Raw genomic sequence first — 57,671 nt, forward strand, 5'->3', positions numbered from 1 at the left:
AGTTCCGCGAAAACTCTGGTAATTTCGTATATTGGTATGCAGACCCAGGAGGTGGCAATAAAATCCAGCGTAAAAGTGGTGATGAAGTCTGATACTGAGATGCTTGATGAGGTAATGGTGGTTGCTTTCGGTACAGCAAAGAAGTCTGCATTTACGGGTTCGGCTAAGGTGGTTGGTACCGAAAAGCTGGAGCAGTCGCAAGTGACGAATGTTACCGATGCTTTGGCAGGTGCTGTGCCGGGTGTGACATTGACTTCCAATGACGGTGCTCCAGGTGCAAAATCATCCATCAAGATTCGTGGTTTTAGTTCTATCAATGCAAAGAATGACCCTCTGATTATTGTGGACGGCGCTCCTTATAGCGGTGATATTAATAATATCAATCCTAACGACGTTGAGTCAATGACAGTATTGAAGGATGCAGCTTCGAATGCACTTTACGGTGCTCGTGGTGCTAATGGTGTAATTATCATCACTACCAAAAGAGCCAACATGTCGGGAGAGGCTAAGGTGACTTTTGATGCTAAGTGGGGTGCTAACACTCGAGCGTTGCAGAAATATGAAGTGATTGACAATCCTGGCATGTACTACGAGATGCATTATCGTGCCATGAACAATTATTATAAGTCAACGGGAATGAATGACCAGGCTGCATGGCTTGAGGCAAACAAGAATTTGTTTGGCTCCAACGGTGGATTGGGATACAATGTATATACGGTTCCCGATGGGCAATTCCTCATCGGCCAGAACGGTAAGCTCAACCCCAACGCTACATTGGGTAGAGTGACGAACTATAAAGGACGTGATTATCTGCTGACTCCGGATGATTGGGAAGATGTAGGAATGCGTACCGGTCTGCGTCAGGAATACAACTTCTCGGTGAGCGCAGCCAATGAAAAGTCCTCTTTCTATGTTTCTTTAGGTTATCTTGGAAATGAGGGTATCACTGAAGGCTCTGACCTGAAACGTTTGACAGGCCGTTTGAAAGCCGACTATCAGGCAAAGAAGTGGTTGAAGATTGGTGGTAATATGGGATATGCACGTTTTGATTCTAACTCGTTGAGTAACAATGGTACCAGTTCGTCTACCGGTAATATATGGGCGTTTGTTACCCAAATGGCTCCCATCTATCCCGCCTACGTGCGCAATGCTGACGGCAGCATCATGGTGGATAATAATGGTATTGGAATGATGGACTACGGTAGTGGTATCAATGCAGGTATGCAGCGTCCTTTCATTGCTGATGCCAACCCTATTCTAGACAATAAACTAAATACCAGAAACTCTGAAGGAAATGCCATTAACGGCAACGCCTTTGTAGATATAACTCCTATAGAAGGCCTAAAGGTGACATTCAATGGTGCTTTCAACTTGGATGAGACACGTCATAGTTACGTTTACAATCCTTACTACGGGCAGTTCGACTCCACTGGCGGTACAGTGAGTAAGTATCATACACGTACTTACGATTACAACCTGCAACAACTTGTTTCTTATGCCCGTTCGTTTGGCGACAATAACTTCGATATTCTTTTAGGTCACGAATATTATGATTATCGCTACTATGAACTTGGGGCCAGCAAGTCGCAGATGTTCTCTCAAGGCAATAAGGAATTGGACGGTGCCATTATCGACGGACAAGGTGCTTCTTCCTATAAAGAGCGTCGTAACAATGAAGGTTTCTTCGGCCGTTTGCAATACAATTATGACGAACGCATCTTCGGCTCGGCTTCTTTGCGTCGTGATGCTTCCAGCCGTTTCCATCCGGACCATCGCTGGGGTACATTCTGGTCGGTAGGCGGTGCGTGGCTTATCAACAAAGAAAGCTGGTTTGATGCTTCATGGGTGCAGGAACTGAAGCTGAAGGCTTCTATTGGTTCACAAGGTAATGACAATATCGGTGACTTCCTCTATACGGATAGATTTAACATTATCAACTCTAACAACAGCCTTGGTACTTCATTTAAATCTAAGGGCACTAAAGACATCACTTGGGAAACCAACACTAACTTCAATATCGGTGCAGAGTTCCAGTTGTGGAACCGTGTAACCGGTAGCATTGAGTACTACAGACGTAAGACTTCGGATATGTTGTTCTCATTTACCGTGGCTCCATCATTGGGTTATGCTTCCTATATGGACAACGTTGGTAACATGGTCAATAGTGGTGTGGAAATGGACTTCAATGTGAATATCTTCGATACACGTAACTTTACGTGGGATGTGAATGTGAACATTTCAACCTTGAAGAACCGTATTACGATGCTTGATCCTGATAAGTTGATTACTACTGAGTATACAGCTGATGGAAAAGGATATAAGGGCTATTCTAACGGAAGCTTCTTTATTGGTGAGGATTTGTCTATGTTTACATGGCGCTTGAAGGAGTATGCCGGAGTGAATGAAAAGGGTGAGTCTTTGTTCTATAAGAATGTCAAGGACGAGGCCGGCAATATCACCGGACGTGAAACGACTACGAATCATGCTCAGGCTGACTATTACATCACAGAGGAAAGCTCAATACCTAAGGTGTATGGTGGTTTCGGTACCAAACTGAAAGTATATGGCGTGGACTTCGGCATAAACTTCACTTACCAGATTGGTGGTAAGCAATATGATGGTACGTATGCTTACTTTATGTCGTCACCTTATGGTACGGCTGGTTACAACTACCATAAGGATTTGCTGAACTCATGGACTCCTGAGAACACAAATACTAATATCCCTCGTTTCCAGATGAACGACCAATATTCAGGGGCAATGTCTACGCGCTTCTTGACAAATGCGAGCTTCTTGAATATCCAGAATATTAATGTGGGCTACACGTTACCTTCCAAGTGGACAAGAAAGTTGGCCATCAACTCATTGCGCGTGTATATGTCGGCAGAAAATGTTTTCTATTGGTCTAAACGTAAAGGGTTCGACCCACGTCAGTCATACGACGAGACAACCAATGCTACTTTCTATTCACCGATGCGTACCATCTCCGGTGGTGTGTCATTTGAGTTCTAAACCTAATATATAGATTACAATGATTATGAAGAAGAATATATTCAAACTATTTTCGGTTATGGTCGTATCGGCCACGGTATTGACCGGCTGTATAGAAGAGGTTTTTCCCGAAGATTCTACAGCGACCTCCGATCAGATTGGTGCATCGGCAACAGCGATTGAGGCTTCGCTTAATGGCTTGCCATCGCAAATGGTACAAGGCTATCTAGTGTACGGTAAGCAAACACATGAGACCGACCTTGCTTATCCCTCATTGATGTTGGCCCAGACAGAACTGCTGGGTGATGTCGTGGCTACGGATTACGGATATGACTGGTGGTGGCGCTTCAATGCCAATAATGGTATGAACGACACCGGCTATTATTCATATTTGCCTTACTTCACCCTATATAAGTTCGTTAAATCGGCCAATGACGTGATTGCGGCCGTTGATGTGACTGATCCCACAATTACCGATGAAATGCGTGGGCTTGGAAGTATAGCCCATGCTTTCCGTGCATTGGACTATTATACGCTGATGGTACTTTTCGAACCGGTAGAAAACATCTATACCGATTGTAGCAAGGTACTGGGGCTGACGGTGCCCATCGTGACTGAGGCAACAACTAACGACATTGCGAAGAGCAATCCGCGTGCGACCCACGAAGAATTGGTGAATTTCATTCTTGCCGACCTTGACAAGGCAGAGATAGGTTTGGAGTCTTATACACCTGTCAGTAAGAACTTCCCTGACTTGGCGGTCGTATATGGTCTGAAGGCCAAAGTATATATGTGGGATGGTCAGTTTGCTAAAGCTGCCGAGTATGCCCGCAAGGCTATTGATAAGTCGGGAGCAACACCTATGAGCGAATCACAGTGGCATAATCCCACTACCGGTTTCAATACGGCTACTTCTGCATGGATGTGGTACCTTCACCCCACGGCTTCCAATATGGGTAATCTTGCTAATTTCATTGGTCACATTTCCAATGAAGCGGATTGGGGATATGCTTCTTTGTCTAAGCTCCAGATGGCACGTTCACTTTATGACGCGATTCCTGCTACCGATTTCCGCAAATATTCTTACCTTGACCCGGACAGAAGTACTTACGCTTACCAGTCAGTGAGAGGCAATGCATGGCTGGATGAACAACCGGATTATATGTCATTGAAGTTCCGCCCCGTGGGTGGTGACTATAACACTTATTCTGTGGGTGCGGCTGCAGATATTCCCGTGATGCGTGTGGAAGAGATGTATCTCATAGAGGCTGAAGCAGTAGGTGCCAGCCAGAATGTGGCAGCAGGCGTACAGTTGTTGAATAACTTTATGAAGCAGTACCGCCAGAGCAATTACAATTTCAGTACGGGTGATTTGCGTAATTTCCAACTTGAGGTGTTGAAACAGATGCGTATCGAGTTCTGGGGTGAGGGAATCGCATTCCCCACGGCTAAACGTCTGAAACCAGATGTCATTCAGAATTATGAGGGTACCAACTTTATAGAAGATATCTTCAAGATAAACTGTAAAGGTGTGAAGCCCAACTGGACATTGATGATTCCTAAGACCGAGGTCGATTCAAATACTGCCCTTCAGGGAATGAACAATCCGGACCCGTCCGGTGCTATTGCTAAACGTCCTACTCCGATAGGGGAGTTTGCACCGGGTAACAATTAACCAATGAACTAACTTTTAATAGAATTTGTATATGAATAAGATATTCAATAAATTGTTTTTGGGCTTGGCCGTATGCGGTTTGGCTATGACGGCTTGTTCAGACGGTGTGGAGTGGGAGCCTTCTCCGGTTCCTACCGAGGGTGTACAAGCTTATATTTATGCTGATAACACTGATTTGACTTATTATCCGAATGATGAACAGGTTTTTGTGGTCAAAATCGGCCGTCAGAAAACAGATGCGGCTGCATCTATTCACTTGACTACAGATGCGGAGAGCGTAACAGTGCCGACAACGGTTGATTTTGCTGCCGGTGAAGCACTCAAAGAAGTAAAGATTGCGTTTGACATAGCTGTGGGTACTACTGCATCTTATACTATTGCCATTCCTGAAGAAGATTCCTATGTTTATGGTTCACCCAAGGTGACGGTCAATATAAAGCGTGACTATACTTGGCTCAATATAGGTACAGGCTACTATACATCTCAATTATTTGGAGAGGGTTGGGATCAACCTGTGCTGAAGGCTAAAGAGGCTAATATCTATAAGCTGGAAGATTGCATTACGAAAGGATATCCCATCATGTTTACGCTAAGCGATGACAATCAAGAACTGATAGGTTGGGATCCTCAACCTACTGGTTATGACAAGACGGACTATGGTATGCTATACTTTGCAGCAGCAGGTATGGAGCGTAAAGGAAACGTGTTGTCTTTCCCGATGCAGGGCTTGGTAGTACTTGACAGTGGTAAATGGGGAGTACTGTATCAGGGATTCACGGAAACGTTGGAGATGCCGGAAGGGTTCTGATTATTCTGGCAATTAGATAACATGTAATTTGAAATGGCATGTAAGATGAAGTTCGACTTCATTTTACATGCCATTTTTCTATTGTGTCTGTTTTTATTTTATTCCCCTTTTTAAGGCGCTTCCGCCAAAATTATTTATATTTGCTGCCCGAACCAACAATACGTATATATAATAAGGTATAGAAACTATGAAAGAATTTGTAATCTCCGAAGCGCAGGCAGAAACAGCGGTATTGGTAGGTCTTGTCACGAAGACTCAGGATGAGCGTAAGACCAATGAATACCTGGACGAGCTTGCATTCTTGGCTGAGACAGCCGGGGCGGAAGTAGTGAAGCGGTTTACCCAGAAGCTGGATGCAGCGCATTCCGTGACTTATGTCGGCAAGGGCAAGCTGGAAGAAATTAAAGAGTATATCCGGAATGAAGAAGAAGCCGAACGCGAAATCGGCATGGTGATTTTTGATGATGAACTCTCCGCCAAGCAGATACGCAATATAGAAGCTGAACTCAAAATCAAGATACTGGACCGTACGTCCCTGATTCTCGATATCTTTGCCATGCGTGCCCAGACTGCCAATGCAAAAACGCAGGTGGAGCTGGCGCAATACAAGTATATGCTTCCTCGTCTGCAACGTTTGTGGACCCACTTGGAACGCCAGGGTGGTGGCTCCGGTGCCGGTGGAGGTAAAGGTTCCGTGGGACTTCGCGGCCCGGGTGAAACGCAGCTGGAAATGGACCGCCGTATCATCTTGAACCGTATGTCATTGTTGAAGGAGCGCTTGGCTGAGATTGACAAGCAGAAGTCTACCCAGCGGAAGAACCGCGGACGCTTGATTCGTGTGGCATTGGTGGGATATACCAATGTAGGAAAATCCACATTGATGACTTTGCTTTCGAAAAGTGAAGTCTTTGCAGAGAATAAGCTGTTTGCCACGTTGGATACTACGGTGCGTAAGGTGATTATTGAGAACCTGCCGTTCCTGCTATCCGATACGGTGGGCTTTATCCGTAAATTGCCGACGGATTTGGTAGACTCCTTCAAGTCTACTCTGGATGAGGTACGCGAGGCGGACTTGCTGTTGCATATCGTAGACATCTCTCATCCGGATTTTGAAGAACAGATAGAAGTTGTGAACAAGACGTTGGCAGATATCGGTGCCGCCGGTAAGCCCATGATTCTTGTATTCAATAAGATAGACGCTTATACTTATATAGAGAAAGCGGCTGACGACCTTACCCCCAGAACCAAGGAAAACTTGACACTCGAAGAACTGATGAAGACGTGGATGGCTAAGATGGAGGATAACTGCCTCTTTATTTCTGCCCGCGAAAAAATCAATATGGAGGAACTGAAGAGTGTAGTTTATCAGCGTGTGAAGGAATTGCACGTGCAGAAGTACCCCTATAATGACTTTCTTTATCAGACCTACGAAGAAGAAGTTTAATTTTAGTTATGAGTTATAAGTTATGAGTTATTTGCTGGCAGCGGTTTGAATCGGTAGTGCCGGCAAAGGCAATAACTTATAACTCATAACTCATAACTCGTTATAAGGATGAATTACAGAAGACTGACCGAAGATGAAATTCTCCGGTTGAAGAGCCAGTCATGTCTGGCTGATGATTGGGGGAAAGTAACCGTTGCAGAAGAGTTCTCAACGGAATTTGTGCATCATACCCGTTTTTCGGGTGAGGTGTGTTTGGGAGTGTTCCATTCAGAATTTATGTTGCCGGGAGGAATCAGGAAGCATTCCGGTTTGCGGCATGTGACGCTGCATAATGTAACGGTGGGAGATAACTGTTGCATTGAGAATATCCAGAACTACATTGCCAATTATGAAATAGGGCATGACACCTTCATTGAGAATGTGGATATTATTCTGGTAGACGGTGTGTCGAAGTTCGGTAACGGGGTAGAAGTGTCTGTCCTGAATGAGACGGGAGGCCGTGAGGTGCTGATTAATGATAAACTCTCCGCACACCAAGCCTATATTCTGGCGCTTTACCGCCATCGCCCGGAGCTGATTGCACGGATGAAGGAAATCACGGATTTTTATTCCAACAAACATGCTTCTGCTGTAGGAAGCATCGGGAACCATGTAATGATATTGAACACCGGTTCCATAAAGAATGTGCGCATCGGTGATTATTGCCGCATCTGTGGTACATGCCGTCTGTATAACGGAAGCATCAACAGCAACGAGGTGGCGCCGGTACACATCGGGCATGGGGTGATTTGTGATGATTTCATCATCTCTACCGGGTCTCATGTAGATGACGGAGCTATGCTGAGCCGCTGCTTCGTGGGGCAGGCATGCAAGTTGGGACACAACTACTCTGCCTCGGATTCTTTGTTTTTCAGCAACTGCCAGGGAGAGAACGGGGAGGCGTGCGCTATTTTTGCCGGACCCTATACGGTAACCCACCATAAGTCTACGTTGCTGATTGCCGGTATGTTTTCCTTTATGAATGCCGGTTCGGGGTCCAATCAGAGTAACCATATGTATAAGTTAGGACCTATCCATCAAGGCACTTTGGAACGTGGTGCCAAGACGACTTCCGATTCGTACATCCTATGGCCTGCAAGGGTAGGGGCATTCTCTTTGGTAATGGGGCGCCATGTCAACCATTCTGATACTTCGAACCTGCCGTTCTCTTACTTGATAGAGCAGAATAATACCACCTACCTTGTACCCGGTGTCAACCTGCGTAGTGTGGGTACCATCCGTGATGCCCAGAAGTGGCCGAAACGTGACGGGCGTACCGACCCGAACAAACTGGATTACATCAACTATAATCTTCTCAGCCCCTACACGGTGCAGAAAATGTTCAAGGGACGGGAAACGTTGCAGAATCTGCGTCATGCCAGTGGCGAGCTTTCGGATATCTATTCTTTCCATAGTGCGAAGATACGTAACTCGGCTTTGGTGAAAGGTATCCGCTTCTATGAAATAGCCATTCATAAGTTCCTCGGAAACTCTGTCATCAAGCGCTTGGAAGGCATTGACTTCCGGAGCAATGAAGAAATACGTGCCCGTTTGAAGCCCGATACTGCCATTGGCAGCGGCGAATGGGTGGATATTTCCGGATTGATAGCCCCAAAGAGTGAGATAGATGCGCTGATAGACGGTATTGAGTCCGGCAAAGTCAATCGCTTGAAGTCTATCAATGCCGAGTTTGAGAAGATGCACAGCAACTACTATACCTACGAATGGACCTGGGCGTATGAGAAGTTGGAAGAGTTCTATGGTATCAAGCCGGAAGGTATGACGGCAGAAGACGTCATACATATTGTCGAAAAATGGAAAGAAGCAGTAGTTGGCCTCGACCGCATGGTGTATGAGGATGCTAAGAAAGAATTTTCACTGGCTTCCATGACGGGCTTTGGAGCTGACGGCTCACGCTTGGAAAAGGAACTTGATTTTGAGCAGGTACGCGGCGACTTTGAAAGCAATCCGTTTGTAATGGCTGTGTTGAAACACATTGAGGTGAAGACGGCGCTGGGCGATGAACTGATAGGGCGGATGCAGCGGGTATCAGAAAATTAATTATGATTTGCCGCCTTTTTACTCTAATTAAAGAATTATTTCAATAATAGTTTTTACCTTTGCTCTGTAAAGGCGGTTTTCAGGCTGCCTTTGCTACCCGAATCACTTTTAAACATTAAATATACGAGTAATTATGGCAACAACACCTCCGTTCAAGTATCAGCCCATGTTCGAGAAGGGAAAAGATACTACTGAGTATTATCTGCTTACGAAAGATTACGTGTCAGTAAGCGAGTTTGAAGGAAAACCTATCCTGAAGATTGAAAAAGAAGGTTTGACGGCAATGGCCAATGCGGCTTTCCGTGATGTATCGTTCATGTTGCGTCGTTCGCACAACGAGCAGGTTGCTAAGATTCTGAGTGACCCCGAAGCAAGCGATAACGATAAATACGTGGCACTCACCTTCCTGCGCAATGCAGAGGTAGCGTCCAAAGGGGTACTTCCTTTCTGCCAGGATACGGGTACGGCAATCATCCACGGTGAGAAGGGACAGCAGGTATGGACCGGATACTGTGACGAAGAAGCCCTCTCACTGGGTGTTTACAAGACTTATACCGAAGAGAACCTGCGCTATTCGCAGAATGCTCCCCTCACCATGTACGATGAGGTGAATACGAAGTGCAACCTTCCCGCACAGATTGACATCGAAGCTACGGAAGGTATGGAGTACGAGTTCCTCTGCGTAACCAAGGGTGGTGGCTCTGCCAACAAGACTTATCTCTACCAGGAGACAAAGGCTATCCTCAACCCCGAAACATTGGTTCCCTTCCTTATCTCAAAAATCAAGACTTTGGGTACGGCAGCTTGTCCTCCCTATCACATCGCATTCGTTATCGGCGGTACCTCTGCCGAAAAGAACTTGCTGACTGTGAAACTGGCTTCCACCCACTTCTACGATAACCTACCCACTACCGGCAATGAGTTCGGCCGCGCTTTCCGCGATGTGGAACTGGAGAAGCTGGTACTGGAAGAAGCTCATAAGATTGGCCTCGGTGCCCAGTTCGGCGGCAAGTATCTGGCTCACGACATACGCATCATCCGCCTGCCGCGTCACGGTGCTTCCTGCCCCGTGGGTCTGGGCGTTTCCTGCTCTGCCGACCGCAACATCAAGTGTAAAATCAATAAAGAAGGTATCTGGATTGAAAAGCTCGACAGCAACCCGGGTGAACTGATTCCCGAAGAACTCCGTAAGGCCGGTGAAGGCGATGTGGTGAAGATTGACTTGAACCAGCCGATGGCCGATATTCTGAAGGAACTGACCAAGTATCCGGTTTCCACCCGTTTGTCTCTGAATGGAACCATCATCGTAGGCCGTGACATCGCACACGCCAAGCTGAAAGAACGTCTGGACCGTGGCGAAGACCTGCCGCAGTACATCAAAGACCATCCCATCTACTACGCCGGTCCTGCCAAGACTCCTCAAGGCATGGCTTGCGGCTCCATGGGCCCGACTACTGCCGGACGTATGGACCCGTATGTAGACCTCTTCCAAAGCCACGGTGGCAGCATGATTATGCTTGCCAAAGGTAACCGCAGCCAGCAAGTGACAGATGCCTGCCAAAAGTATGGCGGTTTCTACTTGGGCTCTATCGGTGGTCCTGCCGCTATCTTGGCACAGAACAACATCAAGAGCATTGAGTGCGTGGAATATCCCGAACTCGGTATGGAAGCTATCTGGAAGATTGAGGTGGAGAACTTCCCTGCATTCATCTTGGTGGACGATAAGGGCAACGACTTCTTCAAGCAACTGAAGCCCTGGAATTGCAGCAAGTAAAACAGAAGCCTTTTAGAAAGGCATAATATAAGGAAAGCCGTAACGGAGAAAATCTTGTTACGGCTTTTTTGTTTTGTAGAGGAAAACAAAGTGTTTCGCGGCATAGAACACTCTGTTTCATCAAGCAAAACAAACTGTTCCTTTATGTTGAAACAAATTGTTTCAATAGGAAGAAACAAACTGTTCTTTCATGTTGGAACAAAGTGTTCTTCCCTATTGGAACACTCTGTTCTGCCTTGATAAAACAGATTGTTCTCTATAGGAGAATAAAACTGAAACTCGTTTGTTGTCGTATTTTTGTTACATTCTCCTTTTCATTTCTCGGTTAACTTCTTTATCTTTAGCCCTCCAAACAACCAATTTAATAAAACATGGAACTGACTCTTACACGACAAACTCCGGCACAACACATCGTATGGCTGGATGTGGTACGCCTTGTTGCAATGTTTACAGTAGTTTGCTGCCATTGCACAGACCCTTTTAACTTCTATCCGGGCACATCGCCCGACATTGTTGACATCAAGTTCTGGGGAGCTGTCTACGGTGCGGCGCTCCGTCCTTGCGTACCGCTTTTTGTAATGATTACCGGTGCATTGCTGTTGCCGGTACGGGGTGACGCCTCGGCATTCTACAAGAAACGTATCCCCCGCGTATTCTTTCCTTTCCTCATCTGGTCTGTGATTTACAATCTGTTCCCCTGGATAACGGGACTGCTGGGAGTGGAGCCGAAAGTGATTCTGGATTTCTTCCCTTATTCGGGTGAGGAAGTGATGCGCCAGTCTCTGGCAGTGAGCCTGGGATATATTGCAGAAATGCCTTTTAATTTCTCTCTATTGGATGTACACATGTGGTATATCTATCTGCTGATAGGGCTTTATCTCTATCTTCCGATATTCTCGGCATGGGTGGAGAAGGCCTCGGAACGTGCCAAACTATGGTTTCTTGCAGCATGGGGAGTGACACTGCTGCTGCCTTATTATACCGAGTTTGCCGCTCCGTACCTTTGGGGGACTTGCTCGTGGAACTCGTTCGGTATGCTGTATTACTTTGCCGGTTTTAACGGCTACCTATTGTTGGGCCATTATCTGAGGAACCATAACTGGACGGGCCGGCAACTCTGTGGCATCGGCATTCCCATGTTTGCCATTGGCTATGCCGTAACATTCCTTGGTTTCCGTCGTATGACCTCCTTGCCGGATTTTACGGATGAGATGCTCGAACTCTTCTTCACCTACTGTTCGCTGAATGTAGTAATGATGACCATCCCCGTGTTTATGCTTTGCAAGCGGGCCAATTTCCGTTCGGAGCGCATCAAGAAAGCATTGGCAAACTTGACGCTCTGTGGTTTTGGAGTCTATATGATACACTATTTCTTTACCGGACCGAGCGTAGTCCTGATGCGTGCTATCCATGTTCCTATCTATCTTCAGATACCTTGTGCCGCAGTCGTCGCTTTCTGTACTTCCTGGTTTCTGGTGGCAATGGCATACCGTTGTTTCGGGAAGCGGACCAAGTGGGTGCTGGGGTAGTTTGGATGAAAGATTGTTTATCTTTAAAGGAGGAGATTTAGGGCTTATTATCTCCTCCAGATTCTCCACATATAGTAAGCGCAGTGCGTGAATGCGAAAACAAACGAGATAATCAGCAGCACTTTGCTTTCTCCCCATCCCACAGTCTGTTGGTGCCACAGTCCGGTGATGACACAAAGAACGGCAAGGATAAGTCCAATCATGTTCAAGGTCACCTGCCCGTGGCGGGTGTCGCCTCCATGCTCCAGCTTACTGTGCTTCATGCCGTAGCCCACGTAGATGTCCAGACCGATGAGCATCCACAGCACCAGGCGTATCCATGTATCGGCAGGAAGGAACAACATCATGCAAAGGCAAGTAAGAATACCCAGTATGGGGATAAGTGGAACAAGTGGGGTTTTAAAGGAACGGGGCACGTCAGGCATGGTTCTGCGTACTACCAGTACAGCGGCACAGACCAGCGTGAAGGCCATCAGCGTGCCGATGCTTGTCATCTCTCCGGCCAGCCGTGCGGGTACAAAAGCTGCCAGCAGGCCCACAAGTACCATGAAGAGCAGGTTGCTGCGTGCCGGAGTACGGAACTTTTCGTTGATATGCGAGAAGAAAGGAGGCAGCAGCCCGTCGTGGCTCATGCTCAGGAATACGCGGCTCTGTCCCAGCAGCGTCACCATGATGACGGAGCAATATCCGAACAGAATGGACAGCACGATGGCACGGTTCAGCCAGGGATAGTCCGGCTGGATGATACCTGCCGCATCAGCCTGCCCCATGTGCTCTATGGCTATGGCAACGGGAGCAATGCCTTGCTGTCCGCTGAAGGCGGTGTAGTGTGCCACTCCCGTCATGACGTGGGCAAAAACCATATAGAGCACGGTGCATACCAGCAGGGAGACCAGAATGCCGATAGGCATGTTCCGCTTCGGGTTCTTCGTCTCTTGGGCAGCTGTGCTCACGGCGTCGAACCCGAGGAAGGCGAAGAATACGATGGCCGCCCCTCGCAGGATGCCGGAGAAGCCATATTCGCCCAGCACGCCCGTATTGGCAGGGATGTAAGGTGTATAGTTGTCGGTATTGATGTATTTCCAGCCGAGTATGACAAAAATCAGTATGACGGAAACCTTCAGGAATACAATGAAGCCGTTGAAGATGGAGCTGCCTTCCGTACCCCGTATCAGGAAGAGGCTCATCAGCACGACGATAAGGAAGGCGGGGATATTTACGACTCCACCATCCCAGGGACAGGCGGTGAGGACTTGCGGTAGATGTATGTCCAGTCCCTCGAGAAAGACGACCAGATAGCGGCTCCAGCTGATGCTTACCGTGGTTGCGGCTACGGTGTATTCCAGTACCAGGTCCCACCCGATAATCCAGGCGATGAGTTCGCCCATCGTGGCATACGAGTAGGTGTATGCGCTGCCGGCTACGGGTATCATGGATGCAAATTCCGCATAACATAGTCCGGCGAAGCAGCATCCCAGTGCGGCAATGGCAAAGGACAGTGTGATGGCCGGTCCCGTATAGCCTGCCGCCACCGTTCCGGTGATGGAGAATAGACCCGCTCCGATGATGACTCCCACGCCCAGGGCAACAAGGCTCCACGGACCAAGTACACGTTTCAATGTTTTCTTTCCGGAGGCATTCGCCTCCGCTTGCAGTGCCTCGAATGGCTTTCTGATGAATAATCCCATTATGCTTCAATTCTGATAAACCGGGCGCAAAGGTACGGATTATATTGCTTATTCCATATAGCGCGCTACTTTTCCACTGATTTGCAGTAGGGAGATTTCACATAATTTGGTATCATATTCCGCGGAGAGAATACGTTCTTCTGCATCCAGCAGACTCTTTTGGGCTTCGCGCATCTCGATTCCCGAGAGGTTGCCCAGCATATATCGTTCCATGGCAATCTCGTGGTTCTCCTTGGCAGCCACAAGGTTCTGGCGTTCCAGGTTCAGCATTTGCAGGTTGTTTTGGTAGGCCTGCCATAGGTTGCTGAGATCGGCGCGCAGGGCTTGCTCCAGTTGCTCCCGTTCCAGGCGAGCGTTCTGCACGGCAATGCGGGCATTCTTGCGTTCGCGGCGCCGGTTGCCATCGAACAGATTGAAGCCGACCGTGACGCCGAAGTTCAGACCGAGGTTGCTGCGGCGGCTGTTGGCAGAGATGTCATACTTGTTGAGGGTGTAGCCGTATCCGCCGTTCATCTTCACGTATGGGTAGTCGCGCGAGCAGACTTTCTTGTAGTCCAGACGGGCCAGGGTATTGTTCTGTTCGGCACGTAGCAGTGAGGCGTTGATGGTGAGGGTGGCGTTCCACAGCTCCTCGAAGTTCAGGGAGGCGGTCACGTTGATGAGGCTGTCTTGTATGATAAACGGCTGGTCTACATCTTTGTTTGCCATGAGTTCGTTCAGCTGGATACGTGAGGTGTGCAGCAGTTCCTGCTGTTTCATGTATTGGGCACTGTCGGCATTGAAGTCCACTTTGGCCTGCTGGTAGTCCAGGCGCGAGAAGTTACCGATGTGGTAACGCTCTTCCACAATGCGCAGGCGCTCTTTGGATAGCGATACGGCATAACGGAAGTTCTTCAAGCGGATTTTCTGCTGCACATAGTTATAGTATTCGGCGGCTATGTTGGCTATCAGATCCTCGATGGCGATGCGCGTATTGGTCTCGCCTTGGCGTTCCAGCTCCTTGAGCCGTTGGTAGTTGGCGGTAATGTTGAAACCGTCGAAGATGGTCCAGTTCAGGTTGATGCCTGCATCGAGAGTTTGGTCAAACACTCCGTTGTCCTTGGTTGTCTCTCCGGTGGCTCGGGCTTTGGTCTCGGTATTGTCTATGGTTCCCTTGTAGCCGGCGGAGAGGTCCAGTGTGGGCAGGTAGCCCGCATTGCCCAGTGTGGCGTTGTTCTTGCTGACCTGCTCTTCATTGCGGACAATGCGCAGGGAGTAGTTGTTCAGCAATCCCTGCTCCAGGCAGGACTTCAAGGTGTAGGTAGGCGCAGGCTGTGCATAAAGGTCCAGCGCTGTGCAGGCAGTGGCTATGAAAATTAAAACAATGCGTTTCATTCGGTCTTCAGTTTACTTCGGTTCGTTGATACATAACTATATATGGCAGGCACGATGTACATCGTCAGCAGTGTGGAGATGAGCATGCCGCCTACGACGGCAGTACCCATGGCGATGCGCTGGTTGCAGCCTTCGCCGGTGGCGTAGGCAAGCGGTATCAATCCCAGGATGGTGGAGGCACTCGTCATCAGGATGGGGCGCAGACGTTGCAGGGAGGCGTCCTTGATGGCTCGCATCTTGTCTTCACCCGCTTCCTGCTTCTGATTGGCGAACTCCACAATCAGGATACCGTTCTTTGCTACCAGACCAATCAGCATGATGATGCCAATCTGGCTGAATATATTCATCGTGATGTCTCCGAAATACATGAATACCAGCGCGCCGGCAATGGCGAGAGGCACCGTCAGCATGATAATCAGCGGGTCTTTGAAGCTCTCGAACTGGGCGGCCAGAATCAGGTAAATCAGCACGATGGCAAGGATGAAGGCGAACATCAGACTGGAGGAGCTTTCGCGATACTCCTTGGAGTCTCCGGTCAGTGCGGTACGGAAGGTCTCGTCCAGTGTCTCCTTGGCAATCTTGTCCATTTCGTCCAGTCCTTGCCCGATGGTCTTCCCGTCGGCAAGCCCCGCGGAGATGGTGGCGGACACGAAACGGTTGTAACGGTACAGTTTCGGAGGGGCGATACCGCCGGTCAGCTCTATCAGGTTGTCCAGCTGCACCATGTTCCCGTTGTCGCTTCGGATATAGATACCTTTCAGGTCGGCGGGCTTGTTGCGTTGCTGGCGGTTGATTTCGCCCAATATCTCGTATTGCTTTCCGTTCATGTAGAAGTAGCCCATACGCTGTCCGCTCAAGCCGTATTGCAGAGTTTGGGCAATGTTCTTGGTGCTTACGCCCATGATACTCGCCTTGTCACGGTTGATGTTGATGCGCGCTTCAGGCTTGCTGAACTTCAGGTTTACGTCTGCCATCTGGAATACCGGATTTTCGTAGACCTTCGTCATGAACTTGGGGAGCACCTCCTGCAATTTCTCGATATTAGTTGCCTGCAATACATACTGCACGGGCATACCGCCGCGCCGTCCTCCGAATGAGGAGGACTGCTGTACGAAAGAGCGTGCCATGGTCTTTTTCTGCACTGCCTTCGACAACTTTTCGGCAACCTCCATCTGGGTATAGTCACGGTCTTTCATGTCTTTCAGTGTGATACGTACGTTACCGCTACCACTGGATACACGCGCTGTTACCGCTTCTGCATCCGGGATAATGGAGTCCACCAGATGATTGATGTCTTCGGTATAGTCGCGGATATATTCGTAAGTCACTCCTTCGGCACCCATTGTATTGATACTGATTTGCGAACGGTCCTCCAATGGCGCCATTTCAGCCGGGATAGTATTCCAAAGGACTCCGATAAGCAGGATGGTGACGATGGTGAAGGGCAGGGCAATCCAGCGCCGTTTCAGGAAGGCGGCCAGTGACTGGCTGTATACCCGGTTCATCCCTTCGAAGAAAGGTTCGGTCTTGCGATAGAACCAGCTCTGCTGTTCCCTTTTGATTAAAAGTTTGGTGGCAAGCATCGGCGTAAAAGTCAATGCGGCGAAGGAGGAGATAATCACCGAACCGGAGACCACGATACTGAATTCGCGGAACAGTCGTCCTGTCGTACCGTCCATGAATACAATAGGGAAGAATACCGCCACCAGCGTAATGGTAGTGGAGATGACGGCAAAGAAAATCTCCTTGGCTCCTTCTATGCCGGCTTCTTTCGGTGGCATCCCTTTCTCGATGCGGACATAAATGTTCTCCGTCATCACGATGGCGTCGTCCACCACCAAGCCCACGGCAAGCACCACGGCAAGCATGGAGAGCACATTGATGGAGAAACCGGCCAGATACATGACGAAGAAAGCTCCAATCAGCGAAACGGGGATTACAATACATGGCACAAGCGTCACACGCCAATCGCGCAAGAAGAGGAAAATGATGATGATAACCAGTACAAAGGCCTCATACACCGTCTGCTTCACCTCGTCGATAGAAGCGCGGATAAACTTGGTATTGTCAAAACCGTAGTTGTAATGAACATCTTCGGGAAGGTCTTTCTTCATCTTCTCCATGCGGTCATATACGGCGTTGGCTATTTCAATGTGGTTGGCACCCGGCTGCGGAATTACTACGACACCTACCATGGGCACACCGTTCATCTTCATATAACTTTTGATGTCGGCTGGTCCCAGTTCGGCACGTCCAATGTCGCTGAAGCGGACAATACGGTTACCGTCTTCCTTCAGGATAAGATTGTTGAACTCTTCGGCTGTATGCATCAGACCCAACGTACGGATGGTGAGCTCGGTAGTGTTTCCTTCGATACTTCCGGAAGGGAGCTCTACGTTTTCGTTGTCCACCGCATTCTTTACATCCAGAGGAGTGATTCCATAGCCGGACATCTTGATGGGGTCCAGCCAAAGCCGCATGGAATAGCGCTTTTCTCCCCAGATGCTTACACTACTTACATCTGAAATAGTCTGAAGCTGCTCCTTGACAGTCAGGTCGGCTATTTCACTGAGCTCCAGTAGGGAACGTTTGTCGCTTTGGAGGGCAACCATTAGGATAGGGGTGGCGTCCGCATCGGCTTTTGATACGGTAGGAGGGTCACAGTCACGAGGCAGATAGCGTTGTGCACGCGACACTTTATCACGTACGTCGTTGGCGGCGGTTTCCAGGTCAACGGAAAGCTCAAACTCTACTGTAATGCGTGATGAGCCTTGCTGGCTGACACTGGAGAGGGAGCGTATGCCGGGAATACCGTTGATGTTCTGCTCCAGAGGCTCCGTTATCTGGTTCTCGATGACATCGGCGTTGGCACCCGGATAGGAGCAGGATACTGATATGATGGGATTGTCTACAGATGGGTACTCGCGTACACCCAGATAATTGTAGCCGATGAAGCCAAACAGCAGGATTATCAGGGTAAGTACTGTCGAGAGTACCGGTCGCCGTATACTTAATTCGGATATATTCATTCTTTACAATTGATAATTAACGGTTGATAATTGACAGTTGTCAATTGATATTGTCCAGTGTTACCGGTAGTCCGGTACGGAGTTGCAGGGTTCCCGAGGTGATGATGGTATCTCCTGCCTGCAAGCCTTGCAATACTTGTACTTCCGCTTCCGTACGGATTCCCGTAGTAATCTCTACCGGCTGGGCTTTTCCCGACTTATAGAGGAATATCTTGTCTTTTCCCATTTCCGGTACAATGGCTTCGGACGGTACGGCAAGGGCGTCCTGAATTTCATCCTTGTTCAGCTTGATGCTGGCATAGCGGCCCGGAAGCACAGCTCCGTTGGCATTGGGATAAAGTGCACGGATTGTCAGGGTATGGGTAGTAGGGTCTATCTTTGATTCGCGTGCATAAACCGTGGCGTGGAAGGTATTTAGCTTTCCTTCGAGAGTGAAGTCCAGTCCGGCGCCGGTCTTTACGTCATTGGCATACCGCTCGGGTACGGCAAATTCCACCTTCAACGGCGAAATCTTGGTGAGTTTGGCTACAATGGTTGTAGGGGAAGCGTAAGTACCCACACTGACTTGGCGCAGACCGATGACACCGTCGAAAGGAGCACGCAGCTCAGTTTGTGCGATGTTCGATTCTATCAGGTCAATGTCGGCATTCAGGGTGGCCAGCTCGGTCTTTACTTGTTCGTAGGCTTCTTTACTGACCGCATCCCTTTCCAGCAGGGCGTTCTGGCGAAACACGCGGTCTTCTGCCAACTTTAATTGGGAGACGAGGCGTTGCAATTGTGCTTGCAGCGGCCGGTCATTAACTTTGGCAAGTAATTGTCCTTTCTTGACGAAGCTGCCTTCTTCAAAATTTATCTCTATGATTTTGCCGGATGTCTCGAAAGAAAGGTCCACTTCCTCATCCGGCAGCAGGCTGCCGCTGATTTGTATTTCATCCTTCAGCAGTTGCGGTTTGATTATTTTTGCGTTTACGTTTAGAATTTTCTTACCGCTACGTTGACCGGTCATCACCTTGTCTGCAGCGGCTAATTCTTCATTCTCTTTAGGTAATTGGGAGTAGATTCCTCCTCCAATCAGTCCGGCACCAATCACGATAATGATGCCCCATTTAACTCTCTTATTCATGTTGTAGTATTAGTAGTAATAAAATCAGCCTTAGATTAGACTACGGGAAAAGAGAATAGTTTAAAAGATAAAGAGTTAAAAAGTGTAAGAATATGGATTGGAAAGGTGATAAAATGACAAATCAGTAAGCAGCCCGGTATTTTCCCTCCTCCTTGTCCTCCAGCATGTTCAGATAAGAAGCGTAACGGGATTCGCTGATATAGTGCTTCTCGACAGCCTCGCGTACAGCGCATCCGGGTTCGTGGCGGTGGGTACAGTTGCCGTAACGGCAGTCGGCAGATACCTTGAATATTTCCGGGAAGTAGTGGCCTATCTCTTCTTCTTCCATATCGAATGTTCCGAAACCTTTGATGCCCGGAGTGTCAATGATATATCCGTTGCCCGGAACCGGGAACATTTCTGAGAAGGTAGTGGTGTGCATACCTTTATTATGATAGGTGGATATCTCTCCGGTTTTAATCTCTATATCGGGCAGTATTGCCTTGATGAGTGTCGATTTCCCTACTCCGGAATGTCCGGAAAAGAGGGTTATGCGTCCTTTGAGTTCTTTCTCGATAGTGTCGATGCCTTCCCCTTTTCTGGCAGAAACCTTGAAACAAGGATAGCCGATGGTGGTGTAAAGGTTGATGAGACTGTCCAGATAGTGCAGTTCCTCTTCATTGTAGGCATCCACTTTGTTGAATATAATCTTGACGGGAACACGGTATGCCTCGGCAGAGGCGAGAAAACGGTCTATAAAGGTAGTGGAGGTCTCGGGATAGTTCACCGTCACTATGAGCATGCACTGGTCGAGGTTGGCAGCAAGAATGTGCGATTGCTTGGAAAGGTTGGAGGCGCGGCGGATGATGTAATTCTTCCGGTCCTCTATCTCGCTGATAAAGGCCGTACCTTCTTGGTTCAGTATGATGTTCACATAATCGCCTACAGCCACGGGATTAGTGCTTCGTATGCCTTTCAGCCGGAAGTTCCCTTTGATTTTACATTCAATCTCCCTTCCGTCGTCAGTCCGTACCAAGTACCAACTTCCGGTGTTTTTTATAACGAGTCCCCTCAAAATAATTGAAAGTTGAAAGTTGAAAGTTGAAAATGGAAGGTTGAAAGGCTTCTATACTTGGTATATCGGTTTATTTTCAACTTTCCATTTTCCGTTTTCAACTTAATTAAACGGTCATGATTTCTTTATCCTTTGCAGCCAGCATGTCATCAATCTGCTTGATGAACTTGTCGTGAATCTTCTGCAGCTTTTCTTCACCGCCTTTCTGGGCGTCTTCGGCCAGTCCGTCCTTTACGGATTTCTTCAAGGCGTCGATGGCATCACGGCGTGCATTACGTACACTTACCTTGGCAGTTTCTCCTTCTCCCTTACACTGTTTGGCAAGTTGTTTACGGCGTTCTTCCGTCAGTGGCGGGATGCCGATACGGATAATCTCACCATTGTTTTCGGGCATGATGCCGAGACTGGAGTCAATGATGGCCTTTTCAATGACGCGGAACATGCTCTTATCCCATGGCTTGATGGCAATGCTGCGTGCGTCCGGAGTGGTTACGGCTGCCACATTGTTGATAGGAACCATACTTCCATAAGAATCCACACGGATACCGTCCAGCAAACGGATATCGGCTTTTCCGGCGCGGATATGAGCCAGTGCCTCGTCCAGATACATGATGGCCATGTCCATACTTTCTTGCGCTTCGTCTAAGATGTCTTTTACGTCTCTCATATTATTTTCGTTTTGAAATAGCTTTGATTTGAAACTTTGCAAATATAATTATTAAATTGAAAATTGAGAATTAAGAATTAAATAACATTCATTTTTTATTCTCCATTTTCCATTCAATTGTGCACCAGTGTACCGATTTCTTCTCCTTGCATCACTTTTTTCAGATTACCCACTGTGTCCATGTCAAAAACGATGATGGGCAGGTTATTCTCTTTGCACATGCAGGTGGCAGTGAGGTCCATCACTTTCAGACCGCGCTTCAGCACTTCGTCGTAGGTGATGTCGTGGAACTTCGTGGCTGTCGGGTCCTTCTCCGGGTCGGCGGTGTAGATGCCGTCCACACGGGTACCTTTCAGCATGACATCCGCCTCAATCTCGATGCCGCGCAGACTGGAACCGGTATCGGTAGTGAAGAACGGATTGCCTGTACCGGCGGACATGATGACTACTTCGCCTGCTTCCATACATTCGATGGCACGCCATTTATTGTAGAATTCACCGATGGGTTCCATACGTACGGCAGTCAGCACGCGGGCCTTCACGCCGGCAGCTACCAGAGCCGAACTGAGTGCAAGGCTGTTGATGACGGTTGCCAGCATTCCCATCTGGTCGCCTTTCACACGGTCGAACCCTTTGTTGGCACCGCTCAATCCGCGGAAAATGTTTCCACCGCCTATCACGATGCCTATTTGTACTCCCAATTCGTGGATTTCTTTGATTTGAGCTGCGTACTCGGCAAGGCGTTTCTCGTCGATGCCGTATTGCTTTTCACCCATCAGGCTCTCGCCGCTGAGTTTCAATAAGATTCTTTTATAGGTTGCCATAATATATAGTTTTGTTACATTGCTTTGCAGCAAAGATAAAGAATTAAACTGAAAAGTGCAGCAGAATGTGGTAGGATAGTTGCCTAACGCACAGTCTTTAGGAACTCGTCCATGCTGTGATATAACGGAACGCCATAGCGGTTGCAAGTAATCCGCACATTGTCGTAGCGGTAGAAACCGGGTTCACAGATAACGTGCAGTTTGCCCGAACGCATGTGCAGTCCCATCTCCAGCAGGGTGATGGGGGACTTGCTGCTTGCCAGGATATTCATGATTATTAGGTCGGCTTTTTCCAGATGTTCCAGTTCCCAGTTCACTTGATGTTCAAAGTCGGACATTTCGCCGCTGAGTCCCTTGTCCCTTCGGGGATTGTATAGGATGTATTTACCTTGGGGGCGTGCGCGGAACCAGTCGCAGGTTGCCTTTTGCCAGTCTATGCTTTTGCCCATGTCGATGGTGCCTGCCAGGAAAATTCTGGTGTATTCGGCTTCGTTCACTTCGGCTTTGCCTTCATCCGGGTGGAGTACTATAACCTCGGACTGAGCCTGCAGCCCGATAGGAAACAACAGCAGTAAAAGCAGGTAGAGACTTTTCTTCATGGTTGGTGATGGTTTTATAGGATTAGTTTCTTTTCTTGCTTCTTATCGGGAGTCTTGGGAACAGTTTCCTGAAACGGACCAGTTGGCTTGTAATATTGCCTCCTGCGATGACGAACGTTACGGCTACGATAATCATCACCAGTCCGAAGCTTTCTCTGACTGTCAGGCTTTCTCCAAAGACGGCTATTCCGAAGAAGATGGCTGTCACGGGCTCCAATGCGCCGAGAATGGCGGTCGGGGTGGAGCCGATATATTGGATGGCACCGGTAGTGCAGAGGAAGGATATGGCGGTGGGGAAGACAGCCAATGCAAGCAGATTGGCCCACAGATACCACTGGTCCGGTGTGTTCAGTACGCCGGAATAGAGCAGGCGTGCCACAAAAAGCGATAGGCCGAAGAGAAGGACATAGAAGGTGACTTTAAGCGTAGCCACATTTTTCAACGATGTCTGGTTGATGCCCACGATGTATATGGCATAGGAAAGGGAAGACGCGAAAACCAGCAGTGTCCCTATCAGGCTCAGTGTGCTGCCGTCCTCGCTCTTGTAGAGCAGTCCGATACCTCCCAGTGCAAGCAGCATGCAGACGATGGTTTGCAGTGCCAGCTTCTCTTTGAAAACCATGGCCATAATAAGCGCCACCATGATGGGATAGACGAACAGCAGTGTAGACGCTATGCCGGCGGCCATGTAGTTATAGCTCAGAAAAAGCGTCAGTGAGGAGAGGGCCACGAGCAATCCCATGATGATGAGCGGAAATGTTTCTTTCCGCTGTATCTTGAATGACCGCCCTCTCGCCTTTATCATAATGCCCAGCAACGGGATGGCGAAGAGGTATCTGAAAAAAAGTACCGAGTCCGGGTCCATGCCGGCCTTGTACAACGGGAGGGCAAACAGTGGATTCATGCCGTAGGAGGCTGCGGCGATGGAACCTAAAATATATCCTTTGGCTTTTGCGTTCATATCTTTATCTGTAAATTAGCGCGCAAAGGTAGATATTTACTTTGATTTCCTCCTTCTTTTCTGTATGAAAACCGTATGAATTCTACACTTATGCCTTCAGTGTGTAGTCGCCGGCTTCTTTCGTCACTACTTTCTGCAGTTCTTCGAGCGTCTTTTCACCGTCCGAAAACTCTACGGTGGCTACCGGAGGGTTCAGGGTTACGGTGGCGTGTATGCCTTCCATACTGTTCAATGCTTTCTCTACATGCATGCGGCAATGGTTGCACATCATGCCTTCTACTTTGAATTCTTTCTTCATGATTGTTTCTGTTGGCGGTTCAACTTCTTTGTTTTCTTCTCCTTCATGTATTCTTTTCCGTTTCAGCAGCAGGCTGTTGCTCACCACACTGACACTGCTGAATGCCATGGCCGCACCGGCTATCATCGGGTTCAGCAGGAAGCCGTTGATGGGATAGAGTATTCCGGCCGCAATGGGTACACCTATTATATTATATATAAATGCCCAGAAGAGATTCTGCCGGATGGTCCGGACGGTGAGACGCGACAGACAGAGAGCTTCCGGTATCTTAGCCAGGTCGGAAGAGATGATGGTCATTTTGGCTACATCCATGGCGATGTCGCTGCCTCCACCCATGGCGATGCTTAAGTCGGCTTGGGCAAGGGCGGCGCTGTCGTTGATGCCGTCGCCCACCATGGCAACCTTCCGGCCTTCTGCCTGCAACCGGCTGACGAAGGCAGCCTTGTCCTGCGGCAATACACTGGCCTGGTAGTGGGCGATGCCTGCTTTGCGGGCAATCTCACGGGCGGTGGCCTCATTGTCTCCGGTCAGCATGTGGACTTCGATGCCGGCGGCGCGCAGCTCGCTGACAGCGCGGATGGAAGTTTCCTTTATCCGGTCTGTAATTCCGGCTATTGCCAGCACGTTTTCTTCATCGGCAAACCAGATGACGGTCTGTGCTTCCGATGTCAGTCGGGTTGCCTCTTCCTGCAGGGAGGGGGGGATGGCGATATGGTTTTCTTCCAGCAGTTTCCGGTTCCCGGCGAGGTAGGTCCGGCCTTGTGCCCGTCCTTTCACGCCTTTTCCGGTGATGCTTTCAAAGTATTGAATGTCTATGGGGGCCGACTCCTTGAGGTGGTTCACCACGGCTTCTGCCAACGGATGTTCCGAGAGCTTCTCCAGACTATAGAAAATGTCCGACAGCGCATTGCCTGCAGTGGCGCCAGTACCGGGCGTCATTGCCTGCGTATTCCATATCAGTTTGCTGACTACCGGTTTTCCTTCGGTCACCGTTCCGGTCTTGTCGAGTACCACGGTGTCTATCTTCTTGGCAATCTCCAGGCTTTCGGCATCTTTTATCAGAATGCCCCTTTCGGCGCCCTTGCCGATGCCTACCATGATGGCGGTAGGAGTAGCCAGTCCCAGTGCACACGGGCAGGCGATGATGACCACCGTGACAAATGCCAGCAATCCGTGGGTGAATCCGCCGGTTCCGTCCAGTAGCATCCATGCGATGAAGGCAAGCACTGCGATGCCTATAATGGTAGGCACGAATATCCCGGCTATCTTGTCCACCAGCTGCTGCACCGGTGCCTTGCTTCCTTGCGCGTCCTGCACCATGTGTATAATCTTCGCCAGCAGTGTATCCGTGCCGATTTTCTCTGCCCGGAAGCGGAAACTTCCCTTCTGGTTGATGGTACCTGCAAAGACCTTGGCGTCTTTGTGCTTGGATACTGCTACCGGTTCGCCGCTCAGCATACTTTCGTCTACGTAGGAGCTACCTTCCGTCACGATGCCATCCACGGCAATCCGTTCTCCGGGTTTCACCAGGACGATGTCTCCGGGGCGAATCTGCTCGATAGGGATAACGCGCTCAAAGGAAGAGTGAGGGACAGCGTGTCCTTCATCCACAATGATGGTCACAGTCTTGGGTTGGAGCCCCATCAGTTTCTTGATGGCGGTTGAGGTGTTTCCTTTCGCTTTTTCTTCCAGCAGGCGGCCCAGCAGGATAAAGGCTATGATGACACTTGCCGCCTCAAAATATACATGCGGATGGATGCCTCTGGATAGCCAGAAGTCCGGAAATAGCATGTTGAACAGGCTGAACAGATAGGCGGTCCCCGTACTGATGGCTACCAGTGTGTCCATATTGGCGCTGCCATGCTGCAATTGTTTCCAGGCGCTGGTGAAGAATCCCCGCCCCAGCCAGAATACGACGGGAGTGGACAACGCCCACATGATGGGATTGGCATGGGGCATATCCATGAAGAACATGCCTATGATGACAACGGGCATAGACAAGATGATGGCCCAGGTTGTGCGGAATTTCAATACGCTGAATTTCTTGTTGTGGGCCTCTTCCGCCTCTTCGAGCGTGTTGCCGTCCTGGTTTATCAACAAGTCATATCCGGCCGCCTGCACAGCCTGCTGCAAAGCCTCGGAAGAACAGCTCGTAGGGTCATATTCCACGGTTGCCGTTGCCGAAGCGTAGTTTACGACCGCTTTCTTGACACCTGACTGATGGTTCAGCGTCTTTTCTACCCGTGCGGAGCATGAGGCGCAACTCATTCCCAATACGGGAAATGTCTCTTGAACTATATTCTTTTCTGCCATAACAATTTTGTATAAGTCATTACTCTTGCTATGAGTGACTTGGTTCCAAATGCAAATACCGTCAGTCTTATTCCGAGATACCGTTGGTTTCACTACTTGAAACCGTCGGTTTCTCGCATTGAAACCGATGGTGCCAAAAGTTGAAACTTGTTTGGCACCGTATACTGGCTACCTGACGCCTTGTTCTGGAGGGTGGAATCCATATTTTATATCAGTCATAGCGATACAAAGATAATGCTTTTTCCCTTGAAATTGTTCATAGCCTACCCCTAACGCCAAGCAGGTTCCTTCTTGCTGGGAAATGCCCGTCGGATGACTTCCCGGCTCAAGCCTGTCTGCACCACTCCCCGCATCAGCAGGTAAGTGAGGAAGGCAAGCCATAGAGCATGGTTTGCCAGGACGGGATGCAGCCCATAATATAAGATAAAAAAGCTGACAGCTGCCGCTGCCATGGAGAGGAGCATTCCTCGCGTGGCGGTGGCACCGATGAAGATGCCGTCCCAGATGAAGGCGGCTATCCCGACGGCGGGCACGGCAAGCGCCCAATAAAAATAGGTGTCGGCAACAGCTATCACTTCTTTGTCATCCGTCAATAGTCCGAGGAAGGCATTGCCTCCCAGCGCATAAACCAATGTAAAGAGAACCGCCATCACCGCTCCCCATCCGAAGAGGTGCCGGACGGTGTCTGTAAAGGCTTCCCGGTTGCGTGCGCCTATGTATCTGCCGCTTAAGGCTTCGCCAGCGTAGGCAAAGCCGTCCATTACATACGAGAATAAGGTGAAGAGCTGCATCAGCAGCGTGTTGACCGCCAGAATAATCTCTCCCTGCGAAGCTCCCGCCGAAGTGAAGAACAACGTGACTGCCACCAGGCAAAGGGTACGCAGAAAAATATCCCTATTCACTTGGAAAAACCGGAACATCGCCTCTTTCTCCCAGATACCTGCCCCTTCTCTCCCTTTAATCTTTAATTTATAATTTTTAATTTCCCAGAATCTTTTCAGCCTGCCGTAGTTGTGCATCCAAAGGACAATGCCCATCAGGAAGCCAGCATACTGGGCAATCAACGTCCCCAAAGCTACTCCTTCTACTTTCATCCCACACAGATAAACCAGTCCGAGGCTGGCAATGATATTGACCACATTCTGTGTGATGGCTATATACATGGGGATACGCGAATTCTGCATGCCGATGAACCATCCCGTCAGTCCGTATAGCCCCAGCATGGCAGGTGCACCCCAGATGCAGATATGGAAATAGAGCGTTGCCATTTCTCTGACTTCATCCGTGGGATGGATGAGAAGGAAGGCTCCCTGCCTGATAGGCGTTTGCAGCAGGATGAGACAGAATGCGACTGCCAGGCCTATGCCCACGGAACGCAACAGTAGGCGGACCACCTCCGGCAAATCCCGCTTACCGAATGCTTGCGAGGTCATTCCGCTGGTACCCATCCTCAGAAAGCCGAATATCCAGTAGATGATATTGAACAGCATGCCACCCACGGCAATGGCGCCTATGTAGGCGGGCGAACCCAGATGGCCGACGATGGCTACATCAATCAGGCCGAGCAGCGGCACGGTGATGTTCGATACGATGGAAGGTAAGGCTATTTGCAGTATTTGTCTGTCTCTGGGCTTCATTTATATTATTTAATTCATTAAGGTCGGCAAAGTTAACTATTTTTCTACTTTCAACTATTGATGGTTGCCGTAAAAATGCGTAGTTTTGTAGGTAGATTTCTATGAGACTGATTGGGCTGTTAAACTATATATATACACTAAAAATGAAAACCTTAACGTTGCTTTTCTCCTTGTTCTTGATGTGTCCGCTGTCTGTCTGGGGACAGTCGGCAGATGAGTTGCTTTCGAAAGTGTCCGATGCACTTTCCGAGGGTAAAGATGACTATGCGGTGAGTTTGTTTCGCCAGGCGGCAAATGCCGGTGAGGATAGGACGGAAATGTTCTACTGGACCAATGTGGACAAGAGCAGTGAGGTGGCTCCTCGTCTTGCGGATGTGCTGGCTGTGCACTACAAGGAAATGCGGAATTACGATAAAGCCTACCTCTTCTATAAGGAGTTCTTGCAGCGTCATCCCGAAGACGTACCTGCACTTGTCTCTTGTGCCGAAATGGAGATGATGCGGGGAAAGGAGAAAGATGCCTTAAAAACCTATGAAAAGGTATTGATGCTGGATGCCGACAATCTCCAAGCCAATATCTTCTTGGGGAATTATTATTATCTCCAAGCCGAGAAGGATAAGAAGAAGCTCGAAGAAGACTATAAAAAGATAACTTCCCCCACAAGGATGCAGTATGCACGCTATCGCAACGGATTGTCAGACGTGTTCACCAATAGCTACGGCAAGGCTAAGGCATACCTGCAACGCGTGCTTCAGGTATTCCCCTCCATGGAAGCAGGCAATACGCTGGAAAAGATAAAGAAGATGGAGCTGGAGCTGAAATAGCTGTCCGCATTCCGACTAATAGGAAGGGGCTGTTTGTCTCTTATTTCTCTCCGGTCTCTTTTAATCTCTTCAGATATTCCGAAGGTATGTAGCCGAATTCTTCCTTGAAGCATTGCCGGAAGTAGAACAGATTGTTTATACCTACCTTGAATGCTATTTCCGAAATGTTGTATTTGCCTTCCAGCAGGTATTGCTCGGCGTGTTTCATCCTTATCTTGCGGACATATTCGTTGGTGGAAAGTCCGGTAAGCGCTTTCATCTTGCGGTAGAGGGTGGAATTGCTCATGCACATTTTATCCGAAAGATAGCTGATGTCTATTTTGTCTGAAGAAAGCCGTTCCTCTATCAGCTGGTTTATCTTGTGGATAAACTCGTTGTCCAGCTTGTTGAGCGATTCTGTAATGACAGCCGCTTTATTGCTTATGGCGGCATTGGCGCTGAAATGGTTTGCCAGGTTGCGCCGCGACTGGAGCAGGTTTTCTATACGGCTATGCAGCAGGCTGGCGCTGAACGGTTTGGTGAGGTAGGAGTCGGCACCTACCTGGTAGCCTTCCTCTTTGTCGCGCAGCGAGTCTTTGGCTGTCAGCAGTATAATGGGTATGTGGCTGGTGCGCACGTCTTTTTTCAGCTCACGGCACATCTCGTTTCCGTCCATTACCGGCATCATAATGTCACTGACGATGATGTCAGGTATTTCTTTCAGGGCGCTTTCCTTGCCCAGCTTTCCGTTGGCGGCAGTCTTTACTTCAAAGTGGTCGGAGAAGGATTCGGCTATATAGTCGCAGATGTCCGGATTGTCTTCCACTACCAGCAATATGGGTTTGTCGCTGGATGAAACTTGATTTACTTGTGCCTCTTCTATATGCTGGACGTTGCTTTCCTTTTCCTGCGAATCGGCATGCAGTGCCTGCGGGTAACTGTTGTCGGTAAGCAGGCTGACGTAGAAGGTACTACCTTGATTGGGAGCACTCTCTACGCGGATTTCCCCTTCGTGTAGGGCTACGAGGTTTTTCACCAGAGAAAGTCCGATACCGGTACCCGAAGCCTGGTGTTTGCCGCCTTCCTGGTAATAACGGTCGAATATGTGGGGTAGTGCCTCCGGCTTGATACCGTATCCCGTGTCGCTGACCCGGATTTCCGTATAGTTCACTTCGGCACGTTCCACCTGTCGGATACCGATGCTGATGCTACCCTTTTCCGTGTACTTTAGGGCATTGGATATCAGATTGTCCAGGATGGTCTGGATAATTTCCTTGTCGAAGTATATAGGCATATGCTCTTTCTCCACCACCAGCCGGATATCGACGGCTGGCTTCCGGTTCAGTTCCTTGTACTTCAGGCCTATCTCGCGGATAAGGGGTACGAGGTTGTCCCGGCTCACGCAGAGTTTCTTGTTCTGGGTCTCGGTCTTTCTGAACTCCAATATCTGGTTGATGAGGTTCAGTAGCCGGATGGCACTTTGGTGAATGACGGATATCTTCTGTGCGTCTTTGGTGGATAGTGTATCACTTTTCTGTATGTCTTCCAGCGGACCCAGTATCAGCGTAAGCGGGGTGCGCAGTTCATGGGTGATGTTGGTGTAGAAGCGCAGGCGTTCGTTGTTCAGTTCCTGCTCGTGTTCGTGGCTCTGCTTCTCCAGTTGGTACAGTGCTTCAGCATCCAGTCTTTTCTTGTAGGCATAGAGTATAGAGAAAAGGATGATAAGGGACAGCAGGATATAGAATGACTTTGCCCACCAAGTAAGCCAAAGGGGTGGGGCGATGCGGATGTTCAATGAGGTGGTTGCGTCCGACCATGCTTGGTTGCGCATGCGCGTTTTCACTTGGAACTGGTATTTCCCGGGAGGAAGATTACGAAAGGTGACATTATTGGGGTCTGTAAGCGTATACCAGGAGTTCTCGAGTCCTTTCAGCATATAGGCATATTCCACTTGGTTGACCAGGGCATAGTTCTGGATGTTGAACCGGATACTGAAACTATTCTGTGTATATTTCAGTTGCACGTTCTTCTGTCCGTTTAAGGCAATGGTGCTCTGTCCGTTTTCCGGTTTGTTCAGCGGGTCGGTAATTTCAATGTTGGTGATGAATGCGGGTGGTGATTTGCGTTCCTGCAATACAACTTCCGGGTTGAAGTAGCACAGACCGTTTATAGAGCCGAAGTAAAAGTTACCGTCTTGTCCGTAGGCTACACTGCCCCGACTGAAGCTTCCCATGGGGAGGTTGTCGTGATAGTCGTAGTTATAGAAAATGTCTTTACTGTCCACAAGACAGCTGATACCTTTGTTGGTGCTCACCCAAATATTTCCTGCCTTGTCCTCACCGATGGCTTGTATGTGGGTGTTAGCCAGTCCGCTTTCACGTTGGTATACTTTGTAGTTTCTGTCTGTCAGGGAGGGGAAGCATACCAAACCTTCACCCGTGGCCACCCACAACCGCTTTCTGCTGTCTTCGTAGAGAGCATTGATGGTATTGGAGGGGAATTTGGCCAGGACGTTGAAGAGCTGGATGCTTTGGAGTTGAGGGTCATAGAGGCCCAGGCCTCCTCCGAAGAATCCTACCCATACTTGGTCTTCGGAATCCTTCAGCACACAGCGGGCCAGATTGTTCTCCAGATTGTAGTGTGCCTTGATTGTCTTGCTGTCACAATCTATAAGATAGACGCCTTCGCTGGTTCCGACCCAAATGTTTCCCTGCTTGTCTTCATGAAAGGAACGTACGTCAGTGCGTGACTTGTCTTCGGAGAAAATCTGCCGGAAGCTTTGGCTCTTGGGGTTGTAGTAGGCTATTCCTCCATAAAAAAGCCCGAACCATAATCCTCCCTTTGAGTCGCACAAGGCTGCCTGCACCGTATTGCTTCTGAATTTCTTGTTGTCAGCATTGTATATGGCTATTCGTCTTCCCTTGTTGAATACGTTGATTCCTCCTCCATCGGTTCCTATCCAGAGGTTACCGGCTTTGTCCATACAGACACCGGAGGCTATTTTACTGTTCAGGCTGTTGTTGGTGGATGGAAAAGGAGAATATTTATAAGTGCTGAAGAGTGACGGCTCACGTTTTATGAAGTTGATGCCGCCTCCCCAGGAACCTGCCCATACATTACCGAAGGAATCTTGGAGCAGGCAACGGATACTGGAGTTGGACAAGCCGTATTCATCGTCTCCCTCCCGGATAGAAAGCGCATGAATCTGGTCCGACGAACGGAAAAGCTGTTGGGACAAATCCACTACGGCAATGCCGCCGAATTCCATGGCTATCCAAAGTCTGTTGTCATCCAGTTGGTGTATATCATATACACGGTGCGATATGCAGTTGGTTTTGTCGTCGAAGGGGATGAAACTTTCCGCTTCCGGGTTAAACAGTACCACTCCTCTATCGGTTCCTATCCATATGTTTCCGCTTTTGTCTTTGTAGACACATGTCACTTCGTTGCCGGGCAGGCTGTTGGGGGTTTGCGGCTCGTGTGTGAAGTTCTTGACTGTCTTGTCTTTTATGGAAAGTATACTGAATCCCCGGTCCACATGCCCGATATAGAGTAGTCCGTTACCGCCGTCTATGGCAGACCAGATATGGTTGCTTGCAAAACCCGGTACGGTTTCGGTATTGTAATGGGTGAATTGCCCGGTTTGCTTGTCAAAATAGTCCACGCCTTTCCAATAGGTGCAAATCCATAGGTTACCGTCGGAGGCGGCAATGATTTTGGTAATGTCGTCCGTAACCAGGCTTTCAGGGTTGTTTTCGTTGTGTCTGTAAGTGATGAATGAATCGTTGGCATAATTGTATGCATTGATTCCGGCACGTTGGGTTCCTATCCATAAGATGGAGTCGACGGGATCGTCCAGCAGACAGTTCAGTTCGTTGCCGGTGATGCTTTGCTTGCCGGTTGTTTCTTCTTTATAATAGGTAAGGAAGCGTATTCCGTCGAATTTATTTAAACCCTCTTCTGTGGCAAACCATAGAGAGCCCCGTTTGTCTTGGGCTATGCTTACCACATGGTTGTTGGACAGCCCTTCACGGATACTCAGATGTTTTATGGTATATGGCTGCGCGGATAGCAGGAATGGCAGGCATAGGAAAATGGAAAGTAGAATCTTCTTCATAACGGGTCGTTTTTCATTGCATGAGTCAAAAGTACAAATAAAATCTTTAGATGATGTGCACAAATCGTGCATTGACAGATTTATATGCCTTCTCTGCAAGATTTATACAGCTGTTGAATCGAAAATTGGCATATGTTTGCATTGCCGATTATTATAAATCGGAACAAAATGTACTTTTTTGTTTAACTTTAATAATAATATTTATGAAGAAGCATTTCTTTAACGCCACTTTCTGGGCGTTGTTATCGCTGGCTTTATGGACTACTGGATGTAGTGACGATGACGGATACTCTGATGTAGACGGGCAGATTCCGACAATGACATTGGTGACGGATCATATTGAATCCGGTGCCGGCCATCGTTTTACCATTGAGGGTTCGTTGGCTGACCAGGATGGAATTGTATCCGTCAATCTGCAATGTGCCGATCTTTATCTGAACAAGACCATTGATTTGGTCGAAATCTATGGAGCTCCCCAAACGGAGTATGAGTTGAGCTATTCTTATGACCTCAAGCGTGATGAAATCGGTGAACGCTTCACCGTGAAAGTGACCGTAACAGATGCGGGCGGGCGTGAAGTGTCGCAGGATGTGTTGATAACGATGGATGGGGACTTTGAGAATCCTACATTTACAATTGCCCCTGGTAAGGAGGTTACCGTACTGATAAAGGATGAAACAAAGTTCAACCTGAATTTCACGGTGAAAGATGACCGCATACTGGATTATGTACTCATTGAGATTCCTGGGGTAGAAGGTTTTGAAAGCCGCCGTATAGAGGCTGGCGGGCAATCTACTTTGAGCTTTACGGAGAAGATTATTCTGCCTAATGAGGTGAAAAGTTACGATGTGACTTTGACGGCTGTGGATGCCAGAGGCAATCAGACAGTGACCAATAGTACCATCAGTGTATCTGAAATGCCTGACTTCCCCAAAATGTATCTGGCCGATGTGGCAACCGTAGAGGAATTGAACAGTGATATTTTCGGTGTACCGATGGTGATTAACCATACGGGCGAGTACCAATATCGTGCACGTTATTATAATAAAGCTGCCGGTACGGAAATTTTCTTCTTACCGCAAAAGACAGACTTTACTCCTATCTGTTTTGGCCTTGATCCGGAGGATAATACAAAATTGACGGATGACCCGGAAACGGCTAAACCTATTGTCTTGGATGAGGCTGGTGTTTATTATGAAATAGACATCAATGTGAAAGAGTCTACTTATAGTATGCGCACGTACTCGGTGACAGAGGCTACAAATCCGATGAAATATGAATATGGAAAGCCTTGTTTTGACCGTTGGGAGAATGGGGAATCGTTCATTGATTTCTATATCGGTTGGGGAGGTTCTCCTCAGGATGCGGGAAATCAGTTGTTTGCCCAGGATAAAAATAATCCTCATCTTTTCTATTATCCGGAAAATGGAACTTGGACGCTGGAAGCCGGTGAAGAAATGAACTTCATCATATCCAATTATCATCCCGACGGATGGTGGGATCATGTGGAATGGCGGTGTGACGACTCTCAGAATGTAGAGAAGTTTGGTTACTTCAGTAAGAAAGGGGATGTGAATCCTAATTGGGAAGGCACCAATCAGCGTTGGGAAGACGGCTCGATGGTAGGTGACAACTGGATGAAGCCTACGGTTACGGTGACCGGCAACTACCGCTTTGAGTTTGACGCGCATTTGGGTCGCGGCAAGATTGTGCCTGCTAATTAAAAAGTAACATTAGATTTAAGATATGAAAAAGCAAATTCTATTATTATGTCTTGCGCTGATAAGCCTTTGCGGTTATGCGCAGCAGATAACGGTTAAGGGTGTGGTGACTTCGGCCACCGACCAGCAGCCGTTGATTGGAACTACAGTTCAAGTGAAAGGTACCGGTACGGGTACAATTACCGGTATCGACGGTGATTATACATTACCCAATGTAGACAAGAATGCAGTGTTGGTATTCTCTTCTATTGGTTTTGAGTCTCAGGAAATAGCTGTAGGTGGACGTACTACGATTAACGTGGTACTGAAGGAGGCTGCGGAATTACTGGATGAAGTGGTGGTTATCGGTTATGGTGCTGTGAAAAAGAGCGATTTGACCAGTTCTATTGCTACAGTAAAAGGCGATGAAATCACTGAAACCGTGACCGGTAATGCTATGGATGCTTTGCAGGGTAAGGTAAATGGTGTACAAGTCACCAGTGGTGGTGGCCCTGGAGCTACTCCGAAGGTGCTGATTCGTGGTGTAACTACCGTAAACGGTACGAATCCGTTGTATGTAGTGGATGGTATGCCGGTAGGTGACAATATCAACTTTCTGAATAGTAACGATATTGCTTCCATGGAAGTATTGAAAGATGCTTCGGCTGCCGCTATCTATGGTACACGTGCATCAAACGGTGTCATCCTGATTACTACAAAGAAAGGTAAAACTGGTAAAGCCCGCATCAATTGGAATTCTTCTGTTGGTTTCCAGACCGTGGCCAAACCTAATATTGCCGGTGCGGCTGAATATAAAGAAGTGTTCAATACCCGTTATACGAATGATGGCCTTTCTTCTATCTGGAACGATACGGGTGCTACGACCAATCCCGGTGGTACAGACTGGTGGGATACTGTAGTCAATAAAACAGCTTTGGTGCAGAACCATTCACTTAGTGTTGCCGGTGGCTCAGAACAGTTTGTTTATAACTTTAGCGTGGGCTATTATCGTAACAACTCACAGTTTGATGTAGGTTATTGGGATAAGATAAATATCCGTCTGAATACTGAATATACATTTAATAAGTATGTAAAATTGGGAGTTGATATTGCTCCACGTGTCGAATCATGGGATGATACCCCAAACCAGTTCTCGGCAGCCATGGCTATGGACCCGACAACTCCGGTATTCCGTCCGCAGGACCAATGGGAGGATAATGAGTACAACAACTATCAACGCTCTTACAACAACCAGGAGTGGAATCCCGCCGGTTCAATTGCCCGTAGCAATGCTCATTCTCGCGAGTTGGGTGCCATTCTGAATACCTATCTGCAGGTAACCCCGATAGAAAAGCTGACGTTGCGCACCCAGTTCGGTGCCAATGCACACTATCGCCGTTCTGATTCATTCGTTCCGAAGTTCAATATGGATCCGTTGGAGAAACAGGACTTGAACGAAATCACCCGCCGCAATCAGGAGTGGTTTGACTGGAACTGGACGAATACAGCCACTTACATGGACACTTTCGCTGAAAAGCACAACTTGAATGTAATGGCTGGCTTTACTGCCGAACGTTTTGCATGGTACAATACTCAGGCACGGCGTGATAATGTTCCCAATAATCTGGACCAGATGCAGGAAGTGAATGCCGGACAGCAGGGTACGGATGAGGCCAACGGTGAAACCACTTACAATACACTGGTTTCTTTCCTGGGCCGTGTCATGTACAACTACGATAACCGTTACTACATTTCGGCATCTCTCCGTGCCGACGGTTCCTCCCGTTTCCCGAAGGGCAGCAAGTATGCCCTCTTCCCGTCTGTTTCCGCTTCCTGGCGTGTCATCAGTGAGGCATTTATGCAGGACCAGGACATCTTCAGTGACCTGAAGCTTCGTGGAGGCTGGGGCCGTGTAGGTAATCAGAATATCAACAATAATGCTACCCTTACTTTGTTGAGCGAAACCCAATACTATTATGGCAATACGTTGGCAAATGGTTACTTCGTGTCTACAGTAGGTAACAACCAGTTGAAGTGGGAGACTGTGGAAGATTGGAACGTAGGCGTGGATATGTCATTCCTTGATTCACGTTTGGGTGTAACATTCGAATATTTCCAGAAAAAGTCCATTGACATGCTCTACCAGAAACAGAACATCCTCTCTTTGGGATATGATAACTGGAACAGCCAGATTTGGATGAACATCGGTAGTATGCAGGCCCGCGGTTGGGAAGTGGGACTTACCTGGCGCGATGAAATCGGCAAGGATTTCTCTTACGATCTTGGTCTGAACCTTTCTGCCGTGCGCAACAAGGCCATCAAGTTCTCGGGCGACGGTCCTATCAATGTCGGTGGATTCAATAGCGACCAGATTATCCGTAACGAAGATGGTGGTTTTATCTCCCGTTTCTACGGTTACGTGGCCGATGGCTTGTTCCAGAATTGGGAAGAGGTGTATGCGCACACTGACGAACACGGAACACTGATTCAGCCCAATGCAAAACCGGGAGACATCCGCTTCAAGGACCGGGACCATAACGGAGTGCTCGATGCCAATGACAAAGATTATATCGGTAATCCTTATCCTGATTTAATGATGGGTCTGAATATTGGTATGCGTTATAAGAACATTGATTTTGCAGCCAATTTCTATGGTACGTTCGGTAATGATATTTACAATGTCACCAAAGGACGCTACTCCGGTTCAGGTGGACAGAATGTCTGGGCAGGTACACTGGAGAAAGCATGGCATGGCGAGGGTACCGGCAATGATATTCCCCGTTTGTCGAGCAATGACTTGAACCTGAACTATAGCCGCGTTTCCAGTTTCTATGTGGAAGATGGTTCCTACTTGCGTTGCAAGCTGTTGCAGATAGGCTATACGCTTCCTAAGAAATGGGTTGGAGGTGCTGACTTGCGTCTTTCCTTCTCTGCACAGAATCCGTTTACCATTACCGGTTATTCGGGAATGGACCCCGAACGCCCGATGGTTGACGGTACTACCGACAGCTCTGGCAGTGCCATCAATACCGGTATTGACAACGTGGCTTATCCTAATCCGAGAACATTCTTGTTTGGCATTGACTTCAAATTTTAATTCTTGATTATCCATGAAACGAATATTTACAATAGTAGTTCTGATTGCTTCGCTGGTGTTTACCTCTTGCGAGGACTTCCTGACGGAAGACGTACGCGGGCAATTGAACGTGGACACTTATTATAAGTCCATAGAAGAGTGTGAATCCGCAGTCACGAGCTGTTATCAGGCCATGACATATGGAGGATGGTGGCAAATCAACACCGTGTGGTTACTTTCCGAAATGTGTGGAGATGATGCCTGGATGGGGAATACCTCTCAGTCTCAGAGTGATTATATCTCATTGGCGCATTATCAGGGAAACGGTGCCAGCAATGGCCCTATCTCCAATTTTTGGCAGTACCGTTACAAAGGTATTTTACGTTGTAACATAGCCATAGATCGCATTGCGGCTCTCGAAACCCAAGAGACAGAAACCAGAGACCGTCTGGTGGCAGAAGCCCGTTTCCTGCGTGGCTACTATTACTTCGAACTGGTGAGAAATTTTGGCGGGGTGCCCTTGATGACCAGTTTCCAAATGCCGGAAGAAGTGGAGGGAACAGAACGTGCTACGGCAGAAGCCGTGTACAAATTCATAGAGGATGACCTGATGGCAGCTGCCGAAATACTGCCGCAACGCAGTACTGCGCAAGTAGGGCATGCTACCCGTGGCGCCGCTTTAGGATTATTGGGTAAAGTGTACCTCTATCAGGAGAAATGGCAGGCTGCCCATGATGTGTTGAAGACTGTGATAGATGAAGGCGAATACCAATTGCTTCCCGATTTCGGGCAGGTATGGAATGTCGACTATGACAACAGTGCGGAGAGCCTTCTGGAAATCCAGTATGAATATCATCCCACTTTGGGCTTAGGAGGGGCGCTTGCTACGGTAACCGGTGCCCGTAATGGTCCTGGTGATGGTTGGAGCTGGTGTCAGCCTACGGCAAATTTGGAGCAAGCTTATATTGAGGCCGGTGATACGGAACGTTTGAAATGGACAATAATCAAGTCGGGCTGTACGGAAATTGCCGGCGAAGACCAATTCGAGGATTTCATTGACGCAAGCAAAGCGTTGAATAAGTATCAGGAATATCTTGATAAATATGGTTGGGACCCCAATTGCTATATTATCAATCCCGCTGACCATAAGTCTGCGCGTATCATCCGCAAGTATTTCCTGCCGATGAAATATCGTGCTCAAGGCGATGCAACGGCTTACGCCACGGACAAGAGTCCTTTGAATCACCGCATTCTGCGTTATGCCGATGTCCTTTTAATGTATGCTGAGGCTTGCAATGAACTGGGTGATGACGCTTCTGCCCGCGATGCTCTCAATCAGGTGCGCAGACGGGCCAAGTTGGATGACGTTACGGCAAGTGGAAAGGCATTGCAAAGTGCCATTCGCCTGGAGCGCCGTTTGGAATTGGCTTTCGAGCAGAACCGTCTGTATGATATCCGCCGCTGGACTGATACAAATGGTAAAAAGATGATTAGCAATATCCTGGGACCGAACGGTTCCTTTGTGAGGTGGAACACTGAAGAGGCTACCCGTGACGCTCTTGAGTGGGAAAATCAAGGTGAAGCAAGTGACAAAGGCATCACTTTCAATGAAAACCGCGACATGGTGTTCCCCATTCCTTTGTACGAAATCACGATGTCCAACGGTTCCATTACCCAGAACCCGGGTTGGAATTAAACACATTCTGATGAAAACAGATTGTTGCAGGAACTGATTATTCAATAGGTCTTTATATTCTGTCGCGGATAGTTTGCAATGGATTATCCGCGGCAGTTTTTTAATCCAAAATAATATCATGAATTTGAGACACATTTTTATTCTTCCGGCACTGCTTGCTGCAATGGCTTGCAGCGACGATTCTCCCGTTACGCCGGATACTCCAGACACTCCTGAGGGTCCGGACATTACAAACAGCGTAGAGAAACTGGTGAGCATCGATGCCGGACAGACTTTCCAGACAATAGCCGGCTTTGGCGCTTCGGACTGTTGGTCGCCTGCCTTTGTGGGCAAGTCATGGACTTCGCACCGTGCGGGGATTACGGAACTGCTTTTTTCTTCAGAGATTGTGGGCGGCAAGCCGAAAGGAATCGGCCTTTCCCAATGGCGGGTGAATCTTGGTGGCGGCAGTGCCGCGCAAGGTGAAGCCAGCGGCATCGAGGATAAATCCCGTCGTGCGGAATCCTATCTTACGGATGACTTGACGTACGACTGGACCCGTTGCGAGGGACAACGTTACTTCATGGACCGTGCCAAGGAGCTGGGATGTAACAATTTCGTTCTTTTCAGCAATACACCTCCTGTGCAGTACACCTATAATGGAAAAGGATTTTCCGCCAGAGGGGGACTTTCTAATCTGAAACCGGAACATTATGGTGACTTTGCAGGATATATGGCCGATGTAGCGGCCCGTTATACCGCTGAAGGCTATCACATAAGCCATATCTCGCCCGTCAACGAGCCGCAGTACAACTGGGACAGCGGACAGGAGGGCAGTGGCTGGACCAATGACGAAGTGGCTGCACTGGCACGCGAGTTGGATATGTCGTTGGATGACCGGGGGCTTTCCACAGACATTCTCTTGGGCGAATCCGGTGATTGGGAGTATCTGTATAAAGTGAAAGGCGATGCCAACCGCAGTAATGTATTCTCAGCTTTCTTTACACCCGGCTCTTCCGCCTACGTGGGTGACTTGGCACACGTGAAGAATCTCATTTGCGGACACAGCTATTGGACTGACGGCACATGGGACGGTATGCGCAACGTGCGCAAGCAAGTGGCCCAGGCTGCCGGTCAGTATAATCTGGATGTTTGGCAGAGTGAATGGAGTATGCTGGGCGATAATTACAGCAGTTCCGAATTCGTGGGCTACGAGCAGGCTTCTGAGATGGATATCGCTTTCTACATGTCGAAGGTCATCCACAATGACCTCACTGTGGCTGGAGTGTCTTCCTGGAGTTACTGGACATCGATGGATGTTTCCCGTTGGGGGCATAAGAACCGTTTTCTCTTGATTTCGCTGGTACCTGCCGGTGGCGAGTATGGTGATATAGAGCAGGAGGGAAGCTATCAGGCTACTGCCACTCTTTGGGTACTGGGCAATTACAGCCGCTTTATCCGTCCGGGATACCGCCGTATTGCCCTCGACTTGAACGAATCGCGTACTTTTTTCGGTTCCGCCTGGCTTTCTCCCGAGGGGGATAAGGTAGTGGCCGTCTATACAAACATGTCTGATAAGGCGGTTCGCTTAGGTGAAACGCATGTGGGATGGAGCAATGAAGCGAAGTCAATAGCTACTTATACAACTACCGGTAGCAAGAATCTGGTGGAAGGAACGGTGGCGGCAGGCAAGCAGGTGATTCTGGAAGCCAAGAGTGTGACAACCGTGGTGTATAGCCTGAAGTAAGGAATTAGTTTAACTTCAAAGAAAATCTATATGAAAATGTATTTTAGATTTTTATCGGTTCGACTTAACCGATTGAAGAATAAACTTTTAGCGAATTATTTGAGAAATAGAGGTAACGATTTAGCAACTGTGCGAAATTCAGCGTTTTGCGTTGCTATACTGTCAAATAACTCTTTCATTTGCAAATATAATATCTTTTTCCGAAAGTACGAACTATCGGTGGCAATTTTATAAAATCGGCTTGCGAAAAAAGAAAATCATTCATGAGGTTATGTTATGTAACAAATAGAAAAGGTGGTCAATGACCACCTTTTCTATTTGTTACGTATACCAACTATAGGAACTGTCTTTTCCATACCCGATTTAGCGGAATATTTGAATATCCCTATTTGTTTAGCACATTTACCTGAAGGTATCTTAATAACTTGGTCGTCATAGTAAGACAGTCCATCCTCATTCAAAAATAACACAGTTAATCCTGTTGGTATCAAGTATCCTTGTTTTACTTCGTTAGCTAAGGCTTCACCTGAATCCAAAACTTGAAATACCTTAAAAGAATTTTCACTTATACATTCTCCCTCTTTTTCAAATAATGTAATTCCTTTATAAGTAGAATTTCCACCAGCTATAAGCATGGAAACAACAACCACTAGAATAGCTCCAGTGACAACACCACCAATGAATATACATACTTTTTTCATAGCTGTCCTTGTCTAAATATCATCCAAATCATTTTGGATTTTGGCTTCAATATTTTGAGAATCACGATAGCGAATCATTACCATACCTTCATAAACTCCAGAAGACTTTTCAATTGAAAGTTGTATATCTCCTCCTGTCACTTCCCATGCACTACCATATACAACCGTTCCCTGATGCACTTCCGCCATTAAAGCGGTATTGGAATCTAAATGGGCAGGGTTGTTTTCTTTTGAAATTGTCGGCTTGCCATATTTACGAGTATATAAATCCTTATAATAGTCGTAAGTATTAACAAGGGTATTCCACTCCCCACTTGGGTCAAATAAAACGACAACTGCAAAAACATTTTTTCCATCGTCTGTAGCAGTTACCCCTACCGTTGCTTGACGACCTGTAAAGTCCCCTGAAAACAAAGTTATATTGTTTTCACGACCAATTGAAGTAAATCCTTTAGATTTGAGCTTTTGACAAAATTCTGTCATACTTCCCTCAATGGGAATACCCTTAAACGAAAGGTGCTCTTGTGCCATAATGTCAATGACTGCAAAGAGTACTGTTAAGGTGATTAAAATTTTCTTCATACTTATCATATTTAATTGGTTATATAGTAGTTAATAAATTAAAGTCTTCAATAGATATTTTACCTATTGAAACAAGCCATTCAAGATAAGAAATATCATCTTTAATATCGCCAAATTTTTGTCCCTTATATTTCCCAAAATCAATAATCCTTTCTGAAATAGATATATCCAAAGTTTTTTCGACATTTGGATACAATCGTTTAAGCTCTTTAAAGTCAATTTTGAAAAGCCTATCTGTCGTTTCTAACCAATAAAGATATTGATAATCCATTTTATAAATATCCCCCAAAGATTTCCCTTTATATTTCCCAAACATAAGTATCTCATCCGCTTTGTGAATAGGAAATATTTCATCAAGAGATACGCCAGGAACATCAATTAAAACCCACTCTCCACATCCGGCACAAGGGATTTCTTCATCTTTGATATTTGGATAACACTCTTTCCTATAAGTGTCATCAGGTTTACCATTCATAAAGCATTTACCATAAGCTTTTCCATTGAATTCAAATCACAGAGAAGTGAATAGACAGTATTACCCGACAGAGCAACTACGACAAAGCAATGCCATCAAAAAAAATGACAGCACACACAAAGCATAGACTGATTGTCTTGCCCTAAAAGATTGATTGGAATTTATTCAGGACTGCCTATCACTTAGATAGAAGTCCAAGGTCTGCTGAAATACATAATTCAAAAATTGAAATTGCTTGACTGCAAATTTAGTAACTTTGCTTGACAAATTAACGAGAAAGAAGAGAAAATGAAAGCCGACCGCATAACATCACCTATACGCAAGCAGGGGGTTCGTGCTTCGTAAGACAGGAAAGTGGTAAATTTAAAGTTCAGTTCATCGTAGGTAGCTTAGTGGTAAAAATCCCTGCCTGCGTATAGCTGCAAACCGTTGTTAGCAATCCGCTGCGCTCCTTGCTAACAATGGCTCGGCGACTTACGTCGCTTGCCGTAAGCCGCCGCTTCGCGGACTGCTTACAACAAGCGACTTGGCTAAATAGCTCCGCTTTTGTATCTTCGATACAGCTTCGCTACTTCGCCAATTCGCCGAGCCATTGTTATGGGCCATTTTTGAATGACAATGCGAATAGATACAGACAAACAAATGAATTTACTTAGTGATAAGAACGTTGCAATAATTGGTGGTGGACCCGTTGGACTGACTATGGCAAAATTATTACAGCAAAACGGCATAGACGTTTCAGTTTACGAAAGAGACAACGACCGAGAGGCAAGAATTTTTGGTGGAACCCTTGACCTACACAAAGGTTCAGGTCAGGAAGCAATGAAAAAAGCGGGATTGTTACAAACTTATTATGACTTAGCCTTACCAATGGGTGTAAATATTGCTGATAAAAAAGGCAATATTTTATCCACAAAAAATGTAAAGCCCGAAAATCGATTTGACAATCCTGAAATAAACAGAAATGACTTAAGGGCTATCTTGTTGAATAGTTTAGAAAACGACACGGTTATTTGGGATAGAAAACTTGTTATGCTTGAACCTGGTAAGAAGAAGTGGACACTAACTTTTGAGAATAAACCGAGTGAAACAGCAGATTTGGTTATTCTTGCCAATGGCGGGATGTCCAAGGTAAGAAAATTTGTTACCGACACGGAAGTTGAAGAAACAGGTACTTTCAATATACAAGCCGATATTCATCAACCAGAGATAAACTGTCCTGGATTTTTTCAGCTATGCAATGGAAACCGGCTAATGGCATCTCACCAAGGTAATTTATTATTTGCTAACCCCAATAATAATGGTGCATTGCATTTTGGAATAAGTTTTAAAACACCTGATGAATGGAAAAACCAAACGCAGGTAGATTTTCAAAACAGAAATAGTGTCGTTGATTTTCTTCTGAAAGAATTTTCCGATTGGGACGAACGCTACAAAGAATTGATTCATACGACGTTGTCATTTGTAGGATTGGCTACACGGATATTTCCTTTAGAAAAGCCTTGGAAAAGCAAGCGCCCATTACCCATAACAATGATTGGGGATGCCGCACATTTGATGCCGCCTTTTGCAGGGCAGGGAGTAAATAGTGGGTTGGTGGATGCCTTGATATTGTCTGATAATCTAGCCGATGGAAAATTTAATAGCATTGAAGAGGCTGTTAAAAATTATGAACAGCAAATGTTTATCTATGGCAAAGAAGCACAAGAAGAATCAACTCAAAACGAAATTGAAATGTTTAAACCCGACTTTACGTTTCAGCAATTGTTAAATGTATAAAATGGAATAAAACGGCACATAACAAACAAATTGGCAATAGAGCCGGTGAAGTACTTCTATTGAACTTTTGTGCAATGTTGAAGATTAGTAATTCTATTCAACATTTGTGCTAAAAGTCGGCTCCATCGCCAATTTGCCAGCCGTTATGCGGCAGCTTAAAAAAAGACGACACCAAACCAAAAAAATCATCTTGACAACCACCCGACTTTGAACTACGAAGGATGAAATTTTTCAGGGACAACTTCCAGCATTTCCAAAAAACAGTTTAACCATTGACTTGGAGACAAACAAACAATTTGAGCATTAAGGTTTAAACCGAATTTTTCCGAAATTGACCTGACCTGACTTTTCCTGAAAATCGACTTTAAAGCTGTTTTTACAGATAAATCAGGTTTCTCTAACAGACAGGAAATAAATGCTAAGTATTTGGCTTTAAACTTAAAATCAAAAAATAAGTGTTTTCTTTTAATGTTTAACAGGGCTGATTTGACAGTTGGCGGTGGCAAGAAACTTTCAGGACCTACCTCATAGACAAGTTTCAAATCAAAAAAAGTATGATAGAAAACGGTATATGGATTGTAAAGCTTCCTCGAAAATAACTTTTGTGTAGGTTCTAATTGAAGGACAATGGAACCTCCCAGAAAATTTCCAAGACTCTCAAACATCAGGATTTTGAAAATATCGGAAGTAATGCCATAAGGAATATTTGACACCACTTTGAAAGGAAATTTCGGAACTGCAAAATTCCTAAAATCACAACCGACAACTTGAACATTTCGGGCATCAGAAAATAATTTTCGTAAATGTTCAACCAAAGCTGTGTCGTTTTCAATAGCAACAACATTGTTGGCGATTTTTAATAAATGAACAGTAAGAAACCCCTTGCCTGCCCCAATATCTAAAACCGTATCCTGATTACTTATATTTGCTTGTCTTATTGCATCTTTTATTAGCACTTTATCAATAGTAAAGTGCTGACCCGTAAAACGAACGGGCAATTTCTTTTTTGTCATTAGTAACTTCTTACAGGTGAATACCACGTGGCTTTACTGTTTCAACTAAAAAGGTTCTATCTCGATTAGGGTCAATACGCCTCTCTTCACTTGATGAGCGTGCTAAACCCAACTCACACCGTTTAACTAAAAATGGTGTTCGCTTACCTATATTGTAATAAATGTTAAAAATATTATCGTGTGGGTACATATCTTATTCTCATTGTGGTGGACACTCAATTATCTTTAAATAATTTATCAAGTTTTTTTCTTATTGCGCCTAACGCTATATTTTGGTCATGGCTTACAGTCATTCCTATTCCACTACTTTTTACTACTGCTATACGTTGATTGTTATTGTAGTCGTAAAATGTTACTGTAATATATGTATGTCCTCCATCCCATTTTTCAGAAGTAACATGGATATTAGGCGTAAGAATGCTATCAGAACACTCCAATACCTTTGAGATATTAGAGGTAGATAACACTTTTAGATTTGTTTCTGCAATTTGATTTTGAACTGCCATTATAATATCATCTAATTCTCTATCACCTGATGATTCACTACCAAAAATAACATACTTGTACTTGCTTACATCTGCATTGCTTGATAGTACAATCCTGCTTGATGCACAAGATGTCATTAATGTTATAATAATAGCGATAGGTATAATTTGTTTGATTAATTTCATATTTTTCTTTATTCCTATGGCTCATTAAGTTCCAATAAAGCCGTTAATTACACAGAAGCGTGGAACTGCAATGCCACGTCTTTGTTGAAGGTCGTAGGAAAACCCTAATGAGCAGATGTAGTAATAGCAGCCCACGCTATAGCGTGAGAACCACTATGCCATCCTTGCTCATTTTGAAAATTTCCTACGTTTTCAACAACAAGATAAGCATAACGCTTCTTTCTTTTCTAATATGTCTTGGACGGAGTTTCCCCAATCCAAACACAAAAGTAATGAAAAGTTGTGATAATCACTTATGTTGCAACAGATTTATTTGCTCACTGTTTAAAATCGGAATTCTACAGTTTCATCCCTCTGCTTTTCCTTTGCGGTTGTATAGGTCGGTGTATGCTCTGCCGTAGCTTGTCGAATTGCTCTTTGAACCACTCGGCAATGGGCTTTCGGTCAATGGCAAGAACCAGTTTCGTCCCGTCCGTCGGGTCTTTCAGCACTTGAAACCCTGCCTTTTCGGTTTTGAACTTCCGCTTGTGTTCCTCCGAATAGAGTTCCCCTTCATATTCCAACTGCTTTCCCTTGACGAGCGTTGCCGTCTGCCTTTCATCGAACCCGACAAGGCGGCATAGGTTTTCGATACGGAGCATTTCACGGAAATAGGGAAACCATGCCGCCGCCCTTGCGACTACCGCTTTCAGAAACGATATTTCCTCCTTATGCCTCGCTTCCTTGTCGGCTATCTCTCTGCCGTGCTTTTGCTGCATATCCAACAGTTGTCGGTTATGGTCGGTCTGCATGGTCTGTATTCTGTCTTGCAGGGCTTCGATGGTTTCCTCGTGGTCGGCTACCTCCCTATGCAGGGCGGTGTTCTCCCTTTCCAGCGTCTTGACCTTGTTGCTGCCGAAAAGAGAGCCGACGCTCTCGGCGATGTTGGCGGCTGCGGTGGTTGCCGCCCCTTTCAGCTTCTCGGTCTGTATTTCTTTTTTCGCCCGTCTTAGTTCCTCCCGTGCCGTTTCTTTTTGCTGCTGCAAATCCACCACCTCCGCTTTCAGATTATCGGAGAGTTTCTGTATATCCCGATAATACTGCTGCGTGGACTTGTGGCGAGCCTTCGAGCCGTCTATGCCCCTTTGCAGCCCGTATTTCGCCATCGCTTCGGCATAGGTATCTTGGTAGGACTTCAATTTCAGCCGTGTCATAATATCATCTGCGCACAGCCTCACGGTGTCGGTCGGTTTCTTGCGGTATCGCTTCTTCGTCCGCTCCTCCCTTTTCCTGCGCTTTCGCTCTCCCTTGACGATGGGGACGAGTGTAACGTGTATGTGCGGCGTTTCCTCGTCCCTATGCAGGTGCGCCGCCACGATGTTCTCCTTTCCGAACGTGTCGGCAAAGTATTTCAGATTGTCGGCGCACCACTCGTCCAAACGTCCCTCTTCCTCTATCCGCTTCATGTCCTCGTGCGTTCCCGACACGTTGATGCGGATTGCCCGTACTTGGTTGCTTCCGATTTTGCGTGTCAGCCCCGCTTCTTCTAATCTCTGCTGTATAGCCGCCGAACGGTCTTTCACCCCGTCGGGGTATTCGATGAGCCTGCGGTTCAGATGGGTGCGTGTGGGGTCGGCGTTCTTCGGTATGATGAAACGCTCGATATGTGCGGTTGTTCCGCTGTCGCTGCCGTGCGCCTTTTCCATGTGTAAAACTACGAAACCCATATATTCTTCCTTTCTTTTTTGGCTTGTGAAACAATAAACTTGACTATCTTTGAGGGCGGCGAAATGCCGTCCTCAACGGGGTGTGCAGAGGGGCTTGCCCCTTGCCTTATTGGGGAATTTTCAGCGATACGTAGTATTGCGGCTCGGAAAATTCCCTAATAAGCTACGGTATTTTCTCCGTAAATACCCTGCGGCGTGCCGTCCGTCTGTCCGTCTGCCTTTCGGCGGTGGCTGTCCCTGCCGTCTGCTTACCCATATACCCCCACCTTATTTTTTCCCTTTCGGTCGGTGGGTGGCGGGGCGGTCGTTTCCGTTTTCAAAGGCTCTTTTGCACGGGGCGGTCGGATACAAGGTTTTCCCGATAAATACGCTCGCAGCGAAGCGAGAGGAAGATTTATCGGGAAACGGCGCAGCCGCCCGACCTTTTAGCCGACATAAAGCCCCGTGCTTGCTTTGCCTTTGTAAACGGGAATGATTGCTCCGCTTTGCTGTGTTCGGAAAATCGAATCTGCGTATCTGCACATAGTCGGTTATTAATGGATTGACTGACTTACAGATTCAATGATTCCAATACGACAGTACGACATGACTTCATGACGATATGACTGCTTGACTGCCGACATTCAGCGAAAGAAAAATCATGCTGTTCTCTTTTCGCCCGTGTATAATCCTTTCCAGCAACACTTTGCGGACTTTCGCCGCCCCGAATGATTCGATACGGAAAGCGAGGGCGGCTATCGTTTCGAGATTGTAAACCTCCGCGCTGTATCTGTCCGATATGCGGATAATGCGCCTTATGTCATATACGCTCAAAACTCCGCTTTTGCAGAGAGCCTTTATCCCAGCCCGAACCGTCGGGGCAATAACCCCGAACAGTTCGCAGATTTCCCACTCGGTCATGGCGGTTGCGCCTATATCGCTCGGCAGGGAGATATTGCCCTGCCCGTCCATCGTGATAATGTTCCTTTCTCCTTTCATCGGTATACTGTTTTAAGGTGACTAAATGGCTCGGCAAATACTCTTCTCCATATCCTCCAACTTGTGCGACAAGTCTTCCATGTCCTGACTTATCTTTTGGGCGGTGATTTTGGCGTAAATCTGGGTGGTCTTTATGTTAGTGTGACCGAGAAGCCTGCTGACGGTTTCAATGGGTACGCCGTGCGACAAAAGTACGGTCGTGGCGTTCGTGTGACGTGCAAGGTGATAGGTCAAGCGCACCTTGAAACCGCACTGTCTGCCTATCTCTTTGAGTATCTTGTTGCAACTGCCATTGCTCGGAACGGGGAAAACATGACCGTCCCTTGCCAGCCCCTTGTATTTCTCTATGATACGTTTTGGAACGTCCAAAAGACGGATGTTCGATTCGGTGTTGGTTTTCTTTCTTCGGGTGATTATCCACAGATTGCCGTCGAAGAATGTTTGCAGGCGGTCGGCGGTGAGGTTCTTCACGTCCGAATACGCCAAACCCGTGAACACGGAAAAGACGAACAAGTTCCGTACAAGTTCATGGGTGGCGTTCTTCATCGGTGCGTCCATGAGCGTCTGTATCTCCGTTTGGGTGAGGTAGCCCCTATCCACGCTTTCGGGAGAGTTGATATATCCCGCAAAGGGGTTGAACGGCAAACGCCCGTCGTTCCTCGCAATGGAAACGATGTGTTTCAACACAATCATGTAGCCCCACACGGTATTGGTGCGGCATTTCTTCTCCGTGCGCAAAAAATACTCGAAATCGTTGATGAATGTGAGGTTGAGTTCCTTTAACGGGATGTCCTCACGCTTGTAGGCATGGGGCAGGAACTCCCGAATATGGTTGCAGACCGTCCGATAACGGGTAAATGTCCCCTGCGCCCTGCTGTGTCCGACTTTCTTCTCAAACTCGGCGTTGTGCTGCTCGAACAGCTTCAACAAGGTTTCCTGCTTGACGCCGATGCCGAGATAGGCGTCTTTGAGTTTGGCGGCGGTAACATAACCGTCCGTCTGCATCAGTTCTTGATAACGGCGGTTTACATCCACACGGATTTTATCTACCGCAAGGTTGATTCTCTGCGCTTCGACGCTCTTGCCCGAAGCACGGCTGTTCTTCACGTCCCACAAGCGTGGGGGAACGTCCATCTTGCAACTGAACTGTTTAATCTCGCCGTCCACCGTGATACGGCACATCAGAGGCAGGTTGCCGTTCGGCTTCTCGCTGCCTTTCTTCACGTAAAATAATACCTTGAATGTACTTCGCATACTCACTCCTTTTTTGGTTACAAAATTAGTTATTAGTGAGTTACCGACAGCTATGCAAATCGACGCAAAACGCAGAAACAGAACTATTTAGCAAGAAATCTGCACCCGTTATGGGAGTAATGAGGTGGTAACTGAACTTCTGCACCGTTTGGCTTCGAGGTGGCATTTCGTTGGCTCTGCTCCATAGAAAAACAAAGCGTAACGAACGCTGTATCAGCTAATTCGCTACGCTTTTCCCAAATTTGCTTTTTCGCTATGTGTTTATTTTAAGAATAACAGGACTGCTCTTATCTTTTTGCTGGCAATGCTGGTCGTTGCTCCGATAAAGGCGCAGGTGGTATTTGGCGATGCCGCAAAATTCAATGACGGATGGCTGTTCCGGCTGACGGACGACTCGGCTATTGTCCGGACTGACTATGACGACAGCGAATGGCGGAAGCTTTCTTTGCCACACGATTGGTCCATAGAGGGGCAATTGTCGCCCACACAGGCCAGTTGCACCGGGTACCTGCCGGGTGGGATAGGCTGGTATCGCAAACACTTCAGGGTTGAAGACAACGCAACACGTCATTATATCTATTTCGAAGGGGTATATAACCGGAGCGAGGTTTACCTGAACGGGCATCTGCTTGGCAGGCGCCCCAACGGCTATGTATCGTTTCTTTACGACATGACCCCTTACCTGAAGGAAGGCGACAATATGCTGGCTGTCCGTGTAGACCATAGCCGTTATGCCGATTCACGTTGGTATACGGGGTCGGGCATCTATCGCGATGTATGGCTGGTGGCTGCTCCCGATACACATATTGCGCAATGGGGTGTGGGCTGGCATGCCGCTTCGCTGACAGACAAGCAAGCCGTCGTTGCGGTCGATGTAGAGGTGGAGAAGCACAAGGCAACTTCCGACAAACTGGAACTGAAGGCTTCACTGTACGATACTGCCGGAAAGAAGGTGGCACAACGCCGTGTGCGTGTTGCCGATGGAAAAGAGGGCATTGCCAAGCAAAGTCTTGACTTGAAAGTGTCCAAACCCCATCGTTGGAATCTGGATAATCCGTATCTGTATACATTGAAAACCGAATTGCTTGCCAATGGCAAACGCATTGACGGCAGTGAGACCAAAGTGGGACTGCGTACGCTGGAATTTGATGCCAACAAAGGTTTTGCCCTCAACGGCAACTGGATGAAGGTAAAAGGTGTATGCCTGCATCATGATGCAGGAGTGCTGGGTGCAGTAGTGCCGCCGGAGGTATGGGAACGCCGCCTGAATAACTTGAAAGGGATTGGCGTAAATGCCATCCGCATGAGCCATAACCCACAAGCCCCCGTTCTTTATGAACTGTGTGACCGCCTGGGATTTCTTGTAATGGATGAAGTCTCTGACGAATGGGAGTTTCCGAAACGCAAATGGGTACAAGGCTGGAATGTGGGTACTCCGAGTTATGACGGTACTTTCGACTTCTTCGAGGAGTGGATAGAACGGGACGTAACCGATATGGTACGTCGTGACCGCAATCATACCTGTATTTTCTTGTGGAGTATCGGCAATGAAGTGGATTATCCGAACGACCCTTATTCGCATCCCGTTCTTGATGGAGCTAAAATCAATCAGCCTATGTTCGGGGGCTATAAGCCGGATGCTCCCGATGCCATGCGCATCGGAACCATAGCAAAGCGTCTGGCTGCCTGTGTACGTGCCGTGGACACTTCCCGTCCCGTGACCGGAGCTTTGGCGGGTGTCGTGATGTCGAACGAGACGGAGTATCCCGATGCTGTGGATGTGGTGGGGTATAACTATACGGAAAACCGCTACGACCAAGACCATGCCACTTATCCGGACCGCATTATCTATGGAAGCGAGACGGGTTCGGGGCTTGATGCCTGGTATGCCGTCCGCGACAAGGATTTCATCTTCGGGCAGTTCATCTGGACCGGTACGGATTATCTGGGTGAATCGGGCAGATGGCCGTCCCGCGGTTTGTACACGGGTTTGCTCGATTTCGGAAGTTTCCCCAAGCCACGCGGACATTTCCGGGCTTCGTTGTGGTGCGAGAATCCGGTCACGTATGCAGGAACATATCCGGTATATGTCAATCCCAAGCATCCCGAGCATGTATTCCTTTCGCCTGATGCATGGGACATCTGGAACTATGACGAGGGGCAGAACATACGTGTGGTGTGTTATACCAATGCTCCGCAGGCGCGTTTGCTGCTCAACGGCAGGGTGGTAGGCGAGATGAAACCTTATGATGAAAAGACCGGCATCATCTACTGGGATATTCCTTTCCGGGCTGGTGAGCTTCGTGCTGAGGGCTGCGATAAGGAAGGAAATGCTTTGTCGAGCTATTCCATCCGGACATCTGGACGTCCTTATGCCATCCGTGCCACGGCGGATCGCACTATTTTGTTCGGCGACCGCGCCACTGCGCACATAACCGTAGAGGTGGTTGACGAAGAAGGTACTGTTGTGAAACTTGGCGACAATGAAATTACGTGTACAGTTGAAGGAGCGGCGCGTCTGCTTGGGCTCGAAGGCTCTGACAACAGTGACATGAGTGATTATACCGATAACCGTCACCGCGTATACCACGGGCGTTTGCTGGCCTATATACAGACTACCGGAGGAGAGGGACCGGTTAAAGTAAAGTTTGCTTCCCCCCTTCTGAAAGGAACTGAAGTAAAGTTTGAAGTAGGGCAGTAGTACACTACTATGGACTTATGTTTGTGCCATCGTATTGGCACAGTCGTGCCAGTACGATGGCAAGGCTGTGCCAGTATGGTGGCACAACTTTGCCAATGCGATGGCACGGGTTGTGCATTTCTTACAGAATGTATTGCACTTCCTTGAACAGATATTCCCGTTCACTTCCTCCTTCATCCTCCAGCACGAACCGTCCGTCTTGCTCTACACGCAGCAACCGGGCAAGGAACTTGCCGTTGGCATCTTCATAAGGGTGCAATCCCCGGCGACGGAAAAGGGAGCGGGCATACCGTGTGGATATCTCGTCGGAGTAGACGGCGAAGTCCTCCATTTGGAGGCTGTTGTAGTAGATTTGTACACGTCTTAGGATATGGGCAAGGATTTCATAACGGTCGTGCTCCTTTCCGGTGATTTGTTTCAGTGAGACGGGGTTGGGAGCATCACTGTTGAAGACTTCCTGGTTGATGTTGATGCCGATTCCGGCAATGCTGCGCCTGATATGATGTCCGGAAAGGTCGTTCTCTATCAGTATACCGCAGATTTTCTTGTCTTTCCAATAAATGTCGTTCGGCCATTTGATGGTGATTTCATCAGACCATCTGCTCAGTTCTTCCTTAATGGCGAGGGAGACGATTTGTGAAAGGATGAACTGCCGGCGGGCTTCCAGAAAAGAAGGGTAGAGTACAAAGCTGAAAAGCAGGTTCTTGCCTTCTTCAGCTTCCCAGGTGTTGCCGCGCTGGCCTTTACCGGCGGTTTGGAACTCGGCAGTCACGGTTGTTAGTTCGGCAACGGATTCTTGCAACTGGTTGCAAAGCTGGCTGAGGTATTGGTTGGTCGATGCCGTTTCGTCCAATGCCACCAGCGGGAACGGGAATGTGTCAGGGCAGGGCTTCATATTCGGTACGCATTTTTTTGGTGAACTTCTTCAATACTTCTTCCATAGAGTGGTCTATCAGTTGCTTCAACAGTTTGTCGTCGACGTCACCGTCAAGGAACACCTGGTTCCAGTACTTTTTGTTGAAGTGATAGGCACCTTCGATGGCAGCATAGTGCTCCCGCAGTTCGAGTGCATATTCGGGGTCGCATTTCAGACAAATCTTGTTGGCGCTTTCCAGGTCGATAAGTGCAAACATTTTATCCATGACTTTCATCACAAGCGAGTATTCGTCGAACGGAAGGCATTCCGTGACGGCCTTTTTGCTGAGGCAATATTCGCGGGCGGTTTCTATGTCCATGATGGTATTTACGGTTTTACGGTTTACAATTTACGATTGAAATAACTCTTGCTTGTCAATTTTCAACTCTCAGAACATCGGCGGATAGAAGGCTTCTTTGAGATGCTCTATCCTGAATGCACCCGGTTCGCCTACAGCCGTTATGATGTCGAAGCGGACGGGTGCATCCAAGCAGAAGTGCTTGATATAGGCATCGGCCGCTACGACAATACGTCGTATTTTCTGCCAGTTCACGGCATCCTGCGGCTCAATGTAATCCGTATTGCTACGGGTTTTCACTTCCACAATAATCAGTTCCTTATCTTTGTCGGCTACAATATCCAGCTCAAGGTGATTCTTCCGCCAGTTACGGTCACGTATGGTGTAACCGTTCTGTTCCAAGTATTTGGCAGCGGCGTCTTCACCGGCTTTTCCAAGAATATTGTGTGCACTCATTATTCTGCGTGTCTGGCAGGCATCAGCATGCCGTCGTGTCCAGGACGGAAGATAGCGGGCAACTTATAAGTTTTACCATCCAATGTATTGACCACTGCACTGCGCGTTTGGGGGGCTGGATTTGTACCGGTAATCAGTTCAATGGCCTTGGCATACAGAGGTTCTTCATTGTTTCCATAATCTTTATGAATATAGAATACACCTTGTTCGTTATAAGGATTGGTTTCGTCCATCAATATATCGGGTTCAAATCCTTTTTCATACTCCCCGAATCCTTTGGCGTTATAGCTTTGGAAGGTGATAGGAACAACACGATATGTGTTATTTCGGACAGTGTACTCCTCATATTCCATACCTACGTTCTTACCAGTGGTCTTTTCACCTATAAGTATTACGTCCAAATCTATTCCTTCTAAGGAATTAATGACGAGTTCACTGGCAGAGGCCGTTCCATTTCCGACAAGGCAGTAGACGCGGGGAAGATTGAGGCTTCCGGCTGATAAGGAAGTACCCAAGTTGGGGTAACTGGAGTATGCAAATAATTCATCTTCCCGTTTGTTATTGAGTTTTGCCATTCTTTCATCATTGTATCGTAAACTGCTGAATACTTTACCTTGAGAAGCAGTACCGGCAATACAAGTCGCTATCAGATTAGCTGACATGGTATGCCCACCACCATTGTACCGCAAGTCCAGAATCAAATCTGTGACGTTCTTGTTCTTAAAATCTTTGAAAACATTGAATAATTCTTGGTCAAAGCTTGCCTCGAACCCAGAATAAACGAGGTAACCGATTCTATGTCCTTCTATGTCTTCCTTGACATTACTGAAGATGACGGGGTTGTTGTATGTGGCTTTGGAAGTTATGGTGTATTCCTTTTGCCCGGTAATGGTGCCTCCTTCTACGACATCTTCTGTCAAAGTATAGTTGATAGTTGCATCCGGTAACAATATGTCGTAATAGAAGTTATTAATATTGTTATTATTTATCTTCTTTCCATTTATCAGGCTTATCATTGCTCCTCGTTTGAGTCCAGCTTCGGAGGCCGGTGAATCGGGATATACGCCTTGGAGACAGAAATAAATGGTATTTTCTGCTTGTGTGCCAATGCTTATGGGGGTTATACCGGTGATACCGAAACTATATGCCAGTTCCTTGTTTACAATTTTGGTGGTACGGGTTGAACTAATATTGGGCAATAGCTGGATATAAGAGAAAAGATTATAATATGTCTTGCCGTCGCTACCGACATATGTTTTCTTATCCAATGTATTTGTAGTCAGACTACCCAAGGCGTCATAAAAGAAAGCTTCATAATTTTTTGTGAAGTCAGGTTTTAATGTCTTGTATTCATCGTTCCAGAGATACATTTCCCTCAGATATTCATCAACTTTTGCGTTAATCTCCATATCTTCAGTGGTTTGGGGAACACTGGTCCCCTTTTGTGTAACTTCAAAACTTGCAGGAGAATAGCCGTCTATATTAATGGAAATTCTGGCTGTCCGGTCGGTGGTGGAACTTGTACTTACAGATAATTTCAAGGTGCTTTGTCCTTTTGTACCCGAGGTCGTATTCAGTTTGCACCAATCCGCTCCTGAGGTGACGGAAGCTACCCATTTGGCTGCAGCATTGAAGCTTACAGACAACTCATTATCCTGGCTGATCTCCAGGGATTTTCCCTCTGTCCAACTCTGATTGGTTATGCCGGTATTAAGTTTATTATCGTCATCGTCACTACATGAGATAAAACTTATACTGAACAATGTGAGTAGAAAGAAACTAAGATAATTTACATGTTTCATACCTTTTAAATTTAGAACTCTCCAAAAATACGTTTTTAATTACTAAATTAAAATGTTTTTAAGAAATACTTTAAGTTTACCGGTCAAAAAAATATTTCAGTGCTATTTAAGTGTTTCCGATATAAAAATTACGTAGGTTCGTTTTGTTTTTACAGAAGTAAAAGTAATTTTGCAGGAAATATGAGAAAGAGAGATAAAACGTGTGCGAAAGCAACGCCCGAAGAACCGAAACGCGAGCAGCGCATGGTATGCCTGATGAGCGAGGAAGAGCAGCGGATTGTGGACCGTTATCTGGAGAAATACAAGATAACGAACAAGTCGCGTTGGCTGCGGGAGACTATTCTCATGTTTATCCATAAGAATATGGAAGAGGATTATCCTACTTTGTTCGGTGAGCACGACATGAGGAGGTGAAAATTAAAAATTAAAGGGGGTGGCGTTGGACGATAGCTATTATATGAAGCAGGCGCTTTTGGAAGCCTATAAGGCCGGTGAACGGGGAGAAGTTCCCGTAGGTGCAGTTGTGGTGTGCAAGGACCGTATCATAGCTCGTGCCCATAATCTGACGGAGACTTTGACGGATGTCACCGCCCATGCCGAGATGCAAGCCATTACCGCTGCCGCTGCAACTCTTGGCGGCAAATATCTGAATGAATGTACTCTCTATGTCACAGTGGAACCCTGCGTGATGTGTGCCGGTGCCATTGCCTGGGCACAGATGGGGCGTCTGGTGTTTGGCGCCGAAGATGAGAAAAGAGGGTATCAGCGCTATGCCTCGCAGGCATTGCATCCCAAAACACAAGTAGTAAAAGGAATTCTGGCAGATGAATGTGCCGCCCTGATGAAAGAGTTCTTTGCCGCCAAGCGCAAATAATCTCTAATCCTTTATCCCTAATCCCTACTCCTTGATTTCTTCAAAATCCACATACTCTCCCTCGTCTTTGGAGAACAGTTTCTTGTGGCGGGGACGTATTTCACCTTCTTCAGTTTGTGCCTCCTCAGACGATTGTCTATTATCATTGTAGGAATACCCTCCCGGCTGGTAATTACCATTTCCTTTTTGGTAGGGACCGGAGTTGGAGGAAGTACGGCGTCCGCCCAATCCGAATATGTTCCGGATGACAGTACCGATAATGCTGAGGCCAATGAGCAGAATGGCAATTATGATGATGAATAAAAATCCTAAAATATGAAACATGGGCTAATGTCTTTTTATGTGTTCGTTTTCTGCGAACTTCAATACAACAACCGTGCCAAAGATTTGTTTATTTACTTTTCCTTGTAATAAGCGAAAGCAGTATATACCAGACGATGATTGCAGAAAAGCTGCAGA

At 47.3% G+C, this 57,671-nt stretch carries 41 protein-coding genes and 1 pseudogene (1 of these 42 only partly in view); 16 read left to right on the forward strand and 26 right to left on the reverse strand.

Annotated elements, in window-relative coordinates; translation table 11 throughout:
* From DW096_RS11975 to DW096_RS12010, 7 genes are all read left to right on the forward strand, one after another.
* Nucleotides 1–3,012 (forward strand): SusC/RagA family TonB-linked outer membrane protein (locus DW096_RS11975; protein ID WP_230321455.1); only part of this gene is annotated, 3,012 nt, incomplete at its 5' end.
* 25 nt (nt 3,013–3,037) lie between these two features.
* Nucleotides 3,038–4,666 carry a RagB/SusD family nutrient uptake outer membrane protein gene (locus DW096_RS11980; RefSeq protein WP_225982625.1) on the forward strand — a complete coding sequence of 543 codons (1,629 nt, stop codon included), beginning with the start codon at nt 3,038–3,040 and terminating at the stop codon, nt 4,664–4,666.
* Between the two features lie 31 nt (nt 4,667–4,697).
* Entirely contained in the window at nt 4,698–5,474 is a 777-nt protein-coding gene (locus DW096_RS11985) for a hypothetical protein (protein WP_022402281.1), read from the forward strand.
* Between the two features lie 187 nt (nt 5,475–5,661).
* Nucleotides 5,662–6,918 (forward strand): GTPase HflX, encoded by a 1,257-nt coding sequence (gene hflX / locus DW096_RS11990; protein ID WP_005824258.1) that lies wholly within the window; start codon nt 5,662–5,664, stop codon nt 6,916–6,918.
* 108 nt (nt 6,919–7,026) lie between these two features.
* The gene (locus DW096_RS11995) at nt 7,027–9,018 is read left to right on the forward strand and encodes a DUF4954 family protein (RefSeq protein WP_005824256.1); all 1,992 of its coding nucleotides are present in this window, start codon (nt 7,027–7,029) and stop codon (nt 9,016–9,018) included.
* Nucleotides 9,019–9,151: 133 nt separating this feature from the next.
* Complete coding sequence (locus tag DW096_RS12000) at nt 9,152–10,792, forward strand: fumarate hydratase (RefSeq protein WP_005824254.1); 1,641 nt, start codon at nt 9,152–9,154, stop codon at nt 10,790–10,792.
* Nucleotides 10,793–11,163: 371 nt separating this feature from the next.
* On the forward strand, nt 11,164–12,321 hold the full coding sequence (locus DW096_RS12010) for an acyltransferase (protein WP_016274176.1): 1,158 nt from the start codon (nt 11,164–11,166) through the stop codon (nt 12,319–12,321).
* 47 nt (nt 12,322–12,368) lie between these two features.
* Here DW096_RS12010 and DW096_RS12015 read toward each other — a convergent pair whose 3' ends face one another.
* The 11 genes from DW096_RS12015 to DW096_RS12065 form a co-directional block, all read right to left on the reverse strand.
* Entirely contained in the window at nt 12,369–14,009 is a 1,641-nt protein-coding gene (locus tag DW096_RS12015; protein ID WP_044467866.1) for an amino acid permease, read from the reverse strand.
* 48 nt (nt 14,010–14,057) lie between these two features.
* A complete protein-coding gene (locus DW096_RS12020; protein WP_005835080.1) occupies nt 14,058–15,383 on the reverse strand; it encodes a TolC family protein in 1,326 nt (441 codons plus the stop codon).
* A complete protein-coding gene (locus DW096_RS12025) occupies nt 15,380–18,412 on the reverse strand; it encodes an efflux RND transporter permease subunit (protein ID WP_016274175.1) in 3,033 nt (1,010 codons plus the stop codon). The genes DW096_RS12020 and DW096_RS12025 overlap by 4 nt, the downstream gene beginning before the upstream one ends.
* A gap of 40 nt (nt 18,413–18,452) precedes the next feature.
* Nucleotides 18,453–19,535, reverse strand: a complete 1,083-nt coding sequence (locus DW096_RS12030) for an efflux RND transporter periplasmic adaptor subunit (RefSeq protein WP_005824248.1) — start codon at nt 19,533–19,535, stop codon at nt 18,453–18,455.
* Nucleotides 19,536–19,656: 121 nt separating this feature from the next.
* Complete coding sequence (gene rsgA / locus DW096_RS12035; protein WP_005824247.1) at nt 19,657–20,589, reverse strand: ribosome small subunit-dependent GTPase A; 933 nt, start codon at nt 20,587–20,589, stop codon at nt 19,657–19,659.
* A gap of 106 nt (nt 20,590–20,695) precedes the next feature.
* Nucleotides 20,696–21,256 (reverse strand): ribosome recycling factor, encoded by a 561-nt coding sequence (gene frr / locus DW096_RS12040; protein ID WP_005824243.1) that lies wholly within the window; start codon nt 21,254–21,256, stop codon nt 20,696–20,698.
* 113 nt (nt 21,257–21,369) lie between these two features.
* Nucleotides 21,370–22,080: a UMP kinase gene (pyrH, locus tag DW096_RS12045; RefSeq protein ID WP_005835090.1), complete on the reverse strand. Its 711-nt coding sequence runs from the start codon at nt 22,078–22,080 to the stop codon at nt 21,370–21,372.
* An 83-nt stretch (nt 22,081–22,163) separates the two neighbouring features.
* Nucleotides 22,164–22,679 (reverse strand): nucleoside 2-deoxyribosyltransferase domain-containing protein, encoded by a 516-nt coding sequence (locus tag DW096_RS12050; RefSeq protein WP_005824239.1) that lies wholly within the window; start codon nt 22,677–22,679, stop codon nt 22,164–22,166.
* A gap of 22 nt (nt 22,680–22,701) precedes the next feature.
* Complete coding sequence (locus DW096_RS12055; protein ID WP_005824237.1) at nt 22,702–23,640, reverse strand: DMT family transporter; 939 nt, start codon at nt 23,638–23,640, stop codon at nt 22,702–22,704.
* Between the two features lie 88 nt (nt 23,641–23,728).
* Nucleotides 23,729–26,251 carry a heavy metal translocating P-type ATPase gene (locus DW096_RS12060; protein ID WP_057087090.1) on the reverse strand — a complete coding sequence of 841 codons (2,523 nt, stop codon included), beginning with the start codon at nt 26,249–26,251 and terminating at the stop codon, nt 23,729–23,731.
* A 269-nt stretch (nt 26,252–26,520) separates the two neighbouring features.
* The gene (locus DW096_RS12065) at nt 26,521–27,888 is read right to left on the reverse strand and encodes an MATE family efflux transporter (protein ID WP_009037201.1); all 1,368 of its coding nucleotides are present in this window, start codon (nt 27,886–27,888) and stop codon (nt 26,521–26,523) included.
* 143 nt (nt 27,889–28,031) lie between these two features.
* Here DW096_RS12065 and DW096_RS12070 point away from each other — a divergent pair, with 143 nt between their 5' ends.
* Nucleotides 28,032–28,712: a lipopolysaccharide assembly protein LapB gene (locus tag DW096_RS12070; RefSeq protein WP_034523335.1), complete on the forward strand. Its 681-nt coding sequence runs from the start codon at nt 28,032–28,034 to the stop codon at nt 28,710–28,712.
* 40 nt (nt 28,713–28,752) lie between these two features.
* On the opposite strand, the gene DW096_RS12075 is transcribed toward DW096_RS12070, so the two are convergent.
* Nucleotides 28,753–32,808, reverse strand: coding sequence for a hybrid sensor histidine kinase/response regulator transcription factor (locus tag DW096_RS12075; RefSeq protein WP_120028772.1), 4,056 nt, complete (start codon nt 32,806–32,808; stop codon nt 28,753–28,755).
* A 203-nt stretch (nt 32,809–33,011) separates the two neighbouring features.
* Here DW096_RS12075 and DW096_RS12080 point away from each other — a divergent pair, with 203 nt between their 5' ends.
* The 4 genes from DW096_RS12080 to DW096_RS12095 all read left to right on the forward strand — a co-directional run bounded on the left by DW096_RS12080 (nt 33,012) and on the right by DW096_RS12095 (nt 41,006).
* Complete coding sequence (locus DW096_RS12080) at nt 33,012–34,532, forward strand: hypothetical protein (RefSeq protein ID WP_008665740.1); 1,521 nt, start codon at nt 33,012–33,014, stop codon at nt 34,530–34,532.
* 22 nt (nt 34,533–34,554) lie between these two features.
* Complete coding sequence (locus tag DW096_RS12085; protein ID WP_035450227.1) at nt 34,555–37,605, forward strand: TonB-dependent receptor; 3,051 nt, start codon at nt 34,555–34,557, stop codon at nt 37,603–37,605.
* A gap of 13 nt (nt 37,606–37,618) precedes the next feature.
* Nucleotides 37,619–39,280, forward strand: coding sequence for a RagB/SusD family nutrient uptake outer membrane protein (locus DW096_RS12090; protein ID WP_117887484.1), 1,662 nt, complete (start codon nt 37,619–37,621; stop codon nt 39,278–39,280).
* A 118-nt stretch (nt 39,281–39,398) separates the two neighbouring features.
* Nucleotides 39,399–41,006, forward strand: coding sequence for a glycoside hydrolase (locus DW096_RS12095; protein WP_117963600.1), 1,608 nt, complete (start codon nt 39,399–39,401; stop codon nt 41,004–41,006).
* 314 nt (nt 41,007–41,320) lie between these two features.
* Here the strand turns inward: DW096_RS12095 and DW096_RS12105 are convergent, their stop codons facing one another.
* From DW096_RS12105 to DW096_RS12115, 3 genes and pseudogenes are all read right to left on the reverse strand, one after another.
* Nucleotides 41,321–41,707 (reverse strand): hypothetical protein, encoded by a 387-nt coding sequence (locus tag DW096_RS12105; RefSeq protein ID WP_049702882.1) that lies wholly within the window; start codon nt 41,705–41,707, stop codon nt 41,321–41,323.
* 12 nt (nt 41,708–41,719) lie between these two features.
* Nucleotides 41,720–42,289 (reverse strand): hypothetical protein, encoded by a 570-nt coding sequence (locus DW096_RS12110; RefSeq protein ID WP_057258966.1) that lies wholly within the window; start codon nt 42,287–42,289, stop codon nt 41,720–41,722.
* A 19-nt stretch (nt 42,290–42,308) separates the two neighbouring features.
* Nucleotides 42,309–42,788, reverse strand: a pseudogene (locus DW096_RS12115) (hypothetical protein); the annotation flags it as partial.
* Between the two features lie 588 nt (nt 42,789–43,376).
* Between DW096_RS12115 and tet(X) the strand changes: the two are divergent.
* A complete protein-coding gene (tet(X), locus tag DW096_RS12120) occupies nt 43,377–44,543 on the forward strand; it encodes a tetracycline-inactivating monooxygenase Tet(X) (protein ID WP_005783159.1) in 1,167 nt (388 codons plus the stop codon).
* 212 nt (nt 44,544–44,755) lie between these two features.
* On the opposite strand, the gene erm(F) is transcribed toward tet(X), so the two are convergent.
* The 5 genes from erm(F) to DW096_RS12155 form a co-directional block, all read right to left on the reverse strand.
* A complete protein-coding gene (gene erm(F), locus DW096_RS12125) occupies nt 44,756–45,556 on the reverse strand; it encodes a 23S rRNA (adenine(2058)-N(6))-methyltransferase Erm(F) (RefSeq protein WP_002682030.1) in 801 nt (266 codons plus the stop codon).
* Nucleotides 45,557–45,771: 215 nt separating this feature from the next.
* The gene (locus DW096_RS12135; protein ID WP_057258952.1) at nt 45,772–46,227 is read right to left on the reverse strand and encodes a hypothetical protein; all 456 of its coding nucleotides are present in this window, start codon (nt 46,225–46,227) and stop codon (nt 45,772–45,774) included.
* Between the two features lie 338 nt (nt 46,228–46,565).
* Complete coding sequence (gene mobV, locus DW096_RS12140; protein ID WP_057258950.1) at nt 46,566–47,933, reverse strand: MobV family relaxase; 1,368 nt, start codon at nt 47,931–47,933, stop codon at nt 46,566–46,568.
* 591 nt (nt 47,934–48,524) lie between these two features.
* Complete coding sequence (locus tag DW096_RS12150) at nt 48,525–48,911, reverse strand: hypothetical protein (protein ID WP_057258948.1); 387 nt, start codon at nt 48,909–48,911, stop codon at nt 48,525–48,527.
* Nucleotides 48,912–48,932: 21 nt separating this feature from the next.
* Entirely contained in the window at nt 48,933–50,165 is a 1,233-nt protein-coding gene (locus DW096_RS12155) for a site-specific integrase (protein WP_060451105.1), read from the reverse strand.
* A 304-nt stretch (nt 50,166–50,469) separates the two neighbouring features.
* Here DW096_RS12155 and DW096_RS12160 point away from each other — a divergent pair, with 304 nt between their 5' ends.
* Complete coding sequence (locus DW096_RS12160; protein WP_120028771.1) at nt 50,470–52,866, forward strand: sugar-binding domain-containing protein; 2,397 nt, start codon at nt 50,470–50,472, stop codon at nt 52,864–52,866.
* Nucleotides 52,867–52,987: 121 nt separating this feature from the next.
* On the opposite strand, the gene DW096_RS12165 is transcribed toward DW096_RS12160, so the two are convergent.
* From DW096_RS12165 to DW096_RS12180, 4 genes are all read right to left on the reverse strand, one after another.
* Nucleotides 52,988–53,761 (reverse strand): biotin--[acetyl-CoA-carboxylase] ligase, encoded by a 774-nt coding sequence (locus tag DW096_RS12165; protein WP_005835105.1) that lies wholly within the window; start codon nt 53,759–53,761, stop codon nt 52,988–52,990.
* Nucleotides 53,745–54,101, reverse strand: coding sequence for an MmcQ/YjbR family DNA-binding protein (locus DW096_RS12170; RefSeq protein ID WP_025834268.1), 357 nt, complete (start codon nt 54,099–54,101; stop codon nt 53,745–53,747). Before DW096_RS12170 ends, DW096_RS12165 begins: the two co-directional genes overlap by 17 nt.
* Before the next feature lie 69 nt (nt 54,102–54,170).
* Nucleotides 54,171–54,536: a YraN family protein gene (locus DW096_RS12175; RefSeq protein ID WP_005824208.1), complete on the reverse strand. Its 366-nt coding sequence runs from the start codon at nt 54,534–54,536 to the stop codon at nt 54,171–54,173.
* Nucleotides 54,536–56,338: a S41 family peptidase gene (locus DW096_RS12180; protein ID WP_117958603.1), complete on the reverse strand. Its 1,803-nt coding sequence runs from the start codon at nt 56,336–56,338 to the stop codon at nt 54,536–54,538. The genes DW096_RS12175 and DW096_RS12180 overlap by 1 nt, the downstream gene beginning before the upstream one ends.
* Nucleotides 56,339–56,518: 180 nt before the next feature.
* Here DW096_RS12180 and DW096_RS12185 point away from each other — a divergent pair, with 180 nt between their 5' ends.
* The gene (locus DW096_RS12185; RefSeq protein WP_005824205.1) at nt 56,519–56,752 is read left to right on the forward strand and encodes a hypothetical protein; all 234 of its coding nucleotides are present in this window, start codon (nt 56,519–56,521) and stop codon (nt 56,750–56,752) included.
* A gap of 25 nt (nt 56,753–56,777) precedes the next feature.
* Nucleotides 56,778–57,212 carry a nucleoside deaminase gene (locus DW096_RS12190; protein WP_080597314.1) on the forward strand — a complete coding sequence of 145 codons (435 nt, stop codon included), beginning with the start codon at nt 56,778–56,780 and terminating at the stop codon, nt 57,210–57,212.
* 24 nt (nt 57,213–57,236) lie between these two features.
* Here DW096_RS12190 and DW096_RS12195 read toward each other — a convergent pair whose 3' ends face one another.
* Nucleotides 57,237–57,536 (reverse strand): DUF4834 family protein, encoded by a 300-nt coding sequence (locus tag DW096_RS12195; protein WP_005824202.1) that lies wholly within the window; start codon nt 57,534–57,536, stop codon nt 57,237–57,239.
* A gap of 67 nt (nt 57,537–57,603) precedes the next feature.
* Nucleotides 57,604–57,671, reverse strand: the 3' end of a protein-coding gene (gene pssA, locus DW096_RS12200) for a CDP-diacylglycerol--serine O-phosphatidyltransferase (RefSeq protein ID WP_005835110.1). 640 nt of this gene lie beyond the right edge of the window; 68 of the gene's 708 nt are visible here — the last part of the coding sequence; the start codon falls outside the window, past its right edge; its stop codon occupies nt 57,604–57,606.

It is taken from the genome of Bacteroides sp. AM07-18, assembly GCF_003602695.1.
GTDB classification, from domain to species: Bacteria; Bacteroidota; Bacteroidia; order Bacteroidales; family Bacteroidaceae; genus Bacteroides; species Bacteroides uniformis.

Bases quoted from the DNA above. Each gene is read 5' to 3' on its own strand.
- DW096_RS11980 (WP_225982625.1), top strand. From the start codon at position 3,038: ATGAAGAAGAATATATTCAAACTATTTTCGGTTATGGTCGTATCGGCC.
- DW096_RS11985 (WP_022402281.1), top strand. From the start codon at position 4,698: ATGAATAAGATATTCAATAAATTGTTTTTGGGCTTGGCCGTATGCGGT.
- hflX (WP_005824258.1), top strand. From the start codon at position 5,662: ATGAAAGAATTTGTAATCTCCGAAGCGCAGGCAGAAACAGCGGTATTG.
- DW096_RS11995 (WP_005824256.1), top strand. From the start codon at position 7,027: ATGAATTACAGAAGACTGACCGAAGATGAAATTCTCCGGTTGAAGAGC.
- DW096_RS12000 (WP_005824254.1), top strand. From the start codon at position 9,152: ATGGCAACAACACCTCCGTTCAAGTATCAGCCCATGTTCGAGAAGGGA.
- DW096_RS12010 (WP_016274176.1), top strand. From the start codon at position 11,164: ATGGAACTGACTCTTACACGACAAACTCCGGCACAACACATCGTATGG.
- DW096_RS12015 (WP_044467866.1), bottom strand. From the start codon at position 14,009: ATGGGATTATTCATCAGAAAGCCATTCGAGGCACTGCAAGCGGAGGCG.
- DW096_RS12020 (WP_005835080.1), bottom strand. From the start codon at position 15,383: ATGAAACGCATTGTTTTAATTTTCATAGCCACTGCCTGCACAGCGCTG.
- DW096_RS12025 (WP_016274175.1), bottom strand. From the start codon at position 18,412: ATGAATATATCCGAATTAAGTATACGGCGACCGGTACTCTCGACAGTA.
- DW096_RS12030 (WP_005824248.1), bottom strand. From the start codon at position 19,535: ATGAATAAGAGAGTTAAATGGGGCATCATTATCGTGATTGGTGCCGGA.
- frr (WP_005824243.1), bottom strand. From the start codon at position 21,256: ATGAGAGACGTAAAAGACATCTTAGACGAAGCGCAAGAAAGTATGGAC.
- pyrH (WP_005835090.1), bottom strand. From the start codon at position 22,080: ATGGCAACCTATAAAAGAATCTTATTGAAACTCAGCGGCGAGAGCCTG.
- DW096_RS12050 (WP_005824239.1), bottom strand. From the start codon at position 22,679: ATGAAGAAAAGTCTCTACCTGCTTTTACTGCTGTTGTTTCCTATCGGG.
- DW096_RS12055 (WP_005824237.1), bottom strand. From the start codon at position 23,640: ATGAACGCAAAAGCCAAAGGATATATTTTAGGTTCCATCGCCGCAGCC.
- DW096_RS12060 (WP_057087090.1), bottom strand. From the start codon at position 26,251: ATGGCAGAAAAGAATATAGTTCAAGAGACATTTCCCGTATTGGGAATG.
- DW096_RS12065 (WP_009037201.1), bottom strand. From the start codon at position 27,888: ATGAAGCCCAGAGACAGACAAATACTGCAAATAGCCTTACCTTCCATC.
- DW096_RS12070 (WP_034523335.1), top strand. From the start codon at position 28,032: ATGAAAACCTTAACGTTGCTTTTCTCCTTGTTCTTGATGTGTCCGCTG.
- DW096_RS12075 (WP_120028772.1), bottom strand. From the start codon at position 32,808: ATGAAGAAGATTCTACTTTCCATTTTCCTATGCCTGCCATTCCTGCTA.
- DW096_RS12080 (WP_008665740.1), top strand. From the start codon at position 33,012: ATGAAGAAGCATTTCTTTAACGCCACTTTCTGGGCGTTGTTATCGCTG.
- DW096_RS12085 (WP_035450227.1), top strand. From the start codon at position 34,555: ATGAAAAAGCAAATTCTATTATTATGTCTTGCGCTGATAAGCCTTTGC.
- DW096_RS12090 (WP_117887484.1), top strand. From the start codon at position 37,619: ATGAAACGAATATTTACAATAGTAGTTCTGATTGCTTCGCTGGTGTTT.
- DW096_RS12095 (WP_117963600.1), top strand. From the start codon at position 39,399: ATGAATTTGAGACACATTTTTATTCTTCCGGCACTGCTTGCTGCAATG.
- DW096_RS12105 (WP_049702882.1), bottom strand. From the start codon at position 41,707: ATGAAAAAAGTATGTATATTCATTGGTGGTGTTGTCACTGGAGCTATT.
- DW096_RS12110 (WP_057258966.1), bottom strand. From the start codon at position 42,289: ATGAAGAAAATTTTAATCACCTTAACAGTACTCTTTGCAGTCATTGAC.
- DW096_RS12135 (WP_057258952.1), bottom strand. From the start codon at position 46,227: ATGAAATTAATCAAACAAATTATACCTATCGCTATTATTATAACATTA.
- mobV (WP_057258950.1), bottom strand. From the start codon at position 47,933: ATGGGTTTCGTAGTTTTACACATGGAAAAGGCGCACGGCAGCGACAGC.
- DW096_RS12150 (WP_057258948.1), bottom strand. From the start codon at position 48,911: ATGAAAGGAGAAAGGAACATTATCACGATGGACGGGCAGGGCAATATC.
- DW096_RS12155 (WP_060451105.1), bottom strand. From the start codon at position 50,165: ATGCGAAGTACATTCAAGGTATTATTTTACGTGAAGAAAGGCAGCGAG.
- DW096_RS12160 (WP_120028771.1), top strand. From the start codon at position 50,470: ATGCTGGTCGTTGCTCCGATAAAGGCGCAGGTGGTATTTGGCGATGCC.
- DW096_RS12165 (WP_005835105.1), bottom strand. From the start codon at position 53,761: ATGAAGCCCTGCCCTGACACATTCCCGTTCCCGCTGGTGGCATTGGAC.
- DW096_RS12170 (WP_025834268.1), bottom strand. From the start codon at position 54,101: ATGGACATAGAAACCGCCCGCGAATATTGCCTCAGCAAAAAGGCCGTC.
- DW096_RS12175 (WP_005824208.1), bottom strand. From the start codon at position 54,536: ATGAGTGCACACAATATTCTTGGAAAAGCCGGTGAAGACGCCGCTGCC.
- DW096_RS12180 (WP_117958603.1), bottom strand. From the start codon at position 56,338: ATGAAACATGTAAATTATCTTAGTTTCTTTCTACTCACATTGTTCAGT.
- DW096_RS12185 (WP_005824205.1), top strand. From the start codon at position 56,519: ATGAGAAAGAGAGATAAAACGTGTGCGAAAGCAACGCCCGAAGAACCG.
- DW096_RS12195 (WP_005824202.1), bottom strand. From the start codon at position 57,536: ATGTTTCATATTTTAGGATTTTTATTCATCATCATAATTGCCATTCTG.